Source organism: Azomonas macrocytogenes (assembly GCF_014191985.1).
Classification (GTDB): domain Bacteria; phylum Pseudomonadota; class Gammaproteobacteria; order Pseudomonadales; family Pseudomonadaceae; genus Azomonas; species Azomonas macrocytogenes.
This window is the reverse complement of the sequence record NZ_JACHXI010000012.1, coordinates 1-57671: the sequence shown is the minus strand read 5'-3', so window position 1 is coordinate 57671 and position 57671 is coordinate 1. Positions and strand designations below refer to the sequence as shown.

Genomic DNA, 57671 nt, shown 5'->3' with positions numbered 1-57671 from the left:
GGGAGATGCGGGTGCCTGTGCCGACGCTTACTCGCAAGATCAACGATCTCGAAGCGCGACTGGGCACGGCATTGTTGACGCGCACCACCCGCAAGCTCGCGCTGACCGACGCGGGCTTTGCCTACATTGCCGCTGCGCGGCGCATTTTGGCGATGGTGGACGAGCAGGAGCGCGAGGCAAGCGGTGAGTTCACCGCTCCGCGAGGCGAATTGGTGATTACGGCGCCGGTGCTGTTTGGTCGTCTACACGTTCTGCCTGAAATCACGGACTTTCTCGCGCTATTCCCGGAGGTCAACGTTACCCTCATGCAAGCGGACAGCAATGTCGATCTGGTGGACGAACACGTCGATCTGGCGGTGCGCATCGGGAATCTGCCGGACAGTGGCCTGGTCGCGACGCAAGTGGGCACGATGCGAACCGTCGTTTGCGGCAGCCCGGCGTTTCTTGCTGGACAGGGCGTGCCACAGACCCCAGCGGATTTGGCGCGTATGCCATGCGTAACGGTCAACGGACCAATGTTGTCGCCAGGATGGCGCTTTCGTGAACCACAATCGGGCGAGGCAGTCGTCGCAATGGTCACGTCCCGCCTACGGGTCACGACGACAGAAGCTGCGGCAGAGGCCGCAATGCGGGACATCGGCCTGACGCGCTTGCTGCATTACCAAGTGGCCGGTCCGATCGAGGCGGGCAAGCTGCGGGTGGTTCTTGATGCGTTTGAAGTCGAGCCCGTGCCCATCCATCTAATGCACATCTCGCGGAGCCAAATGCCGCTCAAGCTGCGCCGCTTCCTGGATTTCGCTGTGCCGCGGTTGCGGCAATCGCTGGCGAGGTTCGGCGAGCGGACGTAGTCATGCCAGCGACGCCATGGCAATGCCTTCTGAACCGCCAAATGAATGGCATGAAACGGTGTTCTCTCCCATCAACAGCTTTGCTTCCAATTTCCCACAATCCTGACCTGCTGCACCGGCTACCACCATGAACGGTATGAGATGATCAGCGCGAGGATGGCATGCGCGCGCACTTGGCGCGTTAAGCAACCTCGATCCGGGCTAACTCGTTGCCCTGTATAGACTTCTGATTCGCCCCACTTTTAGCCGAACGCTCGACACAGGCCATTTTTACGGCGCGAGCGGGCAATCTGGTTGAACAACTCGATCAGAATAGAGACGTTGCTCGCTGCATACAGATAGCCTTTCGGGATATGGAAATTCGAGCCTGATGTTCAACCATACCCACGGCGGTGCTTACGATATCCAACGAGAAGATTGCATCCAGCACCATAATCTGCGCCAAGATAGGCCAGAACAGCGTGTAGGTCACATTGCCTGTATGTTCGGTTACGATCTAGGCCGCAAATTTTTACTTGTGCTGGCAGTTCTGCTCAGTTGGAGCGCTACACACCGGCGGCAATGGAGGATAAAAATGAAATTCCATTGCAGCTCATGTAACGATTGGCATGCGTCATTTATCGCGCAAAACTACGACAAATTTCACGCGCCGCTACAGAGGCTCGACACTTCTTCGACACTTGCTGGCCTGGAAAGCAAAAGCCCCTGAAATTATTTAGGAAATTCAAGGGCTTTTGTGTGTTCAAGTGGTGGAGCCGGGGGGATTTGAACCCCCGTCCGCCAGCTCTCCGCTATCGGTTCTACATGCGTAGCCATCTCTATTACGTTAACTCCGCGCCGCCCGAGTGGCAGGGTGCTTGGAGCGAGCTGTATGAGTTTTAGCCGTTACGTCTACAGCGAACTTGGCGGCGATCCTGTTCTATCTGACGATCACTTTGGGTTTACAGGCATCCCCTCGTGATCGCTGGCGCCGAAGCGACCAGATGAAGGTTAGGCGGCTAGCGCGTACCCTTCGTAGTTGTCATCGTTGGCAACTGTAGGTTTGCAGCAGTGGATTTACGAGTTCCGCTACCAACTCGGCATGCCCCTCAAGTTTTGTAACCGGCGTCGAATCCTAATCGGCCCCTCAACCTTGCGGCTGAATTAGCGACAGTCTACGCCAAAGGTGATGTGACGTCGATTGTCTATGTCTTATATCTAGGGATGTTTTAGCGGTATTCAATAGCATGACAACGTCACTGGATGAACGGTTTGCGGTGATGCTCAATTCCCTGAGCCGGAGCCACTGCTTCCGCCTGCACCAGAGCCGCCGGGGCCTTTGAGCAAGTGTAGGGCTTTGGTGGAGCTGGCTATGCAGCCTTTGATATCTCCGGCTTTTTGTGCGGAGAGGGCCTGTTGGTGCTGTTCTTCGATCTTGGTTTTGAGCGGTTCGCCCAGGGTGGCTTTGGCCATGGTCAGGTTCTGGTCGATTTCCTGCAGGTTTATCTCGCAGAGGTTCTTGCTCTTGGCCTGTGCGGCTTGACTGCCGATAAGCAGTGCGGCAACGGCAATCAGTGCAACTGTTTTCATGACTGACTCTCCCGATCATGGATTTCCCGGTGCTTCTGCCTGAATGGGGCATACAGGTACGGCCTTCTCACCGAGCGCTTGAAGAGTTCCTTTGGTTAGGCGGCTCATGGTTGGTGACTGTGCTCGGGCAAGAGCGTTCATGTATTCGGACGAGCGTCCTTGCTCGTGTGATTTCCGTATTTTCAGGATGACATCTGCGGTTTTGCCTGACTGACCCGATCAACCAGGTAAACCAGCCCGTGGTAGTCGATTCCAGCTTCCCGGCTGAGGCCGATTTCGCAAGTGCGGCTGGTGGAAATGCCTTCCCGGCAGCCTTGTACCGAGGTCTTGAGGGTGCGCAGGGAGTGGGCGTTCAGTTCCGGGGTGATGAAGCCTTTGTCGCCGGCGAAGCCACAGCAGTAGATGCCCTCCGGGATCACCACGTGCTGCGTGGTGCAGCGCTTGATAATGTCGACCAATCCTTGGGCTTCGCCCAAGTGCTGGGTGCTGCACGTGGCATGTATGGCGATAGGGGTGTCCTGCGGGGTGATTTCCAGGCGATCCAGCAGGTGGGTGCGGATGAAGCGTACCGGGTCGTGGATGTCGAGGCGCGGGTCGTTTAGATCCTTCACCAGGCGCAGGGTGCAAGGGCTGGTGTCGCAGTAGATTGGGTCGAGCCCGCCGCGGCTGGCTTTCAACAAGGCGTCGAGCGTTTCCTGGAGTTTGCGCTCCGCCTGTTGTGCATAGCCTTTGGAGGCGAAGGGCTGGCCGCAGCAGAGGTTGTTCAGGTTGTCCGGGAAAACCACTTGGTAGCCGGCCTTTTCCAGCAGGGCGCGGGTCTTGTCGATCAGCGGCTGCTGTTCCGGGTCGCTGGCGGCCGGGCCCATGGCACGGGAGACGCAGGCGGCGAGGTAGACCACGCGCGGGCGTGCATCGTCGAGCGGCACGGGTAGCTCTAGACGATGGACCGGCTGCGGCATGGCGGGTGTCCATTGGGGGATTCGGCCCTGGCTGGCTTTGCTGAGCGCGGCGGAGACTCGGGCGAGTAGTCGGCTGCCCAGCAGCAGGCGAGCAGCGTTGGCCGCTTTCAGCATGAGGCGTGTGCCCTGCAAGGCTGTGGCGAAGTGCCCGGCCAGCCAGTTGGCGGTGCGCGTGCGTGTGGCGTCGGTGCCGCGCAGTTTGCGCACCAGATCGCCGGTGTTGATGCCTACCGGGCAGCGCTGGGAGCAGAGGCCGGTGGCGGCACAGGTGTCCACGCCACGGTAGGCGTAGTCGGCTTTGAGTTGACTGGCGTCGACTCCGGCGCGGTTCTTGGCCTGGATGTCGCGCCACATGACGATGCGCTGGCGCGGGGTCAGGGTCAGGCCGTTGGAGGGGCAGACCGGCTCGCAGAAGCCGCACTCGATGCAGCGGTCGACGATCGCGTCGGCGGCTGGCAGTGGTTTGAGGTGCTTGAGGTGGATCTGCGGGTCTTCCGACAATTGCACATCGGGGTTGAGGATGCCGTTCGGGTCGAGCAGGCGCTTGAGTTGCCACATCAATTGGTAGGCGTCGTGGCCCCATTCCAGTTCGACGAAGGGGGCCATGTTGCGTCCGGTACCGTGCTCGGCTTTCAGCGAGCCGCCGAATTCCACCGCCACCAGTTGTGCCACGTCCTGCATGAAGGCTTCGTAGCGCTGCACCTGCTCGGGCGAATCGAAGCCCTGGGTGAAGACGAAGTGCAGGTTGCCCTCCAGGGCGTGGCCGAAGATGATCGCCTCGTCGTAGCGGTGCTTTTCCAGCAGTTGAATCAGCCGGTTGACGCCTTCGGCCAACTGTTCGACCGGGAAGGTGACGTCTTCGATGATGACGGTGGTGCCGACCTGCCGGACGGCACCCACGGCCGGGAAGGTGTCCTTGCGGATGCGCCAGAGCTGGTTATAGACCAGTGGGTCTTCGCTGAAGTCGACCTGCTTCTCCACCGGAAAATCGGCGATGGAAGCCATGATGTGCGCCAGTTGCTCGTGCAGCAGGCTTTGCGTGGCGGCGCGGGACTCGATGAGCAGGGCGCAGGCGCCGGCGGACAGGGCTTTCACCCACTCCGGCATGCCCTTCATGTTTTCCACCGAGCGCAGGCTGCGGCGGTCGAGCAGTTCGACGGCGGAAACCGGCTGCTGCTTGAGTACCGGTACGGCGCGGCAGCAGGTTTCCACGTCGGGGAAGACGATCAGTGCGGTGGCCTTGTGCGGATGCTCCGGCACGGTGTTGTAGGTAACCGCGCTGATGAAACCGAGGATGCCTTCGGAACCGACCATCAGGTGGGTGAGGATATCCAGGGGCTCGTCGTAGTCCACCAGGGCATTGAGGGACAGGCCGGTGGTGTTCTTCAGGCGGTATTTGTGGCGAATGCGCGCGGCCAGCTCAGTGTTGGCGCGGGTTTGCCGGCCCAGTTCGGCCAGTTGCTCCAGCAGTTTGCCGTGGCTGGCGCGGAAGGCTTCGACGCTGGCCGGACTTTCGCTGTCCAGGATGCTGCCGTCGGCCAGTATCACACGCATGCCAGCCAGGGTGTTATAGCTGTTCTGCGCAGTGCCGCAACACATGCCGCTGGAGTTGTTGGCAACGATGCCGCCGATCTTGGCGGCGTTGATCGAGGCCGGATCGGGGCCGATCTTGCGCCCCAGCGGGGCCAGCCAGGCGTTGGCCTGGGCGCCGATGACGCCGGGTTGCAGGCGGATCTGTTCACCGTCGTTGCGAATGTCACGGCCGTTCCAGTGCTCGCCGAGAACGATCAGTACCGAGTCGGTGATCGATTGGCCGGAGAGGCTGGTGCCGGAGGCGCGGAAGGTGACGGGGACGCGGTCGGCCTGGGCCAGCTTGAGCAGTTGTACGACTTCTTCTTCGGATTCGACGCGCACCACCAGTTGGGGAATCAGCCGGTAGAAACTGGCGTCGGTGCCGAAGGCGAGGGTGGACAGCGGATCGTCGAAGCGGCGGGCGCTGGGGATCAGGCGCTGTACTTCATGGAGGAATGCGGCGGGCAGGGTCATGCGTACTCCAGTAATCACGGTCGTTGGGCGCAGGGCAATCGCATGGAGAGAAAATCTTTTGTTATTTCAATGGCTGATGGGCTAAGCAGAATCAGCTAAATGTATAATAACTAATTGATATTTAATGTTTTTATATTTTCGTGCGATTGCCCTGTCGTGGAGCGCCTCGTTCAAGCAGCCTGGTCAGATTTTTTACCGGGTTCGGGCTGGATCGGGGGCAGTTCGCGAACCAGTAAATCGGCGCTGATCTCGCTGATAGACTTGGCGCCGGTCAGGATCATGGCGACACGCATTTCCTTTTCGATCAGATCCAGTAGATTGCTTACTCCGGCTCCACCCGCCGCGGCCAGCGCGTAGACAAAGGCACGGCCGAGCATTACGGCATCGGCACCCAAGGCAAGCATACGCACTACATCCAGGCCGTTGCGGATGCCAGAATCCGCGAGGATCTTCAGGTTACCTTTCACGGCATCGGCAATGTCCGGTAACGCGCGCGCGCTGGACAGCACGCCATCCAGTTGGCGACCGCCGTGATTGGACACGACGATGCCATCGGCGCCGAACTTCACCGCATCCTTGGCATCGTTCGGGTCAAGGATTCCCTTGATTACCATCGGGCCTTGCCAGAACTCGCGAATCCATTCCAGATCCTTCCAGGAAATCGATGGATCGAAGTTGGCAGATAGCCAGCCGATGTAGTCGGACAAGCTGGTCGGGTGGCCGCGGTAAGTGGAGATGTTGCCCAGGTCGTGCGGGCGACCGAACAGACCCACATCCCAGGCCCAGGCTGGGTGGGTCACGGCCTGCAGGATGCGCCGGGCAGCCGCATTCGGGCCGCTCATACCAGAATGCGCGTCACGGTAGCGGGCGCCCGGAGTCGGCATGTCCACCGTGAAAACCAGGGTAGTCACGCCAGCAGCCTTGGCGCGCTCCAGGACACTCTTCATGAAGCCTCGGTCCTTGAGTACATAAAGCTGGAACCACATTGGTCGATCAAGGGTAGGGGCTACTTCCTCGATCGGGCACACCGATACAGTGGACAGCGTGAAGGGGATGCCCTTGGCCGCTGCCGCCTGGGCCGCCTGTACTTCGCCGCGGCGTGCGTACATGCCGGTCAGGCCGACGGGCGCCAGTGCCACGGGCATTGACAGCGTTTCGTCGAACAGCCGGGTTTCCAGGCTCAATTCGGACATGTTTTTCAATACACGCTGGCGCAGCGCAATCTCGGCCAGATCCTCGACATTGCGGCGCAACGTGTATTCGGCGTAGGCACCGCCGTCGATGTAGTGAAAAAGAAAGGGAGGGAGCTTGCGCTGCGCCGCAGCGCGGTAGTCGGTAGAAGCGGAGATGATCATGAGTTCTAGACCTGTTTTGTAGAGGAAAGCCCGAGGCTGGGAGTCTTGGCGCTCACCTCCATTCCGGGATAGTCAGTCTGGATGTATCTGTTTCTGTTTAGTGACGTGGGTGGCCAGGCCACCCCATCGTGTCAACGCATACCTATTGCTCGGTTGCTGAAAAGAGCATCGCCGACGGGCCGTTGAAAACCGCTTCGAGGAGACTATTCGCCATGCTTCGGCCAGGTTTTTCAACGGCCTGTCTATTCAGTGCACCAGCATGCCGGTGAACACGTAAGCCTGGGCCAGTGTGATCAGGCCGACGAAAGTGGCGAAGATCAGGCTGTGCTTCAGCGTGAAACGGAACAGGTCCGACTCCTTGCCGACCAGTCCGGTGGCAGCGCAGGCGACGGCGATGGATTGTGGTGAAATCATCTTGCCGGTCACCCCGCCGCTGGTGTTGGCTGCCACCAGCAAGGTCTCGTTGACGCCAATCTGCTGTGCGGTGGTTGCCTGCAGCGAACTGAATAGTGCGTTGGCCGAGGTATCCGAGCCGGTAAGGAACACGCCCAGCCAACCCAGAAACGGCGAGAAGAATGGGAATAGCGCGCCGGTTCCGGCCAGTACCAGCGCCATGGTGGCGGACATGCCGGAATAGTTGGTGACGAAGGCGAAGCCCAGCACCATGCCGATGGACAGGATCGGCCATTTCAGCTCCAGCAGTGTCTCTTTGAAGCTGGTCAGAGCCGTTTTCGGCGTGACTTTCAGGACCGCCATGGAGATCAGCGCGGAAATGAAGATCGCTGTGCCGGTGGCCGATATCGGATCGAGCTTGAACACTGCTGCCATGGGGGTCGGCGCAGTGACGATCGGCGTCATCTTGATCACCAGTTGATCCAGGTAAGGAATAGGCAGCAGCAGGACCAGACTATCCAGCGCTCCACCCGGGGCGAACAGGGCCTTGAAGGGCTTCAGCGTCCAGATGGTCACCAGGACGGTGAGAATCAGGAAGGGTGACCAGGCCTTGACGATCTGGCCCAGGCTGTAGGGCGTGGGTTCGCTGGAGCGGTTACCACTGGTACCCCCCGTACTTCCCATCACGGCCGCGCCGTCGGCAGAAATGCCGACCACCTCAGCTTCCTCGGCGGACTTGGGTTGCCAGGTTTTGAGGAATAGGGTCAGGCATATCAGGCTGACCAGGGCCGAGGTGATATCGGGCAGTTCCGGGCCGATATAGTTGGAGGTGAAGTATTGCGTGATGGAGAAGCTGGCACCCGCTACCAGCGCAGCTGGCCAGGTTTCCTTGATGCCGCGCCAGCCGTCCATCATCGCCACCAGCCAGAACGGCACGAGAATCGAGAGGAAGGGCAACTGGCGGCCTGCCATCGCACCAATGGCGAAGGGGTCGATGCCAGTGACCTGACCGGCGACGATGATCGGGATACCCAGGGCGCCGAAAGCGACCGGCGCGGTGTTGGCGATCAGGCATAGACCTGCGGCGTACAGCGGATTGAAGCCCAGCCCCACCAGCAGAGCGGCGGTGATCGCCACCGGCGCGCCGAAGCCCGCCGCGCCTTCGAGGAAGGCTCCGAAGGAAAAGCCGATCAGCAGGACCTGCATGCGCTGGTCGCCGGTGATCGAGAGCACCGAACTGCGGATGATCTCGAACTGACCGCTTTTCACCGTGAGTTTATAGAGAAAGACAGCTGCGACGATGATCCAGGCAATCGGCCATAGTCCATAGATGAACCCGTAACCGGCCGCGGCGAAGGCCATATTGGTGGGCATGTCGAAGGCGAGGATGGCCACGGCAATGGAAAGCAACAGGGTGACGGTGCCTGCCACGTAGCCTTTGAGGCGAAATACGGCCAAGGCAAGAAAGAAGAAGACGATGGGGATGATGGCGACCAAGGCCGACAGCCAGAGGCTGCCCAATGGGTTATAGATTTGTTGCCAGACTTGCATATGGGGTGGCTCCCTAATTGTTTTATGGAGTTGAGCATCTATAATATTGGTAAGACCAATTTACCGAGGCCTGAGGCTAGAGTAAAAGGCGCCATTCGTAGATGTCAATTTGTCGCTCTCCGACTTTGGTCTTGCTCGGTTCTTGCCCGAACTTGTGCTCAAAGCATGTGCTGTCGCACGATGGTAAAAGGCGTCTGGCCGTTGTTGAGTGAAGGATGGAGTAATGGAGTTCGATCAGGTGAAGCAGAGGCGTCTGTCGGATGATATCGTCGTGCGTCTGGAGACGATGATTCTCGAAGGTACGCTCAAGGCTGGCGCACGCCTGCCGGCGGAACGTGCTCTGTCCGAGCAGTTCGGGGTTTCCCGGCCGTCCCTGCGCGAAGCCATCCAGAAACTGGTCGCCAGAGGCCTTCTGAGCAGTCGGCAGGGAGGCGGAACCTATGTGACGGGAGCGCTCGGCTCGACTTTCAGCGATCCGTTGCTGCAGTTGCTGGAAAACAATCCGGGGGCACAACGGGATCTGCTCGAGTTTCGCCACACGCTCGAAGGCTCCTGCGCCTACTATGCGGCACTACGTGCTACCGAAGTGGATCATCAACGCCTGCGCGAAGCATTCGAGATGCTGCAGAGCTGCTATGCAAGAAGTAATGAAAACCCTTGCCGGGCTGAAGAGGGAGCCGTCGATGCACGTTTTCATCTGGCGATCGCCGAGGCCAGTCACAATGCCGTGCTGCTACATACCATTCGTGGCCTGTTCGATCTGCTCAAGCGCAACGTGACGATCAATATTGGCGGCATGTATGCCTTGCGCGGCGAGACCCGCGATATGCTGATGCGCCAGCACCGTGAGTTGTTCGAAGCCATTATCGAGCGCCGCGCCGATGACGCCCGCAGTATTTCCAACCGGCACATCGATTATGTGCGGGAGGTTCTGGCCGAAGGTCAGGAAGAAGCCCTGCGGCTGGCGCGGGCGCAGCGCAGGCAGGGCGGACAGTAGCTCCCCTGAGGTGGAGGAAGGTTTGGTTTTCACCCAGCCTTCAACCTCAGTCTTCCTTGCCCTTGTTGCGTATGGCGCGCTGGATTTCGCGATGGGAGTCGCGCTCGCGCTCCGTATCGCGTTTGTCGTATTCCTTCTTGCCCTTGGCCAGCGCTATCTCGCACTTGATCAAGTGTTTTTTCCAGTACAGCGACAGGGCGATACAGGCATAGCCTTTTTGCTGGACTGCACCGAATAATTTGCCCAGTTCGCGCTTGTGCAGCAGTAGCTTGCGGGTTCGGGTCGGGTCGGCAATGACATGGGTGCTGGCGGTTTTCAAGGGTGCGATATGGCTGCCGAGCAGCCAGGCCTCGCCATCCTTGAGCAGGACGTAGCTATCCACCAGCTGCGCCTTGCCGGCCCGCAGGCTTTTCACTTCCCAACCGGCCAGGGCGACGCCGGCCTCGAACTTCTGTTCGATGAAGTAGTCGTGAAGCGCCTTCTTGTTTAGCGCAATGGTCCCGGAGGGATGTTTCTTCTGTTTAGCCATAGGGCGCGCATTATAGGGATTTGCGTATTCCTGCGATACGTCAGACGCAGGAAACTTGAGGGAGGAGGATGAATCTCCGACAATGCCATTCTTGGCGGTATCTGTCTTTACGGCATGGTGCCATAAAGCCATTACCGAAGTGAGCTATCGATGACGACTCATATTCACCGCTCGGCCTTGCTACCTTATCCGGCGCAGGCCCTGTTCGACATGGTCAACGATGTGGCCAGCTATTCCGAGTTTCTACCATGGTGCTCGGCCAGTGAAGTCCTATCGGCCAGCGAAACGGAAATGCACGCGAGCATGACCGTGGCCAAGGCTGGTTTCAGCCAGCATTTTCTGACCCACAACAAACTGCAACCAGGCGAGCGGATCGAGATGAATCTGACCGAAGGGCCGTTCCGCCATTTACATGGCATCTGGGAGTTCAAGTCGCTGGGCGAGAAGGCCTGCAAGATCACGCTCGATCTGCGTTTCGATTATGCGGGGCCGCTGGTGAAGATGACTCTGGGCCCCTTGTTCAATCATGCGGCCAACACCTTGGTCGATGCTTTCTGTGAGCGAGCCAAGCAGCTTTATGGTTGAGACAGTGCAGGTTGAGATCGTGTTCGCTCTGCCCGACAGACAACGGCTTTTGAGCCTGGAGCTACCGTCGGGCACTACTTTGCGCAAGGCTGTACTGGATTCGGGCATGGAGCGGTATTTTCCTGGCCTGGAGCTGGCCGAGGCGCCGCTTGGCGTTTACGGCAAGCAGGTTCTGCAGCCGGACGAGCATGTGTTGCAAGGTGGAGAGCGAATCGAGATCTATCGCACATTGATCGCCGATCCCAAGGAAGTGCGCAAGCAGCGAGCGGCCGCGACCAGGCTGGCGAAGGCGCACCGCGAAACCTGAGCAGCCAGATGCTTTTATCGTTTCAAGGCGAACATCCAGGGAACCGGGATAGTCCAAAAAAGAATAGGTATTTGCCCTGGTATGGGCTTAATCATCGCAAACGCCTGCCGATAGGATATTTGGCAGAGACTGTAAGTTCGGGATTAGGACTATGCTCAATCAGCGCAGAATTGAAAGGCATCAGTTGCCTTATTATCTCAAGGTATTCAATCGTCATACGGATAAGCCGTTGGGCTTCATCGGTAATATTTCCGAGGAAGGGCTGTTGCTTATCAGCCCTTATCCGATGATGCTCCATGCCCGTTTCAGGATGCGCTTGAAGCTGCCGACTCAAGGTAGCGAGCTGCATTTCGTCGATTTCTGTGCCACTTGCCTGTGGACCCGGGAAGATGTCACGCCTGGCAGTTTCGATTCGGGGTTCAAATTACTGGAGCCGCCTGTCGACATACGGGATATGGTGGATGCCCTCCAGCGTTATTTCAGCTTTAACCCCATGGCTGCCGCCTGAAGATGGCTTCGATGGCCGGGCACTCAGCGCGCCGACCTGAATAAGTCTGTCCGAGGGATCGACAGGCAGCCAAGCAGGGTCTTGAGAATCGGAACGGGTTCGCCGTAGCGTTCGGCTAGGGCGATGGGGGCCGCCAGCAATGCCTCGGTTTCCAGTGTGCGCCCGGCCAGGCGATCCTGCAGCATCGAGGTGCGTGCTGTGCCTATTTCCTCGGCAAATCTTAGCCACGCTTGCGGTGGCATTCGTACGCGGCTGCCTTCGAGCTCGGCCAGACGGGCGATTTCGTTCATTCCCGCACTCAGCACGGTGCGCGTCTGCGGTGTGCCGGCGAGTTCGGCAAGGGTTGCCCCGGTAATCGCAGACAGTGGATTCAAGGTGGCATTGGCCATCAGTTTGGTCCAGACTTCGCTGCGGATATCGTTCGAGCTTTCGGCTGGAATGTCAGCCTGGCGCCAACGGGTTATCAGCGCTTGCAGGCGTGCGGAGTTCTCGTTGTCTGCCTGTGCACAGATATAACGGTTGCGCCCGTTGCTGTGTACCTTGATCCGCTTTGGCCCGAGGCGTTCCACGGCATGCTGGACTACGACTGCCACAGTATTGGCCAGCTTCGGTGCGCCAGCGATGTCGCCATCCCGGTAGGTCCACCACCAGGGAATGCCATTTTGCAGGAAGACATAACAGGTATCGGCATCACCCAGTTCTGCAAGCCTGGGCAGAACGGCCTGTAAGTCATGGGATTTCACGGCAACGATGACTTGGTTGAATGGCCCCTGTAGCTCCTCCTGTACGGTGAAACGCACCTGCGAAGCGTGCCAGTGCTCGTCGCCTTCGGCGAAGATAATGTCTGTCTCGGATCCAGTGCTGCGGGTGCGTTGTGTGATGAACACCTCGTTGCCGGCCAGGCTCAGATGGCCGGCGAGATAGAGTCCCAGGTTGCCGCCACCGATTATCGCGATACGTATTCCGTTCGACATGATGTGCTCTCCAACGAAAAGTAGGGCCTTGCTGATTTCCGCGACATCTGTCGGGAAGAGCGCCATGCATTTCAGTGAAAGATGCAACGTGTGACCGCAATACGCAGCGAGTGACTGCAAGGAGAAAGGGGCATTGCGTGACAAATCGTTCGATCAACACGCACCTGATGCCTTCCTGGCCAGGTAGTGCTCGACGAGTCGGGGTGCCAGCTCGTCCGGGCTGGTATCCAGCAGCGCAATGCCTTGAGTCATCAATTGACGATGCAGGTTTTCGCGGGCATCGAGATAAGTCATGGCACCCTGATAGGCGAGAGTATCTTCGAAGCTTGCGACCGGCCGCCGGCGCAAGCGGTCCAGCACCGTTTCCCGCAGGCTGACCAGCACTACCGCGTGCCGCCGTAGCAGTGGCGCGAGCGCCACAGGTAATTCATCGTTGTCTTCATCACGCAGGTTGCTCAGGATCACCACTAGCGAACGTTGCTGGCCTCGATCGAGAAGCTCGCCCACGGCGGCAGTGAAATCCGCCGGCTGACGAGTGCTTTCCAGGTCGTACAAGGCGTTGAGCAAGGCATTCATTTGTGCCTGTCCCTTGGCTGGGGCGAGATAACGCTGTTGTGGCGTGGAGAAGGTGGCGAGTCCGACGGCATCACCCTGGCGTAGAGCGATATGGGCAAGTAACAGGCAGGCTTCCAGGGCGTGATCGAAATGGGCAAGCTCACCGTCGCGGCTACGCATGCGGTTGCCGCAGTCGAGCAGAAAAAGGATTCGCTGTTCGGCTTCGGCCTGGTATTCCCGGCTGATGAACGTGCGCCTGCGCGCCGTGGCCTTCCAGTCGATCTGGCGCAAGGTATCGCCTTCGCGAAACTCGCGTAGTTGATGGAACTCCTGGCCGGTTCCCGAATGCGGTTGTCGCTGCCGGCCTTGCCGGTTCGCCAAGGGGGTTGCTGTCAGTTGTGCGTTATACAAACGAATGAAATCGGGGTAGACGTGAACCTCTTCCGGCAGGCTCAGCAGGCGGCGTTGCTGCCAGAGTTTCCATGGGCTGGGCAAGTGAATTTCGCAGTAGTGGAAGTGAAAATGCCCTCGTCTTAGCGGGCGCAAACGATAGCTGAAGCGAGTCGTTTTGCCAGGCAGCAGGAAAAGGGCAGCTGGCAGGTTTTCGCTTGTCATGCTGTCTGGTACATGATCGAAGATTGCCACGGTTAACGGCTTGGCGGCGGAGGGGTGGATTTCCAGTTCGACTGTGTTCCAGCGGCCCGCCAGCAGCCTGTCTGGCAGGCGTCGCAGCAATTGCGGCGAGGTCCGGTGTTGCAAGCGCAGGGCATCCAGCGCAGCGAGCAGCACGACAGCCAGCAACAAGCTCCACCAGAGTGAGTCGAGCCAGTGCGGAACGGCAATGCCGATGGCCGACAGGGTTCCGAGCGGCAGGGCCAGCAGGAACAGTGCAGCCATAATGATCGGCAGATTGCGTGACGGAGTCATTGGCGCGGTGCCGGTACCTGGTCGAGCAGTTGGCCCAATACGGCTTCCACGTCCAGCCCTTCGATTTCCAGCTTGGCAGACAACCGTATGCGGTGGCGCAGTACTGCTGGAGCACAAGCCTTGATGTCGTCCGGCAGCACATAATCGCCACCGCGTAGCAGTGCGTGCGCGCGTCCACCGCTGACCAGGGCTATGGATGCGCGTGGCCCGGCACCCAGCAGCAATCCCGGCCATTCGCGGGTGGCACGCACCAAACGTACCGCGTAGTCGAGTACCTGATCATCCAGTGGCATTTCGCTGGCAATCTTCTGCAGAGCCAGCATGTCCTGCGGTTGCAGTAACTGGCGCAAGTCGGTGACTTCGAGCATATCGGCGCGGGATGAGCGGGTCACTTTGCGAACCAGCGCGACTTCTTCTTCCGCCTGTGGATAGTCCATGCGCAGCATGAACATGAAACGGTCCAGTTCAGCTTCCGGAAGCGAGTAAGTGCCTTCTTGTTCGATGGGATTTTGCGTAGCCATGACCAGGAACGGCTGGGGTACCGGCAACGTTTCTCCTTCCAGCGTCACCTGACGCTCCTGCATGACCTCCAGTAGCGCCGCCTGGGTCTTGGCCGGGGCCCGGTTGATTTCATCGGCCAATAACAGATGGGTGAATACCGGGCCGCGGCGCAGGCTGAATTGTGCGCTCTGCGGCTCGAAAACCGCATGACCGGTGACATCGCTCGGCATCAGATCGGGAGTGAACTGGATGCGTGAGAAGTCGCCTCCGAAGCAACGGGCCAAGGCACGGACCAGCAGGGTTTTGCCGAGCCCAGGTACGCCTTCGATCAAGACGTGGCCGCCGGCGATCAGTGCGATCAACACACCATCGATAACGATCTGTTGGCCGATTACCGCTTTTTGCAGTTCCTGGCGCAGTTCACCGAGCACCCGGCAGGGCATGCTGTCGTGTTCGTTCATAGGGAATTCCCGAGGTTTTGCAGGTCGGCGACCTGGCGAATGAAAGCGCTCGTACCGATACGCCGGCGTTGGGCAGGCAAGTACATGGCGGCGGTCACGGTGGCAACTGGCAGACTGCTGAGGCGAGCCAGTGCTTCGAGTTGTTCGGCCTGTGCCAAGCGCTCGAACCCAGGCTGGCGCAGACGAGCCCGGCGACGGATACGCTCTTGCAAATCGTGCAGTAAACGCCGTTTACCGGCATGGCGCAGCAGGAAGCCGGCCGAAGCCACCAAGTGTTCGCGTAATTGCCGGCGAGCGGGATCGGCAGGGGCCAGCAACGGTCCTTGACGCCGGCTGCTGCGCCATACAATCAGGATCAGCAGAAGCAGGGCAGCGCTCAAGGCGTGCGGAAAATATTCCAGCAATAGCGTGGCCATTCCCGGCTGGCGATTACGTTCGATTAGCACAACCTTGGTGTCGCGAGTCAGATACCAAAGCAGCCAGGCATGGTCGTATTGGCCAATCCGCTGGTTCTGCCAGATCCACGCGTCGGTGAGGACGGTGATCTGTCCCTGGCCGTAATGCAGTTGCAGCAGATGCGTGGCGGTATCGCTATTGGCCCAGGCATGCGCTCTGTGCTCGGGATCATAGAGATGGTAAGCGGAATTGAAGGCCAGCCGGGCTGGTTTGCCACTGTTTTGCGTATGGAAGTAGGTCAGCTTTGCGCGCTGTGGCGAGTCGCTTTCGAACTGCTGGAGATGTAATGCATCCAGCAGCAGATCGCCGCTGTTGGCATTTTCTTCGTCCCATAGGCGCTCGGCGACGAAGAGCAGGTGTCCGCCGCGAGCGGTCCAGTCCAGCAGGTGTTTTGCCTGGGGGGGCGTCATCTGGCTGCGCTCGCCCAGCAGAAGCAGACTATGCCCAGGCGCGGGCAGGGTATCCAGATCCGGCAAGTCACGGTCGCGCCTGAGATCAAGCCCGTGCTCTCGTAAAAACAGCTCTGCGGCCAGATAAGGGTTGGCACGAACTGCGGGCGCAGGACCATGGTCGATGCTTTCCTCGTAGGGTTGCAGAGGGTTCTTCAGCAAGAACGCTGCAACGACCAGTAGCAGGCAACCCAGGCCGCCAAGCAGAATCGGCCGGCGTTTCATGAGGACTGATCCGGAAACAGTGCGCGGAAATCCTGGCAAAGCCGTGTTCCCAGCATGGCAGGTAGCGCTCGATGCCCGTAGGCGAGGGCTTGCCAATGCTCGATCAGGGTTTCGGCAAAGCGCTGCAATTCCGGTCGCTGCAGGGTTGCTATGTGCTGCAGGATTTCTGCTTCGGTATGGGCAGCCTTGAACGGTAATCCAATCCGTTCGAGCATGCCGCGATACAGCAGGCCAAGGGCTTGGCGCGGCTGCTCGTTCCAGAGCCGTTCAGCTGCCTGGGCGATATCGTCCGGTAGTGGGGCGGGTAACGCGATCTGGTCGTAGCGTATGTTCGGATCCGGTCTGGGCTCGGTGGGTTGGCGGCGGTTAGCAGTAACGTTGCGCAGCCAACCGCGCTGATACCAGAGCAAGGCAGTGCTGAGGATGATAAGTGCGCTCCTGAGCCCTATTTCCAACAGCTGCGCGAAATATTCGAGGCTGTTTTGCCACTCGCTCGGCTTGGCCAGATCGGCACGATCCGGCACGTCTTTCTGGCTGTCTGATTGGTCGGTGAAGCGCCAGCGGGTAACCGTCTCGCGATTCTGGAAAGGGGGACGTGTCAGCAACTCCCGGATCTGTTCTTTGGCCTGGCCAGGTGTCAGGGACTGTGCGTAAACCGGAGGGTGAACATTCGGTTCGGCGGCCTTGGCGGTGTTCGCTACGGTTGTAGTCAACAAGGCAACGGCAAGCAGCATGCCGCTTGCACCGGACAAACGCTGGGCCAAGCGTCGAAAGACCCATTCGATATCCCAGCCTTCCAGGTTTGTCCGCTGGTTGAGATAGAGGCTGAAGCCGCAGGCTACGTAGATCGGTTCCCAGACGATCAGCACCAGGGCATAGCAAAGATTGCTCAGGTGTTCCATCCATAGCCAGTTGCTGTCGTTCTGTTCGAGCAATCCCTGCCAGTTCAGGGTATCGACCAGCGGTTGAGGTAGCAGCACATAGAGCAATGTGAGCAGTCCCATCCACAGCATGGCTTCCAGGTGCATGCCGGCAAGCGTCAGCCAGAAGGCTTTGCGACCATCCTGGCGGTTCAGGATAGCCAGGCGCCGTTTGCGTTCCCGGCCGCCAAGCCCTTCGAGTTGGGTGACCGGCAGCTCGAAACTGCGTCTTGCGTTCAGGCGACGGGAGGTCAGGGCGGCGAACCACTGCTTGCGTAATTGGCCGGGCAAGGCTTTCAGGCTTTGTCCAGGCGTCGGCGTTTCGCCGAGCAAGGTACGCGACAGGATATACAACGGCAGTCGTTCGAGCAGGGGTTTCAGCCACCAGAACAGGAGGATGGCCGCCGTCGGTTGTCGCCAGAACAAGGCCGTCAGCATGACGAAAAGCGGCAGGCTGACTATCGTCCAAGTGCCCATCAGCAGCGCGGCGTGACGACGTGCGAGCAGAACGCCAAGATCCAGTGCTTCCCAGGCACTGCGGGGGCGCGGCTCGATTTCAGGCCGCAGCATGAACATCTTTGCCTGCGCGCAACAGATAAATCCCTACCAACAGCCAAAGCAGGCAACCGACTAGATATTTGATTATTGGCGCGGTGAAGGTCATGGATGACCAGTAGGCTTCGATGAACGCGGCGATCAGCAGTAATAGCAGCGCGCCGGTCACCAAGCGTACGCCCTGGCTTGCCGCCAGACGCAAGGCTGCGCTGCGTCGCCGGCGACCAGGTGCGATCAGGGCCCAGCCCAACTTCAGGCCGGCAGCTCCGGAAAGGACAATGGCGGTCAGCTCGAAGGCACTGTGGCCGATCACGAATGACCAGAATGGCTGCTGGTAACCGATATTGCCCAGGTGGCCAGCCATGCTACCGATGGTCAGGCCGTTGTAGATCAGGAAGAAAAGGCTGCCGAGTCCGAAGAGCAGGCCGGCGGCAAAGGTCTGAAAGGCAATGCTGATATTGTTCATGATGTAGTAGCCGAACATCATCCAGTCGGTTACCGCCGTTCGTTCTCCGAAGCGGCCGAGCCGGCTGCTGTCTGGGTCATACATCGTTTCCAACTGCGCCACCTGCGTGGGGCTCAGCATGCTGTAGACCAGATCCGGTTGCACCTGCACCAACAGCAACATGCCGAGCAGGCTGCCATAGAACAGCAGGCCTGCCGTCAGTACGACGCGGTATTCGGCGCGGATCAACTGTGGCAGGCCAACGGACAGAAATAGCAGGATTTTCACCGGCAATGGGCTGCGCTGGCGGTAGAGCTGACGATGGCCATTCATCGCCAGATACTGCAATTGTTCGATCAGCGCACGGCTGTAGCCGCGTGTCCGCGCCAACGCCAGATGCTGACAGATGCGCCGGTATGCAGCAGGAAAGGCCATGATGCGTGCTTCGTCAGGCCGGCCCTGTTCCAGCGCCTGCAGATCGTCAGCGAAGATCTGCCATTGCTGCTGATGATGATCCTCGAATTGCTGCTGTTTCATGCGCGCCCCAAAAGGCCGTGGGCGATGGCCAGGAGTTGCTGCTCGGCCTTGTCTGGCGTAGTGCGCAACGAGGCCGCGAGAATCCCGGCCAGTTCTCGGCGGCGCTCCTGGGAAAAATCGGCATACCGCTCGGCAAAGTCGAGCAGGGCAAGTTTTTCTTCCTGGAGAAGTACGAACAGCGGAGCCTGGGCAATGAGCTGCGTCGGGGCCGCGCGTTTGATCGGCCTGCCTTGGTGAATCACCAGGGTTCCGGCGGCCAGATCGCCGAGCCGTTTGAAAGATGGATGCCAAAGACAGCTGAGGACACCGAAAAAATAGCCGAAGGGAAGCAGATCAACCATGCGCAACAGGTTGCGAGTCAAAGACGAGGCCCAGCCAACCGGCGAGCCATCATCCTGAATTACCTGCAACCCCAGCCATTGCTTACCGGGTGTCCGCCCCTGATTCAAGACCTCGAATAACACCATGTACAACCACTGCAACATGAACACGAGAATCATCGCCAGACCGAGCCCGAATCGATCCAGCAATCCCGGTACAAGGATCAGCAGGCCCAGGATGGCACCGCGAATTCCCAGATCCACGGCAAACGCGAGTGCTCGGGGAAGCAGGCCGGCCGGAGTAAGCAGCAGTTCGATGCCTTCAGGCGTTTCCACAGCGTGGCGATTATCCAGTTGAGGGGAAAGCAAGGTTCTGGCTCATCCATTGGCGTGGTGCTGGTCGATGCTAGGCGTCTGGCCGGGCTGGAGCAATGATCTATATCTTGACGAGGTGGTTCGCTTCCGGCCCGATAGCCTGGGCGCTCGGTTAGACTCATGGCTCGATAGCGAAGGAGGTTTTCCGTGACTGCAAGCATTTTCTGGTACGACTTCGAGACAACTGGAATCTCTCCGAGTCGAGACCGCCCTCTTCAAGTGGCAGGTATTCGCACCAACGAGGAGTTGGAGGAAATCGGCGAACCGCTGAATCTCTACTGCCGATTGCCCGACGATATCCTGCCACATCCTGGCGCCTGTCTGATTACCGGCATAAGCCCTGCCACATTGCAGGAAAAAGGCCTGGGCGAAGCCGAATTCATGGCCCGCCTACATCATGAGCTGTCTTTTCCGGAAACCTGCGTTGCCGGCTACAACAACCTTCGTTTCGACGATGAAGTGACCCGGTACGCCTTGTATCGCAATTTCTACGATCCTTATGCCCGGGAATGGCAAAGCGGCAACAGCCGCTGGGATCTGATCGATCTGATTCGTACAGCCTATGCATTACGCCCGGATGGTCTGAATTGGCCGGAAGAAGAGGGGCGGGTCACGCTGAAGCTGGAACGGTTGACAGCCGCCAACGGATTGAATCATCTGCAAGCGCACGACGCGTTGTCCGATGTACGCGCCACCATCGCGCTGGCCAGGCTGATTCGCGAACGCCAGCCCAGGCTGTACGACTATCTGTATACCTTGCGTCGCAAGCCGCAAGTCATGGAGCAGATATGCTTGCTGGAGCCGCTAGTGCATGTTTCTGGACGCTTCTCGGCTGAGCGGCACTACTTGTCCATCGTATTACCGCTGGCCTGGCACCCGACCAATCGTAATGCCCTGGTCGTTTGTGATCTGGGTGCCGATCCTTCGCCGCTTTGGCAACTGGATGCCGAAAATCTGAAGCAGCGTTTATATACGCGGCGAGACGAATTGATGGCGGATGAATTACCCGTTCCTCTGAAGTTGATACATATCAATCGGTGTCCGGTAGTTGCTCCCTTGAAAGTATTAAGGAAGGAGGATATCTCTCGATTGAGAATAAATCGCAATGAATGTCTGGCTCGAGCGGAGGAAATTCGCCAAAAGGATTCTTTGTGGCGCCCTAAAATAGCGCTTGTTTATCAGGAGGAAAAAGCGGATTTCCAATGCGATCCCGAGCAGCAACTTTATGCCGGGTTTCTTGATAACCGGGATCGGCGCTTATGTGAGCAAATCAGGTATTCGAATGCGCAGGATCTGAGAACTCGGGAATGGCCGTTCGATGATTCCCGCCTGGGGGAAATGCTGTTCCGTTACAGAGGGCGAAATTTTCCGGAAAGTCTGTCTGCGGAAGAAAGGCAGAAATGGCAATCGTTTTGTATGAAGCGTCTGAGTGATCTAAATAGTGGAGCGCCGAATACTTTATCTTGTTTTGAAAAGGAAGCCCGGCAGTTATTGATAAACGCGACACCGTCACAGAGTGAAATATTGCATTTGTGGCTGGAATATGTGCAGGGTTTGCGTGAGCGCTACGCCTTACCGTGACTATTCAATACTTGTATCAGCTCTTGATGGCGCCTTCATCGGTTCAGGTTTATTTACCTGATGCACCGAAACCCTATTCGGCAGAATGCCGGTTAGTGGCCTGTGTGATTGATTCAAGTTCGGCTGACCGAAATTCCGAAAGCAGGCGTTGCGACGAGTCATGGCAGGGCTATGGCGAGCAGTGGTAACAGGAGGTAGCGGAGCTTCGGGTGCTGGCATTGACTCATCAATCAAACAGGCTATTGGATGTCTGCTGGCATTGCTGCGTGGTCTGCGAGCGAACGCCAACAGAGCCTGAAGAGCCGATGCCAGGCATGTCACTCCAAAATGGAAGACCATTCTTCCACTGTGTCGGCTCCCCACTTGTTTTTCCATTCCTTGAGTGTCTTGTGGTTGCCGCCCTTGGTTTCGATCGTTTCACCCGTATGGGGGTTTTTATACTGCTTGATGCGCCTGACACGCTTGGTTGGAGTTACTGCTTTGACCGGACGGTTTTGCTTGGTCGAACGAGCACCGGAGTCCAGAAGAGCAGTAATATCCGGCAAGGACTTCTGGTAATCATTCATTAGTGCCAGAAGTTTCTTTTCGAAATCGAGCTCCTTTTGCAGTTTGCTATCTTGAGAAAGAGTTTTAAGACGCTCTTGAAGTTCCTTGATGGTTTCTTCTGTTGCGCGAAATTCACTAATCAGGGACATGGCCATACCTGAGCGAGGAAAAGGATGAGTTATCGTGTTAACGATAATAGTCAGTAATTATGGATAAGTAAATGAGATTGAAATTCCATTTTGTGCGAAAAAAGCATTCTTCATTCAATGTGCTTCAGTCGTTTTGGCTGTGGAAGTTATTTTCGACAGAAGTTGCAAAGTACAGTTGAGGCAGGTTCGCGCGTCCGAGGGTACTCTAATTGCAGCCAGATATTTTGCGTACTTTAAATTGTTTTATTATCGGTTTCTAGCAAGCGGTTGTTTGCAAACAGAGGAAGGTGCGCACCATGCTGCGCGCCTGGGCTAGAATGCCACGGTTTCCGTATTTTCCGGAGTTTTTACTCGATGCGAACTTTCAGGCTGGTAATTGCCTGCCCCGACGGTATTGGCATAGTCGCCAAGGTAAGTAACTTTCTGGCCACTTATAACGGCTGGATTACTGAAGCCAGTCATCATTCGGATAGTCATAGTGGCTGGTTTTTCATGCGTCATGAAATACGCGCCGACTCGCTACCTTTCGATCTGGATGGGTTCAGGCAGGCATTCACGCCCATCGCGAAAGAATTTTCCATGGAGTGGCGAATTACCGATTCTGCCTGCCGCAAGCGAGTAATCCTGATGGCCAGCCGCGAATCCCATTGCCTGGCGGATCTTCTACATCGTTGGCACAGTGGTGAGCTGGAATGCGATATTCCCTGCGTCATCGCCAACCACGACGAGCTGCGCAGCATGGTGGAATGGCATGGTATTCCCTATTTCCATATACCAGTCGAGCCTGCCTGCAAGAGCGAAGCTTTTGCCGCCATAACCCGGCTGGTGCGCGAACAGTCGGCCGATGCGATAGTCCTTGCCCGTTACATGCAGATTCTGCCTGCGACACTTTGTCAGGAATTCGCTCAGCGGGTCATCAATATCCACCACAGCTTCCTGCCGTCTTTTGTCGGCGCCAAGCCTTATCATCAAGCTTCACTGCGTGGCGTCAAGCTGATCGGTGCGACCTGCCATTACGTGACCCAAGAGCTGGATGCCGGCCCCATCATCGAGCAGGATGTCGTGCGTGTCAGCCATCGTGATCGTATCGAGGACATGGTGCGGCTGGGCAAGGATGTGGAGAAAATGGTGCTTTCCCGCGGCCTGCGCTATCACTTGGAGGATCGCGTGTTGGTGCATGACAACAAGACGGTCGTATTTGACTGAGCGTGTTGCCCGGACTGGCGTGCAAGATTTCAGTTGGGAAACCTGTTGCCTGTTGTTTTTCCCGGCTGCTTGTCTGGGGACGGGGCAGAGGGTATTAGGTGTTAACGCTGCCTTCAGCCGATCTGATTGTCCCGCTCTTTCTCGATTTTCTGTAATTCCTGCTGGAATGCTTCATCGAGCAGGCTGGGTTTCTTTTTCCAGGGTTTGCGTTCTGGTTCGGGTTGGGCTGCGTAAGTAGTGATTTCTCCGCCGGAAGTGTTCTGGAAATGCTGAGCCTGACGTTCAAGCTCGCGACGTAATTCTTCTTTCGTCACTGAATAAACCTATTGTGTAAATTAAGAAACAAGGCTGGATGGGATACATCGGTATACGTGCATCGCTATTACTATTGAAAATGCCAGCGGTGAGGTTTTCAAGTGGTAAATCGAGGCGTGCAGAAAATCCTGCCCTCGGCATTGCGCGCGAGAGCAGGATGGCGATCAGCGGGTCGTGTTCGTCTCGATGAGACTTTCGGCACGGCCATAGACATCGTCGAAGCGCTCGATGTCATCTTCTCCTAGGTAGCTGCCAGACTGTACTTCGATGATTTCCAGCGGAATCTTGCCAGGATTGGCTAGGCGATGTATGGAAGTTACAGGTATGTATGTGGACTGGTTTTCCGTCAGCAGGAAAGTCTTGTCGTTACAGGTCACCTGGGCTGTACCGGAAACCACGATCCAGTGTTCGGCGCGATGGTGGTGCATCTGCAGCGAAAGGCTGGCACCTGGATTCACACAGATGCGTTTGACCTGAAAGCGGCCACCCATGTCGACTGAGTCATACCAGCCCCAGGGGCGATACACTGCGCAATGGCTAAGGGTTTCCTTGCGTTCCTGGGCATCCAGGCGATTGACCAGTTTCTTGACGTCCTGCACTTTGTCTTTGTGAGCGACCATCATGGCATCCTTGGTCTCGATGATCACGACATCATCCAGGCCCAGGACGGTGACCAGCTTGCCATTGCCATGAATCAGGCTGTTATGTGTATCTTCGGCAATGACATCGCCTTTGATTACGTTGCCGTTCTCGTCCTTCTCGTGGACTTCCCAGATCGATGACCAGGAGCCGACATCGTTCCAGCCAGCAGAAAGGGGGACGACGCAAGCCAACTGGGTTTTTTCCATTACGGCGTAGTCGATGGAGTCATCCGGGCAGCAGGCGAAAGTCGCCGGGTCGATCAGGATTTCATCGCCGTTACGCTGGCTGCGATGGAGTGCAGCCATGCAATTGTCGTAAATATCCATGTCGTACTTTTTCAATTCTTCCAGGAACACGCTGGCCCGGAACAGGAACATGCCGCTGTTCCAGAAGTATTCGCCTGATTCGACGAACTGCTTGGCACGTTCTTCGTCGGGTTTTTCGACGAACTGGAGTACCCGCTTGACGCCTTCGGTCAGGCCAGGCCGGCTATTCATATCGCATTTGATATAACCAAAACCGGTTTCAGGACTGGTTGCCGGAATACCGAAGAGAACCATTTCACCTCTTTCGGCTGCGTCGGCAGCAAGACTCAGCGATTGTTGGAAGGCTTTCTCATCTTCGATCACGTGGTCGGCTGGCAGGACCAGCAACAATTCATCGCGGCCTTCTTCCAGCAGTTTTATCGCGGCGATGGCAATGGCCGGTGCGGTGTTGCGGCCGAAGGGTTCCAGCAGCATTCCCTGAACTGCCAGTTGGCGGGCAGCCAGTTGTTCCTTGACGATAAAGCGATGCTCTTTGTTGCATACCAGCAGCGGCTGCTGCATGCCTTCGAAGGTCAGGCGCTCGATGGTCTGCTGGAAGAGAGTCTGCTCGCCGGTAAGTGCAAGGAACTGCTTGGGGAAGAGCTTGCGTGAAAGAGGCCAGAGTCTGGAGCCGCTACCACCTGAAAGAATGACCGGAATCATTGAGTTCTCCTGATTCGTTTGCAAATTGTTCCAGGCTGGGCCTGGATGCCGAATTTATCTTGTCTGATTTGCTGCGGCTGCCATGGGCAATTGTTGCCGATATTTCGTTCGCGCAAGTTTCTGGATTGTATCGGAGGTAGGCTTCGAATTTCCGGGAAGCGCTCTTGCAGCCGGTTGTTGAAGAAAGCAGGGAGGCAACCGGGATCATCCGGTGTCCTGGATATGGGAAGAGGCTCGCATTCCAGTGGGTAGGGCAGGGTGTTCCGCTTCTTCGGGAATGGGTAGCCAGTTGATCGGTTCCATTGTAGTCCGCTGCAGGCAAGAAGGAGACTTCGTTGAAAGGTACGAAACCCGATGCGCCTTCTTCATGTACGCCTTCCCTTTCCAATCTGGAATTGTCGAGTACGCGCTTATGATGCGGCAGCTTCACGATAGTTCCCGCGCACAAGGCCAGGATTTTTTTTGGGTGTCTGGGGGCCGGGCCAAGTGGCATCAGGGAGCTGCAAGCAGGGCGTTTGTTGCGAGCCTCAGGGGTGATCACGCAGGAAAACCAGTCGATTCGTTGCCGAATGGCTTTCACTGTAACGGTAACCGCCGTAATCGAAAAACTTGAGCCGCTCCGGGTCGCGCAGACGCTCCTGGATGACATAGCGGACCATCAGGCCGCGTGCTTTCTTGGCATGAAAACTGATGATTTTGTACTGGCCGTTCTTCAGATCGCGAAATTCGGTATCGATGATGCGTCCTGCAAGAGCCTGACGCTTGACTGCGTTGAAGTATTCGTTCGAGGCGAGATTGAGAAGTATATCGTCGCCTTGCTTTTCCAATGCGGCATTGAGCCAGTCGCTAATGCGATCACCCCAGAATGCATAAAGATCCTTGCCACGTGAATTGCCAAGTTTGGTCCCCATTTCCAGCCGATAGGGCTGCATCAGATCCAGTGGCCGCAGTACGCCATACAAGCCGGAAAGTATACGCAGGTGTTTTTGCGCAAACTCGAAATCGTCGTCCTGAAAGTCCTCTGCATTGATACCTGTATAGACATCGCCCTTGAAGGCGAGTAGAGCCTGCTTGGCGTTTTCCGGTGTGAATGCCGGAGTCCAGCTGCCATAGCGAGCTATATTGAGTGCCGTCAGCTTATCTGATAGATGCATCAGTTCACCCAACTGTAGCGGATCGAGTTTACGCAACTGCTCGGCCAGCTCTTGAGCATGATCGAGGTATTGCGGCTGCGTATAGGTTTGGATTACCGGCAGAGTTTGGTAATCCAGGGTCTTGGCGGGCGAAATCACCATCAGCATGAATATGTCTCCCTTAAGGTTGGGGCGATTCTATTCTTCAGCCGAAGGCTGGCTCCAGTTGCATGCTGTCCGTGTGATGTATTCGATAGTCGTTGAAGCTGATAGCTTGGTAGATGCGCGAAGCGCCGATGATCGTTTACGGCCCGTCCCTTTGGGTTGCGGCTGAAAACGCAATCGGGGTGGCAATTGATGACACGCCCTAGTGTCTGAGGTGAGAATGAAATCGGCTCCGGTTTTGGACAGGCGCGCTGTAAATGTCCAAAACTGAACCGAAGGATGCGACGCTTCGCTTTATCTGCGCCGCCATCTGGCGGAAATAGTGCATCTGTCATATTTTTTACTGTATTACAGAAACAGACCGCCGAACCCTGCAACACAGGTGGCGGCCTCGGGAAGCTCCGAACCCCCTGGCATCCCAGTCCGCTCACCTGCCTGCATGGCGGCTTTCCACACTGGAAGCGTCTGTCGTCTCCAGTGTCCGGCCATAGCAAAAGGTGATCGCGTATGGATGACTACGGCAGCACCCAGCCCACTCTTTATGTTCTGGATACCAACGTCCTGATTCACGATCCCAACGCATTGCTGAATTTTCAGGAGCATCACGTCGCTATCCCCATGACCGTACTGGAGGAACTGGACAAACTCAAAAGCGGGAAGGTTAGCGTCGCAGCGGAATGCCGCCAGGCAATCCGGTTGATCGACAAGGTTCTTGGCGAAGCCACGCCCGAGCAGGTCGAGAAAGGGGTGCCAATTCAGCGCGAAACCGGTAATCCCTGCGGCTGGCTGTCCATCCTGATGAGTAAGCGCGCCGAGCCGGTAACCTGGTTGCCCGATGATTCGAACGATAACAAGATCATCAATCAGCTGGTCGAGCTGAAAAGCCTGCGGGGTGGTGATGCGGTTGTGCTGGTCACCAAGGACATCAACATGCGGCTCAAGGCCAGGGCTTGTGGGATCGCCTCGGAGGATTACCATACCGATCAGTTGGTCGATGACGTCGGCCTGTTGTCCCGTGGCTATCACAACCTGAGCGGTTCCTTTTGGGATCGTGTCAGCAAGGTGGAAACGCGCCAGTCCCAGGGGCGGACCTGGCACCGAGTTCAGCTCACCGACAACCTGCCATCATTGCATATCAACGAGTTCATCCTGGACGAGCAGAATTTCGTCGGTTGGATCAAGGGTGTGCGTAGCGACGAATTGTTGATTTTGGATATGCATCAAGAACCGCTGATGCATCAGGAGGCCTGGGGACTCAATCCACGCGATATCTACCAGGCGCTGGCTTTGTTTGCATTGCTCGACCCGGAGATTCATCTGGTGAATCTGTCCGGTGCGGCTGGTTCGGGCAAGACTATCCTGGCGTTGGCGGCTGCCATCGAACAGACCATGGTCAACAAGCGTTATCGACGTATCATCGCCACCCGTAGCGTTCAGGGGCTGGACGAGGATATCGGGTTTTTGCCGGGAACCGAGGCAGAGAAGATGGAGCCCTGGCTCGGAGCGATCACCGACAATCTGGAAGCTTTGCATATGGATGATGAAAACACCCATGGCAGTGTCGATTACATCCTGCAGAAGGTTCCCTTGCAGTTCAAATCGCTGAATTACATCCGTGGTCGCAGCTTCCAGCAGAGCCTGATTCTGATCGATGAATGCCAGAACCTGACGCCCCATCAGATGAAGACCATCATCACCCGTGCTGGTAGCGGCTCCAAGGTCGTCTGTCTGGGCAACCTGGCGCAGATCGATACACCTTATCTTTCCGCGACCAGTTCGGGGCTGACTTACCTGACCGAACGTTTCAAGAATTTTCCCTATGGTGTCCATGTCACCTTGCAGGGCGTACCGCGCTCGGTGCTGGCCGAGTATGCGGAGGCGAATATGTAGCGCAAACCGAAACCCGCAAGCCCGGGCGGCAAGGGTAATTACAGGGCGATTCGGGATTGCCTGCTATTGAACCAGGTAATTGGAATGGAGATTTTCACATGTGGCCGGGGTCGAAGAGGATACCTGGCTTTGTGTGGAGAGCCTTGGGCGATTCCGGATGTGTGTCGGCAGGGGTAACGTTCAAGTGTTGCGCGATACCGGCACAAGCAGCTCGGCTGGTGGCATTTCGCAGGCAATCTTGCGGCCCAGCAGCCGTTCGATGGCGGGGAGGGCGAAGGCATCGTCCTCTCCGGCGAAGCTGATGGACGTTCCGCTGCTGCCAGCCCGACCGGTACGGCCGATGCGATGAACGTAGTCGTCCGGGGTTTCGGGCAAGGTGTAGTTGATGACATGGCTGATGCCATCCACATGAATGCCTCGCCCGGCCACATCGGTCGCGACCAACACGCGTATTTTGCCTTCGCGAAACCCTTCGAGTACCCGAATGCGCTTGTGTTGGGGAACATCACCGGACATCTGGGCGGCACTGATGCCGTCCTTGCTCAGATGTTCCTCGATATAGCGCACTTCATCCTTGCGGTTGGCGAATACCATCACCCGGACCCAATCGTTACGGCTGACAAGGTTGTAGAGCAGTCTGTATTTATCACTGCTGGAAACCGCGTAGACATGTTGTTCGACGGTATCGCTGGCAACGTTTTCCGGCTCGATCTCGACAATGGCCGGCTCGACGGTCCATTGCCGGGCGAGATTCATGACATCTTCTGTGAACGTGGCTGAAAACAGTAGAGTCTGGCGTTCACCCTTGTGGGGGGTCTGGCGAATGATTTGGCGAACCTGGGGGATGAAACCCATGTCCAGCATGCGATCGGCTTCATCCAGCACCATCACTTCGACCATGTCCAGGTGGACTTCGCCGCGCTGGTGGAAGTCCAGTAGCCGGCCGGGCGTGGCGACCAGTATGTCGCAGAATTTCGATTCCAGCAGTCGAAGCTGCTTGTCGAAGTCCATGCCGCCGACGAAGCTCATTACATTGAGCTTGGTATAGCGGGTCAGTGTTTCGGCATCCTTGGCAATCTGTACCACCAGTTCACGCGTCGGTGCGATGATCAGTGCGCGAGGCTCGCCCATGTAGCGTTCTTCTGGAGTCGGCGTTTCCAGGAGCTGAGTGATGATGGAGATCAGGAAGGCGGCAGTCTTGCCCGTGCCGGTTTGGGCGCGGCCGATAGCGTCCTTGCCCTTGAGCGTGTGGCCAAGCACCTGTGCCTGGATCGGCGTGCAGTAGGTGAAACCCTGGTCGTGGATCGCGTGCATCAGCTCGGGAGCGAGCTTGAAGTCATGAAAGCGGGTCTTGCCTGCCATGGATTCGACTTGGAAATCCTGGAGTTTCCAGGCTGGCTCGACAGGTTTTGGCGATAGGGGCGGCTTGGGTTTTTTCTTGGCCCGCCGCGGCTGGAAGTTCTTTGTTCGTACGAGATGATCGTCATGCCGATCTTCTTCGGTTTCCGGGGTGCCGGATGAGGCCGCGCCGTCTGGGGCTGGCTGTGTGAGGGGGGCTTTACCGAAGATTTTCTTGAGTGCCTTGAGCACGGTTTTCTCGTTGTCGTCAAGTGGGTAGTCGCTCGCAGTGTAAAGCAAGATCATGGCGCAGCGAAGGCGAAGTAGCCGTACTGCGCGAAATGCTACTCGGGACGTGGCGACAAGAAGCCGAGATGTACCTTGAGCCAGTCGGCGATATCACGGATTTCTTCGGGAACGACCTCATGACGCATCGGGTAGTCCATCCACTGAGCCGGAACATCGCTGGCAAGCAGGCAATTGTAGGCGGTGCGCCCCATTTCCACGGAGACTACGTCATCGTCGCGGCCGTGCAGGCACAGTACCGGATAACGTTTCGCCTGTGCGGACAGTTCCAGTCGTTCAGGGAAGGTCGGCGCGTATGTGGAAAGTGCCAAAATGCCACCAAGGGGGCCGTTCCAGCGCAGGAACGCCGTGTGCAGCACTACCGCACCGCCTTGAGAGAAGCCTGCCAGGAAGATGCGCTCTGCAGTGATCCCGCAAGCGCGCTGGCTTTCGATCAGCTCGATGACTCGCTGCGCCGACTGCTCCAGTTGTTCTTCGTTGATGGCTCGTGCCGGAGATAGCGCGATGATGTCGTACCAGCTCGGCATGGGCCAGCCACCATTGATACTGACTGGTTGGGTCGGTGCCTGCGGCAGAATGAAACGGGTATTGGGCAGTCCTTTTTGCAGCATCTGGGCTACCGGCTGGAAATCATAGCGGTCGGCACCCAGGCCATGCAGCCAGATGACACAGGAATCAGCATCGTGGTTAGGTTCGACCAACAGGGCATCTGCCATGGTTGTGGTTCCTGATCGAGGGCGAAACGGATAACGGCGTCTCGCCGGAAAGTCGAGTTCGGTGAGAGTAACGTTTTATGGCGATCAATGGATAGAACGATTGCATAGCCTCTTTGAGGCTGCAAAAGTGGTCATGTCCGGCCAATTTAATGAAAGAGGTCGCCTGATAAGCCGGGTTTCCACTGGCACAATTCGAATCGAGAGGCGTGCGAGCAGGCCGGGCGATTACGGCGGTAAATGCGGGTAGGATGTTCACTCGAATGCTTTACGCTAAAATGCTCGCCCTTTCGCATCCCATCCCAGAGGCTGTTCCGACGATGCTGATCCTGCGCGGTGCTCCCGCTCTTTCCTCCTTCCGTCACGCCAGGCTGCTGGGTCAGCTGAACCAGAAGATTCCTGCCGTCACCGGGCTATATGCCGAGTTCGCGCATTTCGCCGAGGTGTCCGCCGTGCTCGGCAAGGCCGAACAGCAGGTGCTGGATCGTCTGCTCGAATACGGCCCCAGCGTACCGGTCGAAGAGCCTGCCGGTCGACTGTTTCTGGTGGTTCCGCGGTTCGGCACGATTTCGCCATGGTCGAGCAAGGCCAGCGATATTGCCCGCAATTGTGGCCTGGGTAAGATTCGTCGTCTGGAACGAGGCGTTGCCTATTACATTCAAGGTGAGCTTGCCGATGGCGATGCTTCGCTAGTGGCTGCTGTCCTGCATGATCGCATGACTCAGTTGGTGCTGGAGCGCTTCGAAGAGGCCGCAGCGCTGTTCAGCCATGCTCAGCCCAGGGCGCTTACCGCAGTGGATGTACTGGGTGGCGGGCGGGCGGCGCTGGCCGAAGCCAACCGTGAGCTGGGCCTGGCGCTTGCCGAGGATGAAATCGACTATCTGGTGAAGAGCTTTAGCGACCTGGGCCGCAATCCGCACGATATCGAGTTGATGATGTTCGCCCAGGCCAACTCCGAGCATTGTCGGCACAAGATTTTCAATGCCAGTTGGGATATCGACGGACAGGCACAGAGCAAATCCCTGTTTGGCATGATCAAGAACACCTACGAGATGAATTCCGAAGGTGTGCTGTCCGCCTACAAAGACAACGCAGCAGTGATGACTGGCTTCACGGCCGGGCGCTTCTATCCGCAGCCCGATAGCGGTGAATATGCAGCTACCCAGGAGCCGGTGCATATCCTGATGAAGGTCGAGACGCACAACCATCCGACGGCCATCGCACCGTTCCCCGGCGCCGCTACCGGTTCCGGCGGCGAGATTCGCGATGAGGGCGCGACCGGACGTGGCGCCAAGCCCAAGGCCGGATTGACGGGTTTTACCGTTTCCAATCTGCGCATTCCCGGTTTCGAACAACCCTGGGAAAAGCCTTATGGCAAGCCCGAGCGTATCGTCAGTGCGCTGGATATCATGCTTGATGGCCCGCTGGGCGGTGCGGCATTCAACAACGAGTTCGGCCGTCCGGCACTGACCGGCTATTTCCGTACCTTCGAGCAGGCGATCGCAACGCCGCGAGGGGCCGAGGTGCGTGGCTATCACAAGCCGATCATGCTCGCCGGCGGCCTGGGTAACATTCGTGCCGAGCACGTCCAGAAGGGCGAGATTTCCGTCGGAGCCAAGCTCATCGTGCTGGGTGGCCCGGCGATGTTGATTGGCCTGGGCGGTGGCGCTGCATCCTCGATGACTACCGGAAGCAGCTCGGCCGATCTGGATTTTGCTTCCGTTCAGCGCGACAACCCGGAAATGGAGCGCCGTTGCCAGGAGGTCATCGACCGCTGCTGGCAGTTGGGCGAAGCCAACCCGATCAAGTTCATCCATGATGTGGGTGCCGGTGGCTTGTCGAATGCTTTTCCCGAGCTGATCAATGATGGTGGCCGCGGCGGTCGTTTCGAGCTGCGTAACGTACCTAACGACGAGCCGGGAATGAGTCCCCTGGAAATCTGGTGCAACGAATCCCAGGAACGCTATGTCCTGGCTGTCGATACCACCGATTTCGAACGCTTCGCGGCCATTTGCGAGCGTGAGCGTTGCCCCTTCGCCGTGGTTGGCGAAGCCACCGAAGCGCGCCACCTGAGCGTCGCCGACCAGCATTTTGACAATGCGCCAGTGGATATGCCCCTTGACGTCCTGCTGGGTAAACCACCGCGCATGCATCGCACGGTCGCCCGTGAAGCGGCGCTGGGCGATGCGTTCGATGCTGCCGGGCTCGATCTGCAGGAGGCTGTGTCACGCGTATTGCACCATCCGGCTGTAGCCAGCAAGAGTTTCCTGATCACCATCGGTGATCGCAGCATCACTGGTCTGGTTGCCCGCGACCAGATGGTCGGGCCCTGGCAAGTACCTGTGGCCGATTGCGCCGTGACAGTCACCAGCTTTGACAGCTACACCGGCGAAGCCATGGCAATCGGCGAGCGCACACCGCTGGCGTTGCTGGACGCACCAGCTTCCGGGCGCATGGCCATCGGGGAAACTGTCACCAACCTGGCTGCTGCCTGCATCGGCAAGCTTTCCGACATCAGGTTATCCGCCAACTGGATGGCTGCCGCCGGGCATCCCGGAGAGGATGCCCGGTTGTATGAAACGGTGAAGGCAGTGGGCATGGAATTGTGCCCGGCGCTGGGTATCACCATTCCAGTCGGCAAGGATTCGATGTCCATGAAGACTCGCTGGGAGGATGGCGTCGAAGACAAGAGCGTTACTGCACCGTTGTCACTGATCGTTTCCGGCTTTGCTCCTGTTCAGGATGTACGCCGTACCCGAACGCCGCAATTGCGCCTGGATCAGGGAGAAACAAATCTGCTTCTGGTCGATCTGGGGCGTGGCCAGAACCGCCTGGGCGGTTCCATCCTGGCCCAGGTTTACGGGCAGATCGGCCGTATCGGCCCGGATGTGGATAAGCCTGAGGAGCTCAAAGCGTTCTTTGACGTAATGCAGTCGCTGAATGCCGATAACCTGCTGCTGGCTTATCACGACCGCTCTGATGGCGGCTTGCTGACCACTGTCCTGGAAATGGCATTTGCTGGCCATTGCGGCCTGGAGCTGAACCTGGATGAGTTGGCTGTGGGGCAGGACGCACTGGCTCAAGTGCTGTTCTGCGAAGAGCTGGGGGCCGTGATCCAGGCCAAGCAGGAACATCTCGCACAAATCCTGGCCGGATTCGAGTCCGCTGGGCTGGCCGATTGCGTCACACTGATTGGCAAGCCGCTCGAGTCCGACAAGATAACCATCAATCTGGCCGGGAAGGCGGTTTTTACCGGTCGGCGTAGCCAGTTGATGTCGCAATGGAGCGAAACCAGTTATCGGATCCAGCGTTTGCGTGATAACGCCGACTGCGCCGATCAGGAGTTTGCCGATTTGCAGGACGAGAGTAATCCCGGTCTACATGCGCGTCCGCTCTTCGATGTGAATGAGGATGTTGCCGCACCTTATCTTCGGCTGGGCGTACGTCCCAAAATCGCGATCCTGCGCGAACAGGGCGTCAATGGTCAGGTGGAAATGGCTGCTGCCTTTGACCGTGCCGGCTTCTCTGCGATTGATGTGCACATGAGCGATATCCTGGCCGGTCGCATCGACCTCTCGCTGTTCAAGGGGCTAGTGGCTTGTGGTGGTTTTTCCTACGGCGATGTGCTGGGGGCGGGTGAGGGCTGGGCGAAATCCATTCTTTTCAACAGTCGTGCCCGCGAGGCTTTCGGCACCTTTTTCGACCGCAAGGACAGCTTTGCGCTTGGTGTCTGCAATGGTTGCCAGATGCTTTCCAATTTGCATGAGCTGATTCCCGGCAGCGAACTCTGGCCGCATTTCGTGCGCAACCGCTCCGAACAGTTCGAGGCGCGCGTGGCCATGGTACAAGTGCAGGATTCCCCGTCAATTCTCTTGCAGGGTATGGCTGGCTCACGTATGCCGATTGCCATCGCCCACGGCGAAGGTCATGCGGAATTTGCCAGTGAGGATGCTCTGTTGGAGACCGATCTGTCGGGTAGCGTTGCGCTGCGCTTCGTGGATAACCATGGTCAGGTTACCGAGCGTTATCCTGCCAATCCCAATGGCTCGCCACGTGGTATTACCGGCCTGACCACACGTGATGGCCGGGTGACCATCATGATGCCGCATCCGGAACGGGTTTTCCGTGCGATCCAGAATTCCTGGTACCCGGATGAGTGGCAAGAGGATGGTGCCTGGATGCGCATGTTCCGCAATGCGCGGGTTTGGGTGGGGTAGTAGAGCAGCGGGCTGCTGGTGGCAGGCAAATGCGAAAGCTAAGCTTGAGAAAGCCGCCGCCAGACAGACCCGAAATATGTACAAACTGTGTTTTTATGTGCCGGATTCCCATCTTGAGGCCGTCAAGACCGCTGTCTTTGTAGCAGGTGGCGGTCATATCGGAAACTACGACAGTTGTTGCTGGCAAGTGCTGGGACAGGGACAGTTTCGCCCCCTGGAAGGTAGCCAACCCTATCTTGGCCGCAGCGGAAGAATCGAAGTTGTAGCCGAATGGCGGGTCGAGTTGGTGGTGGCCGATGATCGGATTAACGAATGCCTCGCAGCGCTGAAGGATGCTCATCCCTATGAAACGCCAGCCTTCGATGTATGGCGGCTGGCGGATCTTGGTGATTGACGATATGGGTGCGCTGCAAGCCTGAACAAGACGCTACAGCTACAGGGCTTCGGGAACTGGAACTGGAGCAGGTTCCACTTCGTCGATTTCCTTTTGCAGTTGTTCAAGCAATGAGCCTGGTTCTGGGGCCGTTTCCGGCTCTTCCCCTTCTCCTGGTGTGACGATAGTGGTGCTCTGGCCGGTACCCAGAATTTCCTGGTCTCGACTGACACCCGGCATGAAGTCGCCTGTCAGGCCAACCAATTGTTGATTGGCGTTGTCGAACATTAAGCTGATACGCTCTTGGCGACGCCGGCTGCCGCCAGCTTGGAAACTATAGAGATAGTCCCAGCGATTCGGGTGAAAGGTATCCATGATCAACGGGCTGCCCATGATAAACCGCACTTGTCTGGGGGTCATTCCTGGGCGCAACTGGTCTATCATATCCTGCGTGACAACATTGCCTTGCTGGATATCTATCTTGTAGACGCCTGGTATGGAGCAGCCGGTGGCGAATACCGCCAGGCTCGATAAAATGAGACTGGCCAGCAAAAGCTTGGGATTTTGCATCGGTGGGTGACTTCCACTATCTTGGCTGGGCAAACGATTCCCGGATCATACCGCATCATGGAGGCTGCGAAACAGCAGCTACGAGATACCCACAATGGTTGAGAACAACGAGTTACGCAAAGTAGGCCTGAAAGTGACCTTGCCGAGAATCAAGATCCTGCAGATGCTGGATTCGGCAGGCCATCGGCATATGAGCGCCGAGGATGTCTACAAGGCACTAATGGATGCCGGCGAAGACGTCGGACTGGCTACGGTCTACCGGGTTCTGACCCAGTTCGAGGCAGCAGGTCTGGTGGTCCGGCACAATTTCGACAGTGGCCACGCTGTGTTCGAGCTGGCCGATAACGGCCACCACGATCATATGGTTTGTATTGATACTGGCGAGGTTATCGAGTTTTTCGATCAGGAAATCGAACAACTGCAACGGGAAATCGCCAAGCGGCATGGTTTCGAGCTGCTTGAGCATAATCTGGTGCTTTATGTTCGCAAGAAGAAGCCTTGAACCAGCTACTTCTGGCGCGGATCATGCCTGAGCTGCAGATACCATCTGTCGTGCATGTGCCAGCGATTGTTCGGTCAGGTCGATCCCGCCCAGCATCCGGGCGATTTCCTCGATGCGCCGCGCTTCTGCAAGTTGAGTAACCGTTGTATGGGTGTTGTCGTTTGCGCGTGCCTTGTGCACAAGCAGATGATGATGTCCCTGGGCGGCAACCTGTGGCAGATGGGTAACGGTCAGAACCTGTCCGTGATTGCCTAGCCGGCGTAGCAGTTGGCCAACGATTTCGGCGGTGGGGCCGCCAATTCCGACGTCCACTTCGTCGAAAACCAGAGTCGGTGTTCTCGATGTCTGCGCGGCGATCACCTGAATCGCCAGGCTTATCCGGGATAGTTCGCCTCCCGATACAACCTTGGCCAGGGGGCGCAATGGCTGGCCTGGGTTGGCACTGACCAGAAATTCCACGTGTTCCCGGCCTGCCGGATGCGGCTCTTCGCTCTCGAGGGGCTTCAATGCCACGCTGAAGCGACCGCCAGGCATGCCTAGCCTCCTGATTTCCGCTTCTACCGCTTTGGCCAGTCGCTTGGCTGTTGTGTGGCGTGATCTGCTGAGCTCACTGGCTTTTTGCATATAGTGTCGCGCATAGGCAGTCAACTCCTCACCCAGCTGTTCTACAGCCTCGTCGTCTGCGGCAAGGCTTTCCAGTTCTTCGAGCAGCCGTTGTTGTAGTGCAAGCAATTCCGCAGGTTGCACTCGATGCTTGCGGGCAAGGCTGTAGATATTGTCCAGTCGCTCTTCCAGATACTGCAGGCGAGTTGGGTCGGCGTCGAAATGATCGGTGAAGCGATTCAGTTCGCCGATGGCTTCTTCGACTTGAATCTGAGCGCTGGACAGCAGGGTAATGGCTTCTTCCAGTGCGCGCGGCCGATGCTGGGAGCCGGTCAGGCGTTGCAGGCTTGCTGTGAGGATAGACAGGACATTGCCGGCATCGCTTTCGCTGCACATGTCGATGACCTGGCGGCAGGCACCAAGAAGCTGGCCAGCATTGGAAAGCTGGCGATGTTCCTGTTCCAATTGTTCCAGTTCTTCTTCGCCAAGGGCGAGATTTTCCAATTCTTCGAGCTGATAACTGATCAACTGATGGCGGGCATGCTGTGCTTCGCTGCTGTTGCTCACTCGTTCCAGCGACTGGCGAGTTTGACGCCAGCGCTGTGCTGCCAATTGCACCTGCCTGGCCAGTTCCTGCTTGCCGCCATGTTCATCGAGCAGGCGTCGGTGAGTATCGGGCTTGAGCAGCGATTGGTGTTCGTGCTGGCTGTGGATATCGATCAACAGGCTGCCCAGTGCCTTGAGATCGTTTTGCGAACAGGTCGTGCCATTGATGTAGGCACGTGAACGTCCTTCGGCCGTAATGACGCGCCGCAAAATGCAGGAGCCGTCACTCTCCATATCCCGTTCGGCGAGCCACTGGCGAGCATCCGGGATGTCTTGCAAGTCAAAGCTGGCCAGAATATCGGCCTTGTCTGTCCCGGGTCTGACTACCGCACTGTCGGCTCGATCTCCCAAGGCGAGGCCGAGGGCATCGAGCATGATGGATTTGCCTGCCCCCGTTTCTCCGGTGATCACGCTCATGCCTTGCAGTAATTCGAGGTCGAGATGTTCGACGATGGCGTAGTTATGAATGGATAGATGAACCAGCATGGTCAGGCTCCCATCATTCTTTTTGGCTGTTTATTCATACAGTATAGATTTTTTTTGCTGGAAGCCACTTATTGACTGCCGGCTATTTCTGGGTGGCAGTGCCGCGCTTTTCGCGCTTGCGTAAATCGAGATGCTTTCCCCTTGAAGCTTGCGTTCGCAACCCCATATTGGGCGACAAGCCGTGGTTTCAGCCCACCGAGAATTGAATAGGAGGAAGGTATGGCCGACGAGCAGAATGGAGATAATCAGAATCTTGACACCGAGGAGAAGGTAACACCGGAAGCTGGCGAGGATCTCGCGGCCCGAGTGCAGTCCCTCGAAGAACAACTGGCTGCTGCCCAGGATCAATCTCTGCGCGCGGTTGCCGAGTTGCAGAATATTCGTCGCCGGGCCGAGCAGGATGTGGAAAAGGCGCACAAGTTTGCGTTGGAAAGGTTTTCTGGCGATCTACTCAGCGTAGTTGACAGCCTGGAACGGGGGCTCGAATTATCCAGCCCGGACGATGAGGCGATCAAGCCGATGCGTGAAGGTGTGGAGCTTACGCTGAAACTGTTCCTTGATACCCTGGCCCGCTATCAGTTGGTGGCTTTGGATCCGGTGGGTGAACCCTTCGATCCCGAGCATCACCAGGCGATGGCCATGGAGGAAAGTGCTCAGGTCGAGCCGAATAGCGTGTTGCGGGTTTTCCAGAAGGGCTATCTGCTCAATGGTCGTCTACTGCGCCCGGCCATGGTTGTGGTCAGCAAGGCACCGGCACAAGCCCAGCCTTCCATCAACGAGAAAGCTTGAAATCGGACGCTGCACCCCCATCTGAGAGTCAAGCGTTTTCATGTTATCCGAGCCTGGCAAGCAGGTTCGGTCCAGACAAGGTTTCGGAGAGAAATAAATGGGTAAGATCATCGGTATCGACCTGGGCACCACCAACTCTTGTGTGGCTATCCTGGAAAATGGCAACGTCAAGGTTATCGAGAACGCGGAAGGTACGCGTACCACGCCATCGATCATCGCTTATACCAATGACAACGAGATATTGGTCGGCCAGTCGGCCAAACGCCAGGCGGTAACCAACCCGCAGAACACGCTGTACGCCGTCAAGCGTTTGATCGGTCGCCGTTTTGAAGAAGATGTCGTCCAGAAAGATATCAAGTTGGTGCCCTATACCATTGCCAAGGCTGATAACGGTGATGCTTGGGTGGAAGTGAAGGGGCAGAAGATGGCCCCGCCACAGATTTCCGCCGAAGTGCTGAAAAAAATGAAGAAGACTGCCGAAGATTATCTCGGCGAAACCGTCACCGAGGCGGTGATCACCGTACCGGCGTACTTCAACGACAGCCAGCGTCAGGCTACCAAGGACGCAGGTCGTATCGCTGGCCTGGATGTCAAGCGGATCATCAACGAGCCAACCGCAGCCGCTCTGGCCTATGGTATGGATAAGGCCAAGGGCGACCACACCATCATCGTTTATGACCTGGGTGGTGGCACCTTCGATGTGTCGGTCATCGAAATCGCCGAAGTGGATGGCGAGCACCAGTTCGAGGTGTTGGCTACCAACGGCGATACTTTCTTGGGTGGCGAGGACTTCGATATTCGTCTCATCGACTACCTGGCAGACGAGTTCAAGAAGGAAAGCGGCATCAACCTCAAGGGTGATCCGCTGGCCATGCAGCGCCTGAAAGAAGCTGCCGAGAAGGCCAAGATCGAGCTGTCTTCCAGCCAGCAGACCGATGTCAATCTGCCCTATATCACTGCAGATGCCTCCGGTCCCAAGCATTTGAACGTGAAGATTTCCCGCGCCAAGCTGGAATCGCTGGTCGAGGATCTGGTCGAGCGGACCATCGAGCCTTGCCGCGTTGCGCTCAAGGATGCCGGGATCGATGTGGCCAAGATCGACGATGTCATCCTGGTCGGTGGCCAGACCCGTATGCCTCTGGTACAGAAGCGTGTGGCCGATTTCTTCGGCAAGGAAGCACGCAAGGATGTCAACCCTGATGAGGCAGTAGCTATTGGTGCTGCCATTCAAGGTGCGGTTCTGGCTGGTGACGTCAAGGATGTTCTGCTGCTTGACGTATCGCCACTGACTCTGGGTATTGAAACACTTGGCGGCGTGATGACTCCGCTGATCGAAAAGAACACCACTATCCCGACCAAAAAGTCGCAGGTGTTCTCGACGGCAGACGACAATCAGAATGCCGTGACCATTCATGTACTGCAAGGCGAGCGCAAGCAGGCTGGACAGAACAAGTCACTGGGCCGCTTCGATCTGGCCGATATTCCTCCTGCGCCGCGTGGCGTACCGCAGATCGAGGTGACTTTCGATATCGACGCCAATGGTATCCTGCATGTTTCTGCCAAGGACAAGGCTACCGGTAAGCAGCAGTCCATCGTCATCAAGGCCAATTCCGGCCTTTCCGAGGATGAGATCCAGCAAATGGTGCGCGATGCCGAGGCCAATGCCGAGGAAGATCGCAAGTTCGAAGAACTGGTTTCTGCGCGTAACCAGGGTGATCAATTGGTACATGCCAGTCGCAAGATGCTGACCGAAGCGGGTGACAAGACGACGGCTGAAGAAAAAACGGCTATCGAGAAGGCGATAGGAGAATTGGAGCTGGCCGTCAAGGGGGACGACAAGGCTGCCATTGATGCCAAAATGGCTGCCTTGTCCCAGGCAACCACACCGCTGGCTCAGAAAATGTACGCTGAGCAGCCACAAGCTGATGGCGAGGCCCAAGGTGCGGCTGGTGGTTCGCAGAAAGGAACGGCCGACGATGTCGTCGATGCCGAGTTCGAAGAGGTCAAGGACAACAAGTAAGCTTGCCGGCTTGCTTCTGCTCCGGTCCGCCATAACCTATGGCGGATCTCACCGTTGCGCGGGAGCTTGCTCCCGCGTCGGTGTGTCTGGAGGGCACCAATGAGGATTCTGGAAATCTATGGCCAAGCGTGATTATTACGAGGTGCTGGGTGTCGAGCGTGGCGCCAGTGAAGCGGATTTGAAAAAGGCCTACCGCCGCCTCGCCATGAAGTATCACCCGGACCGTAATCCGGACGATAAGGAGGCTGAGGAGAAATTCAAGGAAGCCAACGAGGCGTATGAAATTCTCTCCGATGCCAGCAAGCGTACGGCCTATGACCAATATGGTCATGCCGGCGTCGATCCGAGCATGGGGGCTGGAGCAGCCGGTGCCGGTTTTGGCGGCTCGAACTTCTCCGATATTTTCGGCGATGTCTTCAGTGATTTTTTTGGCGGTGCGCGCGGTAATGCCCGTGGTGGCGCTCAGCGTGGCAGTGATCTGCGCTATACCCTCGAACTGGATCTTGAGGAAGCTGTACGCGGCACTACGGTAACTATTCGGATACCGACACTGGTCGAATGCAAAACCTGTAGTGGATCGGGAGCCAAGAAGGGGAGCACTCCGGTTACCTGTACTACCTGCGGCGGTATCGGCCAGGTACGTATGCAGCAAGGCTTTTTCTCGGTACAGCAGACCTGTCCGCGTTGCCATGGTACAGGCAAGATGATCACCGATCCTTGTCCTTCTTGTCATGGTATGGGGCGTGTCGAGGAGCAGAAGACGCTATCGGTCAAAGTCCCACCGGGGGTCGATACTGGGGACCGTATTCGCCTGTCCGGCGAAGGTGAAGCAGGGAGCCTGGGTGGTCCGGCCGGTGATCTGTATGTGGTCGTCAACGTGCGTGAGCACCCGATTTTCCAACGGGATGGAAAAAACCTGTATTGCGATGTGCCGATCAGCTTTGTCGATGCGGCGTTGGGAGGGGAGTTGGAGGTGCCGACGCTGGATGGCCGGGTCAAACTCAAGATTCCTGACGGTACCCAGACCGGCAAGCTGTTTCGCCTGCGTGGCAAAGGGGTTGCGCCGGTACGTGGTGGTTCTCCTGGCGATCTCATGTGCCGGGTCATGGTAGAGACACCGGTCAACCTGAGTCGCCGCCAGCGGGAACTGTTGGAGGAATTTCGCAATACCTTGCAGAGTGACAGTTCACACTCGCCCAAGGCCAGTGGTTGGTTCGAAGGTGTTAAGCGCTTTTTCGAAGATTTGTAGTCATGGGTCAGGGGCGGACGACATGGTGTTGTGTTTGCTGCCGGAGACTCGAGCTTGAGGCTGTTTTATGCAACGTATCGCGATAGCAGGCGCCGCCGGGCGCATGGGAAAGGCCCTTGTCGAAGCGGTGGTTCAGGCTGGCGGTGCTGAACTGGGTGCGGCTGTAGTTCGTCCCGATAGCAGCCTGGTCGGTGCCGATGCCGGCGAGTTGGCTGCCGTTCGGCGGCTTGGTGTGGCGCTGGCTGGTGATCTGGAAGTGGTGTTGGGCGATGTTGATGCTGTGATCGATTTCACGCATCCGAGCGCCACGCTGAAAAATCTGGAAATCTGCCGTAAGGCCGGTAAAGCCATGGTTATCGGTACCACTGGTTTTTCGCCAGCAGAGAAGCAGTTGTTGATCGATGCGGCAAAGGATATCCCCATTGTGTTCGCAGCCAATTTCAGTGTCGGGGTCAATCTGTGCCTGAAATTGCTGGATACCGCTGCACGTGTGTTGGGTGACGAGGCTGATATCGAAATCATTGAGGCGCATCACCGGCACAAGGTAGATGCTCCCTCGGGAACAGCACTTCGCATGGGCGAGGTCGTTGCCCATGCGTTGGGGCGTGACCTGCAGAAAGTGGCCGTGTATGGCCGCGAAGGGCAGACAGGAGCCCGTGTCCGCGAGACCATCGGGTTTGCCACTGTGCGCGCCGGCGATATCGTGGGCGATCACACCGTGCTGTTTGCGGCCGAAGGTGAGCGCGTTGAAATCACGCACAAGGCTTCCAGCCGCATGACCTTTGCCAAGGGTGCAGTGCGTTCTGCTCTTTGGCTTCAGGGAAAATCTGCCGGCTTGTACGATATGCAGGATGTGTTGGAACTTCGCTAGATAGCGGTAGCGAAAATGGAGAGGATAGCCTTGGCTACCGCAGATGGTCTTTCTTCTGTAGAATACCCGCTTTAGTGTGCCCACTAAAATATTACGCAGAATGAAGCTTTCGATAAAAAGCGGGATGACCTTCACACGTCATCCCGCTTTTTTACACTCTGCGTTTGCTGCTGCTTTTGATCTACGGGAGGTCTCTTGATTAAGCCAGCCATTCTCGCCCTTGCCGATGGAAGTATTTTTCGTGGTGAGTCCATCGGCGCTGATGGTCATACCATTGGTGAGGTGGTGTTCAACACCGCCATGACCGGCTATCAGGAAATCCTTACCGATCCCTCTTATGCCAGGCAAATCGTGACTTTGACTTATCCGCATATCGGCAATACCGGCACTACGCCGGAAGATGCCGAATCAGATCGAGTATGGTCAGCCGGTTTGATCATTCGTGATTTGCCGCTTCTGGCCAGCAACTGGCGTAACAAACAATCGCTCGGCGATTACCTGAAAGAAAATGGAACCGTTGCGATTGCCGGTATAGATACGCGCCGGCTCACCCGTATCCTGCGGGAAAAAGGCTCGCAGGACGGCTGTATCCTGGTTGGTAACGATGCCACTGCAGAAAAGGCACTGGAATTGGCGCGCAGCTTCCCAGGTCTGAAAGGCATGGATCTGGCCAAGGAGGTTTCCACCAAGGTGCCTTACGAATGGTGTTCCGGTATCTGGAGTCTCGAAACCGATAGCCATCCGCAAATTCCGGCCAGCCAACTGCCTTATCATGTCGTGGTTTTCGATTATGGGGTCAAGTGGAACATCCTGCGTATGCTGGTAGCGCGTGGTTGTCGCCTTACCGTCGTTCCCGCGCAGACTTCTGCCAATGAAGTACTGGCATTGAAGCCGGATGGTGTAATGCTTTCCAATGGTCCTGGTGATCCCGAACCGTGCGACTATGCCATTCGCGCAATCCAGGAAATCCTGCAAACCGATACGCCGGTATTTGGTATCTGTCTCGGCCACCAATTGCTGGCGCTGGCCTCTGGGGCGAAGACAATCAAGATGGGCCATGGCCATCATGGCGCGAATCATCCGGTTCAGGATCTGGATACCGGTGTCGTGATGATCACCAGCCAGAACCATGGTTTTGCGGTCGAGGAAAGCGCCTTGCCGGCTAATCTGCGGGCGACTCACAAATCGTTGTTCGATGGCACCCTGCAGGGGATTGAACGTACTGACAAGATCGCCTTCAGCTTCCAGGGACATCCTGAGGCCAGCCCGGGCCCGCACGATGTATCGCCACTTTTCGATCGTTTCATCGCGGTCATGGCCACGCGCCGTTAAGACTTTGCCGAGCCCAGATTTCGAGAGACATCATGCCAAAACGTACTGATATCAAGAGTATTCTCATCCTCGGCGCCGGCCCCATAGTCATCGGCCAGGCGTGCGAGTTCGACTATTCCGGCGCTCAAGCCTGCAAGGCCCTGAAAGAGGAAGGATTCCGCGTCATTCTGGTGAACTCCAACCCGGCCACCATCATGACCGATCCGTCCATGGCCGACGCCACCTATATCGAACCGATCAAATGGCAGACCGTGGCCAGGATCATCGAGAAGGAGCGCCCGGATGCTCTGTTGCCGACCATGGGTGGCCAGACGGCCTTGAACTGTGCTCTCGACCTTGAAAAGAATGGGGTATTGCAAGAGTTCGGAGTAGAGATGATTGGTGCCAATGCCGACACCATCGACAAAGCCGAAGATCGTTCCCGGTTCGACAAAGCCATGCGCGAAATCGGTCTGGAGTGCCCTCGCTCTGGCATTGCCCATAGCATGGCGGAAGCCTATGGCGTTTTGGACAAGGTCGGTTTTCCCTGCATCATCCGCCCTTCTTTCACCATGGGCGGGACTGGTGGCGGTATCGCCTACAATCGCGAAGAGTTCGAAGAGATCTGCAACCGGGGGCTCGATTTGTCGCCCACCAAGGAATTGCTGATCGACGAGTCCCTGATTGGCTGGAAGGAATACGAGATGGAGGTTGTCCGTGACAAGAAGGACAACTGCATCATCGTTTGCGCCATCGAGAATTTCGATCCCATGGGCGTACATACTGGCGATTCCATTACCGTCGCCCCGGCGCAAACTCTGACGGACAAGGAATACCAGATCATGCGTAATGCCTCTTTGGCAGTATTGCGCGAGATCGGAGTGGAAACCGGTGGTTCCAACGTTCAGTTCGGTATCAATCCCGATGATGGTCGGATGGTCGTGATCGAAATGAACCCGCGTGTTTCGCGCTCATCGGCGCTAGCCTCAAAGGCTACCGGTTTCCCGATAGCCAAGATCGCCGCCAAACTGGCCGTGGGGTATAGCCTCGATGAGCTGTTAAACGACATTACCGGAGGTCGGACTCCGGCATCCTTCGAGCCATCGATCGATTATGTCGTTACCAAGATTCCACGCTTTGCTTTCGAGAAGTTTCCCAAAGCCGATGCACGCCTGACGACCCAGATGAAATCCGTGGGTGAAGTAATGGCGATCGGGCGAACATTCCAAGAGTCCGTGCAGAAAGCCTTGCGTGGTCTGGAGGTCGGCGCGACTGGCTTCGATCCGAAGCTGAACATGGACGATGCCGAAGCCGATAGCCGCCTCAAGCGCGAACTGACGGTCCCGGGTGCTGAACGCATCTGGTACGTCGCGGATGCTTTCCGCGCCGGTAGGAGCTTGGAAAATATCTTCGGCATGACCAAGATCGACCCGTGGTTCCTGGTCCAGATCGAGGATCTGGTGAAAGAGGAAGAGCGAGTCAAGACTCTGGGGCTATCGAGTATCGATGCAGAGCTGATGCGCCGCTTGAAGCGCAAGGGCTTTTCCGATGCACGCTTGGCCAGGTTGTTGGGGGTAACCGAGAAAAACTTGCGTAGCCATCGCCACAAGCTCAAGGTCTTGCCGGTTTACAAGCGTGTCGATACCTGTGCTGCCGAGTTCGCTACCGATACGGCCTACCTGTATTCCACCTATGAAGAAGAGTGTGAGGCCAAGCCTTCGAACCGAGACAAGATCATGATCCTCGGCGGTGGGCCGAATCGCATTGGTCAAGGTATCGAGTTCGATTATTGCTGCGTTCATGCAGCTCTGGCCATGCGCGAAGATGGTTACGAAACCATCATGGTCAATTGCAACCCGGAAACGGTTTCGACCGATTACGACACCTCCGACCGGCTGTATTTCGAACCCGTGACGCTGGAAGATGTGCTGGAAATTGTGCGGGTCGAGCAGCCCAAGGGTGTGATCGTCCAGTATGGCGGACAGACTCCTCTGAAAATCTGTCGTGCCCTGGAAGAGGCGGGTGTGCCGATCATCGGTACCAGTCCGGACTCGATCGACCGTGCCGAGGACCGGGAGCGTTTCCAGCAAATGGTTCAGCGCCTGGGTTTGCTCCAGCCGGCAAACGCCACTGCGCGTAGCGAAGACGAAGCCATCATCGCTTCCAAGACTATTGGCTATCCTTTGGTCGTTCGGCCTTCCTATGTGCTTGGCGGAAGAGCCATGGAAATCGTTTATGACGAAGATGAACTCAAGCGCTATATGCGCGAGGCGGTTCAGGTTTCCAATGATAGCCCAGTGTTGCTCGATCACTTCCTGAACTGTGCCACCGAAGTGGACATCGATGCCATCTGCGACGGAGAACAAGTCGTCATTGGCGGGATGATGCAGCATATCGAGCAGGCGGGTGTTCACTCGGGGGATTCGGCCTGTTCTCTGCCACCTTATTCGCTGCCTCGGCATGCGCAGGATGTCATTCGTGAGCAAGTCGGGAAAATGGCCCTCGAGCTTGGTGTCGTCGGCCTGATGAACGTGCAGATGGCTGTACAAGGCGATGATATCTATGTTCTGGAGGTAAATCCGCGCGCCTCGCGTACCGTGCCTTTTGTCTCCAAGTGCATCGGTGTATCACTGGCCAAGATCGCAGCCCGTATCATGGCTGGCAAGACGCTGAAGGAAGTTGGTTGCGAGCATGAGCTGATTCCCGGCTATTTCAGCGTCAAGGAGGCCGTCTTCCCCTTCGCTAAATTCCCCGGTGTCGATCCAATTCTTGGGCCGGAAATGAAGTCAACAGGGGAGGTCATGGGCCTGGGCGACAGCTTTGCCGAAGCCTATGCCAAGGCGCAGCTGGGGGCTGGTGAGATTCTACCGACCAGTGGTTATGCCTTCCTCAGCGTGAGAGAGGATGACAAGCCACAGGTTCCCGAGGTCGCTCGCCGTCTCATCGATCTGGGTTTCGAAATGGTGGCCACTAGTGGAACTGCCAGATTGATCGAAGCTGCGGGCCTGCCGGTTCGTCGAGTCAACAAAGTGACTGAAGGTCGTCCGCATGTGGTCGATATGATCAAGAATGACGAGGTCACCTTGATTATCAATACTACCGAAGGACGGCAATCGATTGCCGATTCCTACTCTATTCGCCGCAATGCCCTGCAGCACAAGGTTTATTGCACCACAACCCTGACAGGAGCCTTGGCTATCTGTGAGGCGTTGAAGTTCGGTCCCGAAAAAGCTGTACGCCGACTGCAGGATTTACACGCAGGAGTCAATTCATGACCAAGTTTCCCATGACTGTCCAGGGCGCTCAGGCTCTGGAAGAGGAGCTCAAGCATCTGAAAAGTGTGCTGCGTCCGCAGATTATCCAAGCTATCGCCGAAGCCAGAGAGTTGGGTGATTTGAAGGAAAACGCCGAGTACCATGCCGCCCGTGAACAGCAAGGTATGGTTGAAGCTCGTATCCGTGATATCGAAGGGCGCCTGCAGAATGCTCAAATAATTGACATAGCCAGCATCCCTCAGACTGGTAAAGTCATTTTTGGCGTTACTGTTGATATCGCCAATGTCGAAACGGACGAAACGGTTACCTATCAGATCGTTGGCGATGATGAAGCCGATATCAAGCAAGGCAAGCTTTCTGTCAGTTCGCCTATCGCTCGTGCCTTGGTTGGCAAGGAAGAGGGTGAGGTCGCTGTAGTCAAGACGCCGAGCGGCATCGTTGAATATGAAATCGTCGAAATTCGCCATATTTGAGCGGCTTCAGAGCAAATAATGTTGTCAATCGCCCTTTGCAAGAGACAGCATTATTTGCTTCAGTAACGACTGCGGTTTCCGGTGACACCGACGGAATATAGCTCGTTATCCAGACCGGATTCCGCATCGATTTGAGCATCATTGCCCATGTAGAAACGCATGGACTCAGTCGAAATGACGTTAGGTTAGCGTAAGGATTCGGCGCTCAGAATGAATGCCGGTGGATATTGGAAAGCTGTTTGTTGGCCTTGGGGTTTTTGCGATAAACAAGAGCAATCTTGCCGATAACCTGAATAAGCTGACAATTTCCACCATGACAGAGCTCATCTATCAGCGCCCGGCGTTCTTCTCGTTCCGATAGGCGAAGTTGAACCTTTATCAACTCATGATCGGTAAGCGCCCGATCCAGCTCGGCGAGTACTCCAGCGCTCAAACCGCCTTCGGCAATAATCACTACAGGCTTCAAGTGATGGCCAATAGTTCTGAAGTGTTTTTTCTGCTCGTTGGAGAGCGACATATTCAACCCTTGCATCGTGTTCGAGAAAAGCGTTCCAGTGTAACCGAGCAGTTCAGGATCGCACAGATGAGGTAATAACTTGGCTCGCTCTAAAACCAGTCAGCGTTGGCTGAAAGAACACTTCGACGATCCTTATGTAAAAATGGCTCAAAAGGACGGTTATCGTTCGCGAGCCAGTTATAAGTTGCTGGAACTGCAGGAAAAAGATCGCTTGTTACGCCCGGGTATGACGGTGGTGGATCTCGGTTCTGCTCCTGGTGGGTGGTCGCAGGTAACCAGCCGACTGATCGGCGACCGGGGACGCTTGATCGCTTCCGATATTCTGCCGATGGATAGCATCCCCGATGTAACCTTTATCCAAGGCGATTTTACTGAAGATTCAGTCTTTAGTTGTATCCTCGAAGCAACAGGCAATACGCCAGTAGATCTTGTGATTTCAGATATGGCCCCCAATATGAGTGGAGTCAAAGCTGCCGATCAGCCACGAGCCATGTTTCTATGTGAGCTGGCTCTGGATCTGGCCACGCGAGTGCTGCGGCCAGGCGGAGACTTTTTGATCAAGGTTTTTCACGGTGAAGGATTCGATACTTATCTCAAGGATGTTCGGTATCGTTTCGACAAGGTGTACATGCGTAAACCTCTTTCTTCACGTGATCGATCCAGGGAGCAGTATCTGTTGGCAAGAGGGCTCAAGAGGCCTGGCTAGTAAAATTTGGATTTTGCTTCTAGTTGCGTAAGGATGGAGCAGGCGAAACGGTTGAAAAATATTGGCAAGGCTGTTGTCTATTAGGAAAGGCTTCGATTGAGCCTAACAACAGGTTACAGACGATCTATGAGTAACCTCTTGGATTGTGGTAGTAAACTTAGACTAAAAGTTAAAACATCGGCCGTCATGCAGGCTCTGCTGGCAGGGTTTGCTCGAGAGGGTAGTTAATTGAACGACATGGCAAAAAACCTGATCTTGTGGTTGATCATCGCAGCCGTACTGGTCACGGTGATGAACAATTTTTCCAGCCCGACCGAGCCACAAACGCTCAACTATTCCGAATTCATCGAGCAGGTCAAGGAAGGCCGAGTCGAGCGTGTGACGGTCGACGGTTTCGTCATTACGGGCCGGCGTACCGATGGCGAGCCGTTCAAGACCATTCGTCCCGCCATTCAGGATGGTGGGCTTATCGGTGACTTGATAAACAACAATGTCGAGATCGAAGGCAAGCAACCGGAGCAGCAAAGTATCTGGACGCAGTTGTTGGTCGCCAGCTTCCCGATTCTGGTCATTATCGCCGTGTTCATGTTCTTCATGCGCCAGATGCAGGGCGGTGTCGGTGGCAAAGGTGGGCCGATGAGCTTTGGCAAGAGTAAGGCCCGCTTGCTGTCCGAGGATCAGGTCAAGACGAGCTTTGCGGATGTGGCAGGTTGTGACGAAGCCAAGGAAGAGGTTAGCGAACTGGTGGAGTTTCTGCGCGATCCTGGCAAATTCCAGCGGCTAGGCGGTCGTATTCCGCGTGGTGTGTTGATGGTTGGCCCTCCCGGTACCGGTAAGACCTTGTTGGCAAAAGCCATCGCTGGAGAAGCCAAGGTCCCGTTTTTTACTATTTCCGGTTCGGATTTCGTTGAGATGTTCGTCGGTGTGGGTGCTTCCCGGGTCCGCGATATGTTCGATCAAGCCAAGAAACATGCTCCCTGCATCATCTTCATTGATGAAATCGATGCGGTCGGTCGTCATCGTGGCGCTGGACTGGGTGGCGGACACGATGAGCGCGAGCAGACCCTTAACCAGTTGCTGGTTGAAATGGATGGTTTCGAAATGAACGATGGGATCATCGTCATTGCTGCTACCAACCGTCCGGATGTACTGGACCCTGCTCTGCTTCGTCCCGGTCGTTTCGATCGCCAGGTCGTGGTCGGGTTGCCGGATATCCGTGGGCGCGAACAGATCCTCAAAGTGCATATGCGCAAGGTTCCGGTTGGCGATAATGTGGTTCCAGGCGTTATTGCGCGCGGCACTCCCGGTTTTTCCGGTGCAGACTTGGCCAATCTGGTCAACGAAGCCTCGCTTTTCTCCGCCAGGGCCAACAAGCGTGTGGTGGAAATGCGGGAATTCGAATTGGCAAAAGACAAGATCATGATGGGCGCTGAGCGTAAATCGATGGTGATGTCTGAAAAGGAAAAGCTCAATACTGCTTATCACGAAGCCGGCCATGCCATTGTCGGGCGAATGGTTCCCGAGCATGATCCAGTCTATAAGATCTCGATCATTCCTCGTGGGCGAGCCTTGGGTGTAACCATGTTCTTGCCGGAAGAAGATCGTTACAGCCTTTCCAAGCGCGCTTTGGTCAGCCAGATTTGCTCATTGTTCGGGGGCCGTATTGCCGAAGAAATGACATTGGGCTTTGAGGGCGTTACGACTGGCGCATCAAACGACATCATGCGAGCTACTCAGATCGCCCGGAACATGGTGACGAAATGGGGATTGTCCGAAAAACTGGGTCCGTTGATGTATGCGGAAGAAGAAGGTGAAGTCTTCCTGGGACGTAGTGCAGGTTCTCAATCCGCAAACGTATCGGTAGATACTGTAAAACTGATCGATCTGGAAGTACGAAGCATCATCGATCACTGTTACTCGACTGCCAAAGGTATCCTCACAGAGAACCGCAGCAAGCTCGACGCGATGGCGCAAGCTTTGATGAAATACGAGACCATCGATTCTGAACAGATCGATGACATCATGGCTGGACGTACTCCAAGAGAGCCTCGGGATTGGCAGGATGGTTCCGGTACTTCTGGTTCTCCTCCCATGCAAGCAGATGGTGGTAGACCCGAAACGCCTATTGGTGGTCCGGCAGGAGAGCATTAAGAGATTCGCATGGACTTGACGCTCGCTTCTGGAACCCGGCTGCCGTGTGGTAGCCGGGTTCTTGATTTATCGCATCCGCATGTGATGGGTATTCTCAACGTAACGCCGGACTCTTTTTCCGACGGCGGTCGTTTTACTGATTTGGCTGTAGCTCTGTCTCACGCGGAGGCTATGGTAAAAGCAGGGGCAACACTGATCGATGTAGGAGGGGAGTCCACGCGCCCGGGGGCCGAACCGGTCTCATCACTCGAAGAACTGGAGCGCGTTGCTCCTGTTATCGAAGCCATTTCCAGCGAGTTGGACGTGATCGTTTCGGTAGATACTTCCACCCCATCGGTAATCCGCGAAGCTGCCCGCCTTGGTGCTGGACTGATCAACGATGTGAGAGCCTTGACTCGAGACGGTGCCCTGGCGGCTGCGATGCAGAGCGGTTTGCCGGTATGCCTGATGCACATGAATGGCGAGCCAAGAGTGATGCAGCAATCTCCCTGCTATGAAAATGTACTCGAAGATGTACAAGATTTCTTAAGCGAGCGGATACAAACCTGTATTCAAGCTGGTATGGATAAAAGCCGCATCCTGATCGATCCTGGGTTCGGGTTTGGCAAAAGCCTTGCTCACAATTTGACTCTTTTCAAACATATGCAAGAGCTTCATTCATTAGGATGCCCTCTACTGGTCGGCGTTTCCCGCAAGGGCATGATCGGCCAGGTATTGGCCAAAGAGGTGGACGAACGCTTGTATGGTAGCCTTGCCTTGGCCGCAGTAGCGGTCTTCAATGGCGCGCATATTCTTCGAGTACACGATGTAGCTGAAACGGTCGATGTGGTTCGCATGATCGCCGCAGTCAAACAAGCTTAATAGGAAGTTACAGTGAGCAGAAAGTATTTTGGTACCGATGGCATTCGTGGCCGCGTCGGACATTATCCGATCACTCCGGATTTCTTGCTCAAGCTCGGTTGGGCTGCTGGAAAAGCTTTCCATAAGCAAGGTAGATGCCGCATTTTGGTCGGCAAAGATACGCGAATTTCTGGCTATATGTTCGAGTCAGCTCTTCAGGCAGGCCTTTCGGCGGCAGGGGCCAATGTTCTTCTGCTCGGCCCTATGCCTACGCCGGCAGTCGCCTATCTGACCCGAACATTTCATGCAGACGCCGGCATCGTCATAAGTGCTTCCCACAATCCCCATTACGATAATGGAATCAAGTTTTTCTCTGGTCGTGGGACCAAGCTTCCCGATGATATCGAGCTTGAAATAGAGCGCTTGATCGATGCTCCCATGACTGTTGTGGAGTCGGAGGATCTTGGAAAAGCATCACGCATCAATGATGCAGCCGGTCGTTATATCGAATTTTGCAAGAGCAGCGTACCAACCAGTACGGATTTTTCCGGATTGAGAGTAGTGCTGGATTGTGCTCATGGTGCGACCTACAAGGTTGCACCCAATGTATTTCGCGAACTGGGGGCCGATGTTCTAGCGACGGCTGTGCAGCCCGATGGGCTCAATATCAATGCAAACGTGGGTTCGACCCATGTTACCCAGTTGCAAAAAGCGGTAGTCGAGAATCGTGCAGACTTGGGGATCGCTTTCGATGGTGATGGCGATCGGGTAATGATGGTGGATCATGCCGGAGCAGTTGTTGATGGTGACGAACTGCTTTATATCATTGCCACCGACCTCCAGGATCGTGGTCTTTTGGCCGGTGGAGTTGTGGGAACCCTGATGAGTAACCTGGGCTTGGAGTTGGCCCTAAAAGAACGGGATATACCTTTTATACGCGCCAAAGTCGGTGATCGCTATGTCATATCGGAGATGCATGAGCGAGGCTGGATTCTGGGGGGAGAAAACTCAGGTCATATTGTTTGTGCCCAGCATACGACTACGGGGGATGCCATTATTGCTGCCCTCCAGGTTGTCAAGGCATTGCATCGAAAAGGACGAAGCTTGGCTGAAGAGCGGCAGACTTGGAAAAAATTTCCTCAGGCCCTGATCAATGTACGTTTTGCTGGTAGCATTGATCCTATTTCCCACGCTGATGTAAAGGCTGCTTGTGATCGTATTACCGAGCGCATGGCTGGTCATGGGCGTGTCCTGTTGCGCAAATCTGGAACCGAGCCGCTAGTCAGGGTCATGGTTGAAGGAGATGATGAATCAATGGTTAATGCTTATGCAAAAGAGCTCGCAGAAATGGTTACGGCAGTTTGTGCTTGATTAAGCTTGCCAGTCATTGTTTGCTCAAGTAACATCTGCGCCCACTTTAGATGGACTGAAGCGGATCAGTAAGTATCTTGAATTGTTCAGGATACAAAGCGAATCCAGATGCTGAGATAGAATTCAGTGGGGCGCAGAGCATCGTTGTATACAGATAAGCCTGATTCAATCTGTTGTTCCGCCGGGAAATTTAGATGTATAAAGACGTCGTTATCGTAGTGCATTTACTGGTTGCCCTTGGGGTAATCGTATTGGTACTGCTACAGCAAGGTAAGGGTGCTGATGCTGGTGCCTCGTTTGGGTCTGGCGCCTCAGCAACCGTATTCGGAAGCCAGGGAGCATCTACCTTCCTGAGTCGGCTTACCGCTATTCTCACTGCTGTTTTTTTTGTAACCAGCTTGGGGTTGGCTTATTTTGCCAGACATGAGGCTGACGAAGTTTCAAAAGCAGGCTTGCCTGACCCAGCTGTTTTAGAGACTCCGGCAAACAAGCCGATATCGAATGATGTACCTGTAATTGACGGTTCGAAAAGTGTTCCTGCAGGCGATATTCCTCAATCTCCTGCCAAGTGATTTTCAGTTTGTCTTTGCCGAGGTGGTGGAATTGGTAGACACGCTACCTTGAGGTGGTAGTGGCCATAGGCTGTAGGGGTTCGAGTCCCCTCCTCGGTACCAAAATAGCTTTCCTGAGTACTCCAAAGTTGATAGGGGTATACTGGAAAGGCAGAGAAACCGGCCTTCTAGCCGGTTTTTTTGTGCCTGAGCTCTCCGCCTGGATACCCTATGATTTAGGAGTATATTTAGGGATATACCGGTTCGATATGAAAAAGTACCCCTATGGCAAGGACTGTCACCCCACTGACTTCCAAATGCGAGGCAGCCAAGTCTCGCGACAAGGGTTACAAGTTGTTCGGCGGGCAAGGCTGTTCCTGCTGGTGACGGATCTGTCTAAAACTACCAAACTACATTCACCTGGCGACCCGCCAGTCTGGCATCGGGTGTGTTGCGATATGGGTTTGAACTTGCCACGGTGATGTAAGAAGCGTTTGCCGGGTCAGCCACGGCAACTGCTGGACTTGGCCAGCGAACCGAATCGAATCGAATCGCTGCTGGGCGATGGACTTCATGCACGACGCTCTATATTGCGGCCGGCGTTTGCGGACACTAAACATGATCGAAGAGAGTTGGGTTCATCGATTTCTTCGGCGTGGCGTCTTAACTCGCTTGATCGACTGCTATGGTGCACCCGATGCCATACGGCTGGACAACGGATTGGAGATGGTCTCGCAGGCGTTCACCGAGTGGGCTGTGGCCAAAGGCATAGCCATCCGAGATATCCAACCAGGCAAGCCGAACCAAAATGCCTTCATCAAGCACTTCAACCGGACCTATCGAACTGAAGTGCTCGATATCGACTTGTTTGCCAACCTCGAACAGGTCCACGTCATCACTGATCAGCGGCTGGTCGACTACAACGAATACCGGCCGCGTGAAGCGCTGGGCGGCATCCCGCCGATTCAGTTCATGCCTCGGCTAAACTTGGCTCCCAATATCGACTAGGCACTGTCTACTTGACAGGGGTGGCTACGTTCGCATGCGTCGCCATTCCAATGTGGCGGTGTACTAGGTTGATAACTACGAGGCACACCCGTTTTGATGCAGGGGCCGAGGTGTTGCCAGCCTCAGCCTGACCCTGCAGTTGCACAGTACAAGAGCATCCTTTCAGAGTTGAATGATGACGTGAACGGCTCAGCGGCCTGGCGAAGAACCTGATTAAAAAATGGCATTCTCAATGCCAACAAATTTTTTAGGATCGACAGGGGCAACTCTTATCGTGTCACGGAGCACCAGCTTCAAATAGGCACTGAATAGATTTAGGCAAGCCAAACACTCATCACTGATCAGTATTGCAAATCGGGGGTGACCATAGCTTTTTTAAAGCTGGGCTTTTGTAAGTGTAAGTAATGTTTAAACGGTTTTTAGCATGCCTCCATCGACATAATAAGCTGAGCCGCTTGAATAGCTGGCCCGTGCGGAACAGAGGAATACGAAGAAGTCAGCTATTTCTTTAGGAGAGGCGAAACGCTTTATGGGCGCATGCTCCTCGGCTACGCCGTTCAGATAGGCCTGCCAATCCCCACCCGATTTTTCAGTCAACTCCTTGGCGGTCTTGATCCAATCAGGAGTCAAGACCAATCCCGGATTTACTGTATTGACACGGATATTGTGATCAATTGCTTCGTGTGCCAGTACTTTAGAAAACATCATCAGTGCGGCTTTGGTAACGTTATAGATCGGCTCATACCAGAGCGGCTGGGCTGCACAGATAGATGCGTTATGCAAGATTACACCGCCGCCGCGTCGCTTCATTGTCGGCATGAACCCCCGTGCCAGGCGCACTGCTGCCATCACGTGAAGTTCCCAATAAAGCTGCCACTTTTCGTCTGTTGCCTCTGCAATGGTCTCGTTACTGCCGGTACCAGCGTTATTTATTAGTATATCTATACCGCCAAAACGCTCTTCCACAAGCCGTACAGTTTCCTTTACATCACTAGCGCTGGCTATATTCACAGCAATACCAAGCGTCTTGATTTTATAATAGTCAGCTATACGGGCCGCCTCTTGGTCAAGGCGTTCTTTATTACGTGCAACCAACACCAGATTGACTCCTTCGGCAGCCAACCCTTCAGCAATTGCCAGGCCGATACCGACGCTAGCTCCTGTAATCAGTGCAGTTTTACCATCAAGTTCGAGGTTCATATGATTTTCCTTGTTTTAAGATGGGTTATAGTCAGATATATCAGTTAAATGGTCTTTGAGTGGAAACCGTTAGTGGCTTTTTCGTATGTCATAGGGATATCAATAGAAGCAGCAGATAGTTGTGATATAAAAAAGATCCTGAATAAAAATCTGTAGTGATATTTTTATTATTAAATAACAAGCCAGTAATTATGCGATTTATAGGGGATGTGATCTGGTAAAAATGGAGATTTTTCAGAGTTTTCTTAATGCTAATAATACTTTAAATGATAAAAAACATAAAAATATGGAAATATAAATTTATATGTCTCATGGAATGTTTCCTTAAATTTATTTTAGTTATTTTGGCTGGTAATGATAAGGATCTCCTTTTTTGCAATTAATGGATAATATAATGCATTTTTAAGAAGTTCAAAGATAGCTGAAAAATGGCATATTGTAATACAATAGTGGCGTTTGCAGCTTGAAACTAATCCAGTTGCACCAGAATAAGAATGGCTTTATTTATGAAGCATAAAAATCAGTGAAAATGATGAATATGAGCAAGACGAAAAGCTCGAGGTGTCATTCCTTTCTGTGCAAGAAATTGTCGATTGAAAAGTGCTAGAGAGGAATAACCGACAGTTTCCGCAATAGCGGATATAGATAGAGTTTCTTGCAGTAACAAGGTGCAAGCCCTACCGATCCGCAGTCGAGATATATAATCAAGAGTTGTTCTTCGTGTATGACGGCGAAACATGCGATGAAAGGCCGATATACTGATACATGCCATTTCGGCAAGATCCGGGATGGCGATAGGCTCGGCATAATGAATATGTAGATATTCCAACACCCGATGCATCCGAAGGTCTTCGCTTGGCAACCTGTCTGTCAGGCAGGCTGGTATGGTTATTAAACGTTCGGCACTAGAGTCGCGTCCAATTCGCTGTAAGATATCCAACAATAAAATCAGGCGACCCGTGGTATCTCTATCTATCATTGCCTCTATAAGCGGACGTACCTCACGTTGTGTAGCGCTTCCAAAGCGAATGGCCTGCTGGTGCAACGTAACCATTAAAGAACGCACGGCCTGCATTTCAGGAAAAAGATCAACTACGGATGAAATCCATGCACTAGTGAACCAAATCACCAGAGCAATATGTGGTTGTCCAGAGTTAATACGCTCACTCGAACACCAGCCATGCGGCACATGCGGGCCAATCAGGATAAGGTCATCATCATCAAACCATTCGATATTATCACCAATATAGCGATGACCGCGGCTGTTAAGCGTAAGAGTCAACTCGAATTCTGGATGGTGGTGCCACTCGAAAGGAATGCTTTCGTCGAGCCTGCGATTTAAAAACGTTAGCGACGATTCACTATCAGGTAAGACCTTTTCGAAATTAGGTTTCATCCTCAACGCTACCGTTGTACTTTTCAATACAGTTAACTTATAGAGCTGCGTCGTTAGGTGATGCTGAGAGTGCTTATGCGGTTATGCTGTCCCTGCATCTGCTAAAGTGCCAGATAAGTAAGCTGACGCTTTAGCATGAGCATAGTAATTACGATCATTTCAGCCAAACTATATTAGCCGCGGTGCCGACCACGGAAATGATCGATCAGCCCCTGGGTCGAGGAATCCTCGGCCGGCTCTGCCTCGTAGCTGGTCAGGCGGTTGTAGACGTTCTTGCCCAGCTCCTT

General features: G+C 55.8%; 48 protein-coding genes, 1 tRNA gene, 1 other RNA gene and 2 pseudogenes (1 of these 52 running past the window's edge). 25 read left to right on the top strand and 27 right to left on the bottom strand.

Annotated features, from left to right (window positions below; translation table 11 throughout):
- Positions 1-848: the 3' portion of a LysR family transcriptional regulator gene (locus FHR87_RS12115; protein ID WP_183166986.1), read on the top strand. The gene continues 70 nt to the left of window position 1, outside the view; the window shows 848 of its 918 coding nt (coding positions 71-918); its start codon lies off the left edge, out of view; it ends in the stop codon at positions 846-848.
- 260 nt (positions 849-1108) lie between these two features.
- On the opposite strand, the pseudogene FHR87_RS19230 reads toward FHR87_RS12115, so the two are convergent.
- The 6 genes and pseudogenes from FHR87_RS19230 to FHR87_RS12085 form a co-directional block, all read right to left on the bottom strand.
- Positions 1109-1341, bottom strand: a pseudogene (locus FHR87_RS19230) (hypothetical protein); the annotation flags it as partial.
- Between the two features lie 254 nt (positions 1342-1595).
- Positions 1596-1974, bottom strand: a transfer-messenger RNA (tmRNA) gene (gene ssrA / locus FHR87_RS12105).
- 137 nt (positions 1975-2111) lie between these two features.
- The gene (locus tag FHR87_RS12100; protein WP_183166984.1) at positions 2112-2417 is read right to left on the bottom strand and encodes a hypothetical protein; all 306 of its coding nucleotides are present in this window, start codon (positions 2415-2417) and stop codon (positions 2112-2114) included.
- A 182-nt stretch (positions 2418-2599) separates the two neighbouring features.
- A complete protein-coding gene (locus tag FHR87_RS12095) occupies positions 2600-5422 on the bottom strand; it encodes an FAD-binding and (Fe-S)-binding domain-containing protein (protein WP_183166983.1) in 2823 nt (940 codons plus the stop codon).
- Positions 5423-5592: 170 nt separating this feature from the next.
- Positions 5593-6777, bottom strand: coding sequence for an FMN-dependent L-lactate dehydrogenase LldD (gene lldD / locus FHR87_RS12090; protein ID WP_183166982.1), 1185 nt, complete (start codon positions 6775-6777; stop codon positions 5593-5595).
- Positions 6778-7023: 246 nt separating this feature from the next.
- Positions 7024-8721: a lactate permease LctP family transporter gene (locus FHR87_RS12085; RefSeq protein WP_183166981.1), complete on the bottom strand. Its 1698-nt coding sequence runs from the start codon at positions 8719-8721 to the stop codon at positions 7024-7026.
- 223 nt (positions 8722-8944) lie between these two features.
- On the opposite strand from FHR87_RS12085, the gene FHR87_RS12080 reads away from it, so the two are divergent.
- Positions 8945-9718: a GntR family transcriptional regulator gene (locus FHR87_RS12080; RefSeq protein ID WP_183166980.1), complete on the top strand. Its 774-nt coding sequence runs from the start codon at positions 8945-8947 to the stop codon at positions 9716-9718.
- A 46-nt stretch (positions 9719-9764) separates the two neighbouring features.
- On the opposite strand, the gene smpB is transcribed toward FHR87_RS12080, so the two are convergent.
- Positions 9765-10247 (bottom strand): SsrA-binding protein SmpB, encoded by a 483-nt coding sequence (gene smpB / locus FHR87_RS12075; RefSeq protein ID WP_183166979.1) that lies wholly within the window; start codon positions 10245-10247, stop codon positions 9765-9767.
- 150 nt (positions 10248-10397) lie between these two features.
- On the opposite strand from smpB, the gene FHR87_RS12070 reads away from it, so the two are divergent.
- The 3 genes from FHR87_RS12070 to FHR87_RS12060 all read left to right on the top strand — a co-directional run bounded on the left by FHR87_RS12070 (position 10398) and on the right by FHR87_RS12060 (position 11647).
- Positions 10398-10832: a type II toxin-antitoxin system RatA family toxin gene (locus FHR87_RS12070; protein ID WP_183166978.1), complete on the top strand. Its 435-nt coding sequence runs from the start codon at positions 10398-10400 to the stop codon at positions 10830-10832.
- Positions 10825-11139 (top strand): RnfH family protein, encoded by a 315-nt coding sequence (locus tag FHR87_RS12065; protein ID WP_183166977.1) that lies wholly within the window; start codon positions 10825-10827, stop codon positions 11137-11139. Before FHR87_RS12070 ends, FHR87_RS12065 begins: the two co-directional genes overlap by 8 nt.
- A 151-nt stretch (positions 11140-11290) precedes the next feature.
- Positions 11291-11647, top strand: coding sequence for a PilZ domain-containing protein (locus FHR87_RS12060; protein WP_183166976.1), 357 nt, complete (start codon positions 11291-11293; stop codon positions 11645-11647).
- A gap of 23 nt (positions 11648-11670) precedes the next feature.
- Here the strand turns inward: FHR87_RS12060 and FHR87_RS12055 are convergent, their stop codons facing one another.
- The 7 genes and pseudogenes from FHR87_RS12055 to FHR87_RS12025 form a co-directional block, all read right to left on the bottom strand.
- Positions 11671-12621 carry a ketopantoate reductase family protein gene (locus FHR87_RS12055; RefSeq protein WP_183166975.1) on the bottom strand — a complete coding sequence of 317 codons (951 nt, stop codon included), beginning with the start codon at positions 12619-12621 and terminating at the stop codon, positions 11671-11673.
- 153 nt (positions 12622-12774) lie between these two features.
- Positions 12775-14103, bottom strand: a complete 1329-nt coding sequence (locus tag FHR87_RS12050; RefSeq protein WP_183166974.1) for a DUF58 domain-containing protein — start codon at positions 14101-14103, stop codon at positions 12775-12777.
- Positions 14100-15023, bottom strand: a pseudogene (locus FHR87_RS12045) (AAA family ATPase); the annotation flags it as partial. The gene FHR87_RS12050 and the pseudogene FHR87_RS12045, both read right to left, overlap by 4 nt.
- Positions 15024-15061: 38 nt before the next feature.
- The gene (locus FHR87_RS12040; protein ID WP_183166972.1) at positions 15062-16195 is read right to left on the bottom strand and encodes a DUF4350 domain-containing protein; all 1134 of its coding nucleotides are present in this window, start codon (positions 16193-16195) and stop codon (positions 15062-15064) included.
- On the bottom strand, positions 16192-17691 hold the full coding sequence (locus tag FHR87_RS12035) for a DUF4129 domain-containing protein (RefSeq protein WP_183166971.1): 1500 nt from the start codon (positions 17689-17691) through the stop codon (positions 16192-16194). The genes FHR87_RS12040 and FHR87_RS12035 overlap by 4 nt, the downstream gene beginning before the upstream one ends.
- A complete protein-coding gene (locus FHR87_RS12030; RefSeq protein ID WP_183166970.1) occupies positions 17672-18652 on the bottom strand; it encodes a stage II sporulation protein M in 981 nt (326 codons plus the stop codon). The genes FHR87_RS12035 and FHR87_RS12030 overlap by 20 nt, the downstream gene beginning before the upstream one ends.
- Positions 18649-19341: an RDD family protein gene (locus FHR87_RS12025; protein WP_183166969.1), complete on the bottom strand. Its 693-nt coding sequence runs from the start codon at positions 19339-19341 to the stop codon at positions 18649-18651. The genes FHR87_RS12030 and FHR87_RS12025 overlap by 4 nt, the downstream gene beginning before the upstream one ends.
- Before the next feature lie 153 nt (positions 19342-19494).
- Here FHR87_RS12025 and sbcB point away from each other — a divergent pair, with 153 nt between their 5' ends.
- Positions 19495-20928, top strand: coding sequence for an exodeoxyribonuclease I (gene sbcB, locus FHR87_RS12020; protein ID WP_183166968.1), 1434 nt, complete (start codon positions 19495-19497; stop codon positions 20926-20928).
- Between the two features lie 317 nt (positions 20929-21245).
- On the opposite strand, the gene mvaT is transcribed toward sbcB, so the two are convergent.
- Positions 21246-21623, bottom strand: a complete 378-nt coding sequence (gene mvaT / locus FHR87_RS12015) for a histone-like nucleoid-structuring protein MvaT (protein WP_183166967.1) — start codon at positions 21621-21623, stop codon at positions 21246-21248.
- A 354-nt stretch (positions 21624-21977) separates the two neighbouring features.
- On the opposite strand from mvaT, the gene purU reads away from it, so the two are divergent.
- Complete coding sequence (purU, locus tag FHR87_RS12010) at positions 21978-22829, top strand: formyltetrahydrofolate deformylase (RefSeq protein ID WP_183166966.1); 852 nt, start codon at positions 21978-21980, stop codon at positions 22827-22829.
- Between the two features lie 113 nt (positions 22830-22942).
- Here the strand turns inward: purU and FHR87_RS12005 are convergent, their stop codons facing one another.
- The 4 genes from FHR87_RS12005 to yaaA all read right to left on the bottom strand — a co-directional run bounded on the left by FHR87_RS12005 (position 22943) and on the right by yaaA (position 26055).
- A complete protein-coding gene (locus tag FHR87_RS12005; protein WP_183166965.1) occupies positions 22943-23143 on the bottom strand; it encodes a hypothetical protein in 201 nt (66 codons plus the stop codon).
- 165 nt (positions 23144-23308) lie between these two features.
- Positions 23309-24754 (bottom strand): mannose-1-phosphate guanylyltransferase/mannose-6-phosphate isomerase, encoded by a 1446-nt coding sequence (locus tag FHR87_RS12000; RefSeq protein WP_183166964.1) that lies wholly within the window; start codon positions 24752-24754, stop codon positions 23309-23311.
- Entirely contained in the window at positions 24726-25184 is a 459-nt protein-coding gene (locus tag FHR87_RS11995) for a hypothetical protein (RefSeq protein ID WP_183166963.1), read from the bottom strand. Before FHR87_RS11995 ends, FHR87_RS12000 begins: the two co-directional genes overlap by 29 nt.
- A 97-nt stretch (positions 25185-25281) precedes the next feature.
- On the bottom strand, positions 25282-26055 hold the full coding sequence (yaaA, locus tag FHR87_RS11990; RefSeq protein WP_183166962.1) for a peroxide stress protein YaaA: 774 nt from the start codon (positions 26053-26055) through the stop codon (positions 25282-25284).
- Positions 26056-26559: 504 nt separating this feature from the next.
- On the opposite strand from yaaA, the gene FHR87_RS11985 reads away from it, so the two are divergent.
- Positions 26560-27942 (top strand): PhoH family protein, encoded by a 1383-nt coding sequence (locus tag FHR87_RS11985; RefSeq protein ID WP_183166961.1) that lies wholly within the window; start codon positions 26560-26562, stop codon positions 27940-27942.
- Positions 27943-28122: 180 nt separating this feature from the next.
- Here FHR87_RS11985 and rhlB read toward each other — a convergent pair whose 3' ends face one another.
- Together rhlB and FHR87_RS11975 are read right to left on the bottom strand one after the other, a co-directional pair.
- The gene (gene rhlB, locus FHR87_RS11980; protein ID WP_221189826.1) at positions 28123-29586 is read right to left on the bottom strand and encodes an ATP-dependent RNA helicase RhlB; all 1464 of its coding nucleotides are present in this window, start codon (positions 29584-29586) and stop codon (positions 28123-28125) included.
- A 38-nt stretch (positions 29587-29624) separates the two neighbouring features.
- Complete coding sequence (locus tag FHR87_RS11975) at positions 29625-30302, bottom strand: alpha/beta hydrolase (protein ID WP_183166960.1); 678 nt, start codon at positions 30300-30302, stop codon at positions 29625-29627.
- A 317-nt stretch (positions 30303-30619) separates the two neighbouring features.
- On the opposite strand from FHR87_RS11975, the gene purL reads away from it, so the two are divergent.
- Both purL and FHR87_RS11965 read left to right on the top strand, forming a co-directional pair.
- Positions 30620-34516 (top strand): phosphoribosylformylglycinamidine synthase, encoded by a 3897-nt coding sequence (gene purL / locus FHR87_RS11970; protein WP_183167038.1) that lies wholly within the window; start codon positions 30620-30622, stop codon positions 34514-34516.
- Positions 34517-34592: 76 nt separating this feature from the next.
- A complete protein-coding gene (locus FHR87_RS11965; RefSeq protein ID WP_183166959.1) occupies positions 34593-34910 on the top strand; it encodes a YqfO family protein in 318 nt (105 codons plus the stop codon).
- 39 nt (positions 34911-34949) lie between these two features.
- Here the strand turns inward: FHR87_RS11965 and FHR87_RS11960 are convergent, their stop codons facing one another.
- Positions 34950-35459: an outer membrane protein assembly factor BamE gene (locus FHR87_RS11960; protein ID WP_183166958.1), complete on the bottom strand. Its 510-nt coding sequence runs from the start codon at positions 35457-35459 to the stop codon at positions 34950-34952.
- 94 nt (positions 35460-35553) lie between these two features.
- On the opposite strand from FHR87_RS11960, the gene fur reads away from it, so the two are divergent.
- The gene (gene fur, locus FHR87_RS11955) at positions 35554-35961 is read left to right on the top strand and encodes a ferric iron uptake transcriptional regulator (RefSeq protein WP_183166957.1); all 408 of its coding nucleotides are present in this window, start codon (positions 35554-35556) and stop codon (positions 35959-35961) included.
- A gap of 21 nt (positions 35962-35982) precedes the next feature.
- On the opposite strand, the gene recN is transcribed toward fur, so the two are convergent.
- A complete protein-coding gene (recN, locus tag FHR87_RS11950) occupies positions 35983-37656 on the bottom strand; it encodes a DNA repair protein RecN (RefSeq protein ID WP_183166956.1) in 1674 nt (557 codons plus the stop codon).
- Between the two features lie 219 nt (positions 37657-37875).
- On the opposite strand from recN, the gene grpE reads away from it, so the two are divergent.
- From grpE to greA, 7 genes are all read left to right on the top strand, one after another.
- Positions 37876-38445, top strand: a complete 570-nt coding sequence (gene grpE / locus FHR87_RS11945) for a nucleotide exchange factor GrpE (RefSeq protein WP_183166955.1) — start codon at positions 37876-37878, stop codon at positions 38443-38445.
- A gap of 97 nt (positions 38446-38542) precedes the next feature.
- Entirely contained in the window at positions 38543-40465 is a 1923-nt protein-coding gene (gene dnaK / locus FHR87_RS11940) for a molecular chaperone DnaK (protein ID WP_183166954.1), read from the top strand.
- Positions 40466-40583: 118 nt separating this feature from the next.
- Complete coding sequence (gene dnaJ / locus FHR87_RS11935; RefSeq protein WP_183166953.1) at positions 40584-41714, top strand: molecular chaperone DnaJ; 1131 nt, start codon at positions 40584-40586, stop codon at positions 41712-41714.
- A 67-nt stretch (positions 41715-41781) separates the two neighbouring features.
- Entirely contained in the window at positions 41782-42585 is an 804-nt protein-coding gene (dapB, locus tag FHR87_RS11930; RefSeq protein ID WP_183166952.1) for a 4-hydroxy-tetrahydrodipicolinate reductase, read from the top strand.
- A 195-nt stretch (positions 42586-42780) separates the two neighbouring features.
- A complete protein-coding gene (gene carA / locus FHR87_RS11925; protein ID WP_183166951.1) occupies positions 42781-43917 on the top strand; it encodes a glutamine-hydrolyzing carbamoyl-phosphate synthase small subunit in 1137 nt (378 codons plus the stop codon).
- Positions 43918-43949: 32 nt separating this feature from the next.
- Positions 43950-47171 (top strand): carbamoyl-phosphate synthase large subunit, encoded by a 3222-nt coding sequence (gene carB / locus FHR87_RS11920; protein ID WP_183166950.1) that lies wholly within the window; start codon positions 43950-43952, stop codon positions 47169-47171.
- Positions 47168-47644, top strand: a complete 477-nt coding sequence (greA, locus tag FHR87_RS11915) for a transcription elongation factor GreA (RefSeq protein ID WP_183166949.1) — start codon at positions 47168-47170, stop codon at positions 47642-47644. Before carB ends, greA begins: the two co-directional genes overlap by 4 nt.
- A 205-nt stretch (positions 47645-47849) precedes the next feature.
- Here the strand turns inward: greA and yhbY are convergent, their stop codons facing one another.
- Positions 47850-48161: a ribosome assembly RNA-binding protein YhbY gene (yhbY, locus tag FHR87_RS11910; protein WP_183167037.1), complete on the bottom strand. Its 312-nt coding sequence runs from the start codon at positions 48159-48161 to the stop codon at positions 47850-47852.
- A 79-nt stretch (positions 48162-48240) separates the two neighbouring features.
- Between yhbY and rlmE the strand changes: the two genes are divergently transcribed.
- From rlmE to FHR87_RS11875, 7 genes are all read left to right on the top strand, one after another.
- Positions 48241-48867, top strand: coding sequence for a 23S rRNA (uridine(2552)-2'-O)-methyltransferase RlmE (rlmE, locus tag FHR87_RS11905; RefSeq protein ID WP_183166948.1), 627 nt, complete (start codon positions 48241-48243; stop codon positions 48865-48867).
- Between the two features lie 237 nt (positions 48868-49104).
- Entirely contained in the window at positions 49105-51018 is a 1914-nt protein-coding gene (gene ftsH, locus FHR87_RS11900; RefSeq protein ID WP_338021249.1) for an ATP-dependent zinc metalloprotease FtsH, read from the top strand.
- 9 nt (positions 51019-51027) lie between these two features.
- The gene (folP, locus tag FHR87_RS11895) at positions 51028-51879 is read left to right on the top strand and encodes a dihydropteroate synthase (RefSeq protein ID WP_183166946.1); all 852 of its coding nucleotides are present in this window, start codon (positions 51028-51030) and stop codon (positions 51877-51879) included.
- A 12-nt stretch (positions 51880-51891) separates the two neighbouring features.
- Complete coding sequence (gene glmM / locus FHR87_RS11890) at positions 51892-53229, top strand: phosphoglucosamine mutase (RefSeq protein ID WP_183166945.1); 1338 nt, start codon at positions 51892-51894, stop codon at positions 53227-53229.
- A 194-nt stretch (positions 53230-53423) separates the two neighbouring features.
- Positions 53424-53801, top strand: coding sequence for a preprotein translocase subunit SecG (secG, locus tag FHR87_RS11885; RefSeq protein ID WP_183166944.1), 378 nt, complete (start codon positions 53424-53426; stop codon positions 53799-53801).
- 16 nt (positions 53802-53817) lie between these two features.
- Positions 53818-53903 (top strand) — tRNA-Leu (locus FHR87_RS11880).
- 495 nt (positions 53904-54398) lie between these two features.
- Positions 54399-54788, top strand: a complete 390-nt coding sequence (locus FHR87_RS11875) for an integrase core domain-containing protein (protein WP_183166943.1) — start codon at positions 54399-54401, stop codon at positions 54786-54788.
- A gap of 408 nt (positions 54789-55196) precedes the next feature.
- Here FHR87_RS11875 and FHR87_RS11870 read toward each other — a convergent pair whose 3' ends face one another.
- The 3 genes from FHR87_RS11870 to FHR87_RS19225 form a co-directional block, all read right to left on the bottom strand.
- A complete protein-coding gene (locus FHR87_RS11870) occupies positions 55197-55988 on the bottom strand; it encodes an SDR family NAD(P)-dependent oxidoreductase (RefSeq protein ID WP_183166942.1) in 792 nt (263 codons plus the stop codon).
- 520 nt (positions 55989-56508) lie between these two features.
- The gene (locus FHR87_RS11865; protein ID WP_183166941.1) at positions 56509-57384 is read right to left on the bottom strand and encodes a helix-turn-helix domain-containing protein; all 876 of its coding nucleotides are present in this window, start codon (positions 57382-57384) and stop codon (positions 56509-56511) included.
- Between the two features lie 173 nt (positions 57385-57557).
- A partial coding sequence (locus FHR87_RS19225; RefSeq protein ID WP_246336022.1) for a hypothetical protein occupies positions 57558-57671 on the bottom strand: 114 nt, incomplete at its 5' end.

Bases quoted from the DNA above. Each gene is read 5' to 3' on its own strand.
- FHR87_RS12100 (WP_183166984.1), bottom strand. From the start codon at position 2,417: ATGAAAACAGTTGCACTGATTGCCGTTGCCGCACTGCTTATCGGCAGT.
- FHR87_RS12095 (WP_183166983.1), bottom strand. From the start codon at position 5,422: ATGACCCTGCCCGCCGCATTCCTCCATGAAGTACAGCGCCTGATCCCC.
- lldD (WP_183166982.1), bottom strand. From the start codon at position 6,777: ATGATCATCTCCGCTTCTACCGACTACCGCGCTGCGGCGCAGCGCAAG.
- FHR87_RS12085 (WP_183166981.1), bottom strand. From the start codon at position 8,721: ATGCAAGTCTGGCAACAAATCTATAACCCATTGGGCAGCCTCTGGCTG.
- FHR87_RS12080 (WP_183166980.1), top strand. From the start codon at position 8,945: ATGGAGTTCGATCAGGTGAAGCAGAGGCGTCTGTCGGATGATATCGTC.
- smpB (WP_183166979.1), bottom strand. From the start codon at position 10,247: ATGGCTAAACAGAAGAAACATCCCTCCGGGACCATTGCGCTAAACAAG.
- FHR87_RS12070 (WP_183166978.1), top strand. From the start codon at position 10,398: ATGACGACTCATATTCACCGCTCGGCCTTGCTACCTTATCCGGCGCAG.
- FHR87_RS12065 (WP_183166977.1), top strand. From the start codon at position 10,825: ATGGTTGAGACAGTGCAGGTTGAGATCGTGTTCGCTCTGCCCGACAGA.
- FHR87_RS12060 (WP_183166976.1), top strand. From the start codon at position 11,291: ATGCTCAATCAGCGCAGAATTGAAAGGCATCAGTTGCCTTATTATCTC.
- FHR87_RS12055 (WP_183166975.1), bottom strand. From the start codon at position 12,621: ATGTCGAACGGAATACGTATCGCGATAATCGGTGGCGGCAACCTGGGA.
- FHR87_RS12050 (WP_183166974.1), bottom strand. From the start codon at position 14,103: ATGACTCCGTCACGCAATCTGCCGATCATTATGGCTGCACTGTTCCTG.
- FHR87_RS12040 (WP_183166972.1), bottom strand. From the start codon at position 16,195: ATGAAACGCCGGCCGATTCTGCTTGGCGGCCTGGGTTGCCTGCTACTG.
- FHR87_RS12035 (WP_183166971.1), bottom strand. From the start codon at position 17,691: ATGTTCATGCTGCGGCCTGAAATCGAGCCGCGCCCCCGCAGTGCCTGG.
- FHR87_RS12030 (WP_183166970.1), bottom strand. From the start codon at position 18,652: ATGAAACAGCAGCAATTCGAGGATCATCATCAGCAGCAATGGCAGATC.
- mvaT (WP_183166967.1), bottom strand. From the start codon at position 21,623: ATGTCCCTGATTAGTGAATTTCGCGCAACAGAAGAAACCATCAAGGAA.
- purU (WP_183166966.1), top strand. From the start codon at position 21,978: ATGCGAACTTTCAGGCTGGTAATTGCCTGCCCCGACGGTATTGGCATA.
- FHR87_RS12000 (WP_183166964.1), bottom strand. From the start codon at position 24,754: ATGATTCCGGTCATTCTTTCAGGTGGTAGCGGCTCCAGACTCTGGCCT.
- yaaA (WP_183166962.1), bottom strand. From the start codon at position 26,055: ATGCTGATGGTGATTTCGCCCGCCAAGACCCTGGATTACCAAACTCTG.
- FHR87_RS11985 (WP_183166961.1), top strand. From the start codon at position 26,560: ATGGATGACTACGGCAGCACCCAGCCCACTCTTTATGTTCTGGATACC.
- rhlB (WP_221189826.1), bottom strand. From the start codon at position 29,586: ATGATCTTGCTTTACACTGCGAGCGACTACCCACTTGACGACAACGAG.
- FHR87_RS11975 (WP_183166960.1), bottom strand. From the start codon at position 30,302: ATGGCAGATGCCCTGTTGGTCGAACCTAACCACGATGCTGATTCCTGT.
- purL (WP_183167038.1), top strand. From the start codon at position 30,620: ATGCTGATCCTGCGCGGTGCTCCCGCTCTTTCCTCCTTCCGTCACGCC.
- FHR87_RS11965 (WP_183166959.1), top strand. From the start codon at position 34,593: ATGTACAAACTGTGTTTTTATGTGCCGGATTCCCATCTTGAGGCCGTC.
- FHR87_RS11960 (WP_183166958.1), bottom strand. From the start codon at position 35,459: ATGCAAAATCCCAAGCTTTTGCTGGCCAGTCTCATTTTATCGAGCCTG.
- fur (WP_183166957.1), top strand. From the start codon at position 35,554: ATGGTTGAGAACAACGAGTTACGCAAAGTAGGCCTGAAAGTGACCTTG.
- recN (WP_183166956.1), bottom strand. From the start codon at position 37,656: ATGCTGGTTCATCTATCCATTCATAACTACGCCATCGTCGAACATCTC.
- grpE (WP_183166955.1), top strand. From the start codon at position 37,876: ATGGCCGACGAGCAGAATGGAGATAATCAGAATCTTGACACCGAGGAG.
- dnaK (WP_183166954.1), top strand. From the start codon at position 38,543: ATGGGTAAGATCATCGGTATCGACCTGGGCACCACCAACTCTTGTGTG.
- dnaJ (WP_183166953.1), top strand. From the start codon at position 40,584: ATGGCCAAGCGTGATTATTACGAGGTGCTGGGTGTCGAGCGTGGCGCC.
- dapB (WP_183166952.1), top strand. From the start codon at position 41,782: ATGCAACGTATCGCGATAGCAGGCGCCGCCGGGCGCATGGGAAAGGCC.
- carB (WP_183166950.1), top strand. From the start codon at position 43,950: ATGCCAAAACGTACTGATATCAAGAGTATTCTCATCCTCGGCGCCGGC.
- greA (WP_183166949.1), top strand. From the start codon at position 47,168: ATGACCAAGTTTCCCATGACTGTCCAGGGCGCTCAGGCTCTGGAAGAG.
- yhbY (WP_183167037.1), bottom strand. From the start codon at position 48,161: ATGTCGCTCTCCAACGAGCAGAAAAAACACTTCAGAACTATTGGCCAT.
- ftsH (WP_338021249.1), top strand. From the start codon at position 49,105: ATGGCAAAAAACCTGATCTTGTGGTTGATCATCGCAGCCGTACTGGTC.
- folP (WP_183166946.1), top strand. From the start codon at position 51,028: ATGGACTTGACGCTCGCTTCTGGAACCCGGCTGCCGTGTGGTAGCCGG.
- secG (WP_183166944.1), top strand. From the start codon at position 53,424: ATGTATAAAGACGTCGTTATCGTAGTGCATTTACTGGTTGCCCTTGGG.
- FHR87_RS11875 (WP_183166943.1), top strand. From the start codon at position 54,399: ATGATCGAAGAGAGTTGGGTTCATCGATTTCTTCGGCGTGGCGTCTTA.
- FHR87_RS11870 (WP_183166942.1), bottom strand. From the start codon at position 55,988: ATGAACCTCGAACTTGATGGTAAAACTGCACTGATTACAGGAGCTAGC.
- FHR87_RS11865 (WP_183166941.1), bottom strand. From the start codon at position 57,384: ATGAAACCTAATTTCGAAAAGGTCTTACCTGATAGTGAATCGTCGCTA.